This window comes from Thermomicrobiales bacterium (genome assembly GCA_037045155.1).
Classification (GTDB): domain Bacteria; phylum Chloroflexota; class Chloroflexia; order Thermomicrobiales; family CFX8; genus JAMLIA01.
On sequence record JBAOIG010000003.1, the window covers coordinates 460369 to 516586 of the forward strand.

The window sequence follows — 56218 nt, forward strand, 5'->3', positions numbered from 1 at the left end:
TTCTTCTGGGCGATCGCGCCGGTAAAGGCGCCCTTTTCATGCCCAAACAGCTCACTCTCGAGCAGTGTTTCTGGAAGCGCGGCGCAGTTCACTTTGATCAACGGTCCGTGGGCGTACCCGGAATTGCGGTGGATGGTCGTGGCGACCAACTCCTTGCCGGTGCCGGTTTCGCCGGTGATCAGGACGGTTGCTTCGGTTCTTGCGACTCGGCCGATGTCCTTGAATACATCCTGCATCGCCGGACTATTGCCGATGATGTACTCGTTCGGGTCGCCATCGGCGAGATGCCGTAGCTTCTGCACCTCATTGGCGAGCGCCTGTCGCTCGAAGAACCGTCCGGCGCGGAGCAGCACATCCTCCAGGTCGAACGGCTTCGTTACATAATCGTAAGCGCCGTACTGAATCGCGTCGATCGCGATGGATGCTGATCCATAGGCTGTCATGACGATAACCGGGAGGGGCCGATCGCCTTTTTCACTGAGAGTCCGCAACACGTCGATACCGGAGACATCCGGCATCCGAACGTCCATCATCACGAGGTCTGGCGGGGCGACTGATCTGAGCGCATCGATGACTGCAGCGCCGTTGGTGGCTTGATCGACCTCGTAACCCTCATCCTCGAATAGCTCAAGGAGCAGGGAGCGGATCCCGGAGTCATCGTCGGCTACCAGGATGCGAGCCATGCGATTTCAGTCCTCCTCGGATCCGACGTGAACATCGGACGTCGCCGACTTCGCGTCGACTTGTGTGGATCGCGCGCCAGGCATCAGTATAAGTGAGAAGCTCCTCGCCGAACCCAGCGACAACCAGGAACGCCGAGTATGCCGATACATGGTGGGCCAACAGTATACTCCGACGGCTGATCGATCGACCGCCCGGTTGTGCGTGGATTCGGAGCGTTGTGATGGCTGACTTGCCCGAGCGGGCGGTTCTGATTGGGCCAAGCGGTAGTGGAAAGTCGACGATCGCGAAGGCGCTGGGCAAACGGTGGGGTCGTCCCGTCATTGACACCGATGAGGAGATAACCGCAAGAATCGGGATGCCCATCCACGAGTTCTTTGCTCGATTCGGCGAGCCAGCGTTCCGCGCTATCGAACGCGAAGTGGTGGACGCAGCATGCCGGCGTGGCCCAGCCGTGATCGCGACGGGAGGTGGCGCTGTCCTCTCCGAGGCGAATTGGGCATCCTGGCGTCCGGGTAGTGTTGTGATCGGGCTCACGGCGCAGCCGGCCGCTTTGGCCGCGCGCGTGATAGCCCAGTCGGCGGCTGAAGGGCGTGGCGCGGAGCGTCCGTTGCTCGCGGGCGACGCGGAGTCGCGTATTCACGAGCTGATGGAGCGCCGGAGGGCGTTGTACGCGCGGGCCGATGTCACGATCGATACCACCGGGCTTGACTCGACTGCGGCAATCGACGCCGTCGATCATGCAGTCGGCGCAATCGTGACTGCCGGGGGAGTGCCACGTGTCTCGCTGCTAACCCCATCGGGGCGATCTGATATTTTCGTGTCCCGTGGCGCAAGCAGTATGCTCGCGCAGACGATAGCTAGCCGCTGGCCACGCGCCCGCCGCGTGTGGCTGATTAGCGACGAGAATGTCGCCGCCTGCTGGTCCGAGCAAGTCGCATCTGCGCTGAACGGCGCGGGGCTCCCTGCCGAGACGCTGGTTGTCCCCGCCGGGGAGTCCAGCAAACGGATGACGGAAGTCGAGCGACTATGCGGCGAGATGACGAGTCGCGGCGTCACACGCCGCGATGTCGTGCTGGCGCTGGGCGGAGGTGTTGTCGGAGACCTCGCCGGGTTTGTTGCCAGTGTCTGCCTTCGTGGGCTCCCACTGGTTCAGATGCCGACATCGCTGCTGGCGATGGTTGATTCGAGTGTCGGGGGAAAGACAGGCGTCAACCTGCCGGCCGGCAAGAACCTCGCAGGCGCGTTCTACCAGCCGGGCGCGGTTCTGATTGATCCGCTGTTCCTGTCGTCGCTGCCCGAATCGGAATATCGCTCCGGCATGGCTGAGGTCATCAAGCACTCATTGATCCAGCCGAGTACCCCGCCAGGCGGGTTCGATTTACTCGAGACTCTCGAGACGAACGCGCTCGACCCGTTGCCCGACAACCAGATCGTCGAAGTCCTGGCACGCAATGTCGCAATCAAGGCGTCGGTCGTGCAGGAGGACGAGCGCGAGGCGGGGCTGCGGATGATCCTGAACTTCGGCCATACGGCAGGCCACGCGATCGAGGCTGAAGGATATCGCTATCGTCATGGCGAGGCGGTCGGACTTGGCCTGCTGACGGTGTATGGGATCGCCGAACGGCTGGGCCGAATAGACGCGACCACTGTCGATCGAGCTCGAATGCTTCTCGAGCGCGCGGGCCTGCCGATCGTGCTCGATGTTGATATCGACCAAGTGATCTCGAACCTGTCGCACGACAAGAAGAACGTCGACGGCGCGCTGCACTGGGTGTTGCCGAAGTCAGAAGGTGGCGTGGCAATCCAGACGGGCGTGTCCATTGACGTGGTTCGCGGTTCATTGGCCCAGCTTTCACGGGCCAGGAACCAGCGTGTGCTATAGTCCGGAGGTTACGCCACCCGAAGAGACGGGCGGTGTTGTCATGCATTGAACACCGGAGACATGCCCCTTGACCGTCCTGCTCTCAGGTTCCCTCGCTTACGATCACATTATGGTCTTCCCCGGCCACTTCGAGGACCACATCCTGCCCGACAAGATCCATGTGCTGAACGTGTCGTTCCTTGTTGACTCGCTGGATCGGCAACGCGGCGGGGTCGCAGGGAACATCGGCTATAGCCTCGCGCTACTCGGCGCTTCGTGCCGGATTGTCGCGACTGTCGGGACTGACTTCGACGAGTATCGGGCCGAGCTGGAGCGGCTTGGTGTAGATACATCAGGCATCCACCTGATCGATCATGAACGCACTGCCAGCGCGTTCATCACGACCGACCGCGCGGACAACCAGATTACCGGCTTCTACCCCGGCGCTATGATGAAGGCGCGTGAGGTCTCAATAACCGAGCATCTCGACGAGGTCGGGCTGGGAGTAATCTCGCCGACGGACCCGGAGGCGATGATTCGCCATATTCGGGAACTCGTGGCCGCTGGCATCCCGTTCGTCTTCGACCCTGGCCAGCAAATCATCGCACTGTCGGGGTCAGCACTCAGCGAAGGCATCGCCGGAGCGCGGATGCTGATCGGCAACGACTATGAGTTTGCGATGATCAGCGAGAAAACAGGCAAGTCGCGCGACGAGCTGATCCGCGCGTGCGAGACAGTCGTGGTCACCTACGGGGAGCTCGGATCGACCATCTATGACGGTCACGGGAAGTCTGAGTACCGGATTCCCGCTGCTCGCGCGCGGAAGGTTGTGGATCCGACCGGCGCTGGTGATGGGTATCGTGCTGGCCTGATCCGAGGCATGCTGGCCGGGTTGTCGTGGGACATCGCCGGGCGGATCGGCTCGCAGGCGGCGACGCTCGTCGTCGAAGTAAAGGGCACCCAGAGCCACCACTACAGTATGGATGCCTTCGTCGAACGATTTTCTGAGTCGTTTCCAGAACATGGGAATGTGGTCAAGTCACTGCCGGGTCGTCCGGCGCTGGCCGGTCGAAAAGGAGAGAAGTAACGCATGGTCGACACCAGTCAGATGAAATACGACATCTTCGATCGAGGGTTGGCTGACGACGGCCATCGCCGGATCGCATGGGCCGCCCGCGAAATGCCTGTGCTCGCTTTGATCCGCGAACGTTTCGAGCGCGAGAAGCCGCTGGCCGGAGTTCGCATCGTTGCGTGTGTCCACGTCACGACCGAAAGCGCCAACCTCGCATTGGCGCTTCGGGCAGGCGGGGCCGACGCGGTTGTCTGCGCCAGTAACCCACTCTCCACCCAGAACGACGTTGCCGCCGCGCTGGTGGATGACGGCATCCCCGTCTTCGCCATCAAAGGCGAGGACGCTGACACGTACTATCGGCATGTCAACGCGGCGATCGACCATCGGCCGCACATCATCATTGACGACGGCGCCGATGTGGTCAGCACGGTTCACCGATTGCGCCGCGAGGCACTCGAGGGCATGATCGGCGCGACCGAGGAGACAACGACGGGCGTTGTCCGCATGCGGGCGATGGAGACCGACGGCGTGCTGGAATTCCCCGTCATTGCCGTTAACGATGCCGACACGAAGCATTTCTTCGACAACCGATACGGCACCGGTCAATCCACCCTTGACGGCATTCTGCGAGCGACGAATATCCTTCTGGCAGGGAAGGTCGTTGTCGTGGCCGGCTATGGCTGGTGCGGCAAGGGGATCGCGATGCGAGCCAAGGGTATGGGCTCGCGGGTGATCGTGACCGAGATCAACCCGACCAGAGCGCTCGAGGCGGCGATGGATGGATTCGCGGTCACGACAATGTCGCGCGCAGCGACGATCGGCGACATCTTCATCACCGCGACCGGCAACATCAATGTCATCGATCGCGACGACTTCGAGAACATGCGTGATGGCGCGATTATCAGCAACGCCGGGCATTTCAACTCCGAGATCAATATGTCGGCGCTGGAGGAGATGTCAGGCGAAGGCCGACGGATGCTCCGCCCATTCGTCGAGGAATACCAGATCGCCGCGGATAAGCACGTGATTGTGCTCGGTGATGGCCGGCTGATCAATCTGGCGGCGGCCGAGGGTCATCCCGCCAGCGTCATGGACATGTCGTTCGCGAATCAGGCGTTGGCGTGCTCGTATCTCGTCGCCCATGGCAGCGAGCTGGAAAAGCGCGTCTATGTCGTGCCGGCCGAGATCGACCAGCAGATCGCGCGCCTGAAGTTGCGGGCGATGGGCATCGAGGTCGACGAGCTTACCGAGGAGCAGATCGCCTACCTGAGCTCGTGGGAACACGGGACCTGAGGCATCGCCCGACCCCATCGCTGTTTACGCTGACTACGGGCTGGTAACTGGAGGAGAACTGTCACAATGCCGACATCGTTCATGCGATCGCCCCAGGTGTTCTTCACATCGGAGTCGGTAACTGAGGGGCACCCGGATAAGCTCTGTGACCAGATTTCCGACGCAATCCTCGACGAGATTCTCGCGAAGGATAACCGTGCGCGTGTCGCGTGCGAAACGGCCACGACGACCGGTCTGGTGCTGGTGTTCGGCGAGATCACGACGAAGACCTACGTCGACATTCCGAAGATCGTCCGTGAAGTCGTGAAGGATATCGGCTACACAAGCGACTCCTACGGTTTCGACGCGAACACGTGCGGGGTCATGACCTCGATTTCGGAACAGTCCACCGACATCCAGGGTGCGGTCGACGATTCGCTGGAGACGCGATCCGGCGAACAACAGGACACGCGCGACCGGGTCGGCGCGGGCGACCAGGGAATGATGATCGGCTTCGCTTGCGACGAGACCCCGGAGCTGATGCCGCTTCCGATCTCGCTCGCTCATCATCTGACTCGTCGTCTCGCGGGCGCGCGGCGCGACGGCTCATTGCCTTTCCTTCGACCGGACGGCAAGAGCCAGGTCACGATCGAATATGAGCACGGTATTGCCAAGCGCGTCGACACGGTTCTGATCTCGACACAGCACGACAAGGACGTCACTGAGCGCGATGTCCGGGACGGAGTGATCGAGGAAGTCATCCACCATGTCATCCCTGCAGAGATGTTCGACGCGAAGACAAAGATCCTCGTGAATCCGAGCGGTCGCTTCGTCATCGGTGGCCCAATGGGGGATGCCGGCCTGACGGGGCGCAAGATCATCGTCGATACCTACGGGGGGATGGCCCGCCACGGTGGTGGCGCTTTCTCGGGCAAAGATCCGACGAAGGTCGACCGTTCGGGCGCCTATGCCGCGCGTTACGTGGCGAAGAACATCGTTGCGGCCGGCCTGGCGCAACGGTGCGAATTGCAGATCTCTTACGCCATCGGCGTGGCTCACCCGTTGTCGTATCACATCGAGACGTTCGGGACCGGAGTCATCTCTGATGAGCGGTTGGGTGCGCTGGTCATGGATATGTTCGACTTGCGCCCACTGGCGATTATCGAAGACCTCGACCTGATGCGCCCGATCTATCGCCAGGTCGCCGCCTACGGGCACTTCGGCCGGCCGGACCTTGACCTGCCCTGGGAGCGCACTGATCTTGCGGAGGCGCTGCGCGAGGCGGCTGGGCCGCTGGCGACGCGCGTCTCCTGAGCGCTTGATCGAGCGCAGTGACGACGGCGGTTATCACCGGCGCGTCGGGCTTCGTAGGGCGCCATCTGGTCCACGAGCTCGAGCAAGAGACCGACTGGCGGGTTGTTGGCCTGGCCAGGCACGCGTCGGTGCTTGGCGCCCGCACCCATGTCCTTGCCTGTGACCTGCTCGACGAGGCGCTCGTGCGCCGGACTATCGAGCACGTCGCGCCGGACGTTATCTTTCACCTGGCGAGCCACAGCTACGTTCCGCAGTCAGTAGCCGCGCCGGCAGAGACGCTGACGAACAATCTCGTCGGCCAGCTCAATGTGCTCGAAGCAGTCCGCTCTGCTGGTTTGAGCGCCGGGATCGTCGCTATCTGCTCGGCGGAAGAATACGGGTTCGTCGGGCCGGACGAGACGCCGATCACCGAATCCCAGCCATTTCGCCCCGGCAATCCCTATGCGGTGTCGAAGATCGCTCAGGACATGCTCGCCTATCAGTACGCGCTTTCATACGGGATGCCAGTCGTCCGGATGCGTCCGTTCAGCCATATCGGTCCCGGACAGAGCGACCGATTCGTGCTTTCGAGCTTCGCTCGCCAGATCGTGGACGCGGAGATGGGTCGGATCGAACCAGTGATCCTGGTCGGGAACCTGGACGCGGTTCGTGATTTCCTGGACGTGCGCGATGTCGTGCGCGCTTATCGGCTTGTGGCGGTCGACATCGTGCCCGGCGAGGTGTTCAATCTCGCCAGTGGCGTCGGACGCCGAATCGGCGACCTGCTCGACCTGCTCATCACGCTCTCCCGAGCGCCATTGGAGATTCGCCAGGATCCCGCCAGGCTACGGCCATCGGACGTGCCGGTGCTGATCGGTGATGCTTCCAGGTTTCGCTCGCGTGTGGGGTGGGAGCCCCGGGTGCCGATCGAGACGACGCTGACCGATATCCTCGACGATTGGCGTGTCCGGCTCGCGACGAGCAGCCGATAGGCGCTTCCTCCCTGCGTCAGTTCAGTGCCAGGGGATTGCGCCGATGATGATGTCGGCCAGCGCGTCGAGCATTGCGTGCCCTTCTTCAGCCGTTGCGCGAGCCGGATCGCCGAAGTAGCCGAGGTCGGCTCCGGCATCGGCGAATGTGCGCGCGCCAGCGCGGAGCCGGGCCGGAAGGTCGATCCAGACGGGGGAAGCGCGCGCATCTGTTCGACATCGACTACGTCTGGGCGAACCGCAAGGAGGATCGACGTTTCGTAGCCTCCAGCATGGCGGGCGCCGCGACGGAACTCCTCACTCAGCCGGCTGGCGTGAGCGTCAGATCGCTGGTCGGGTGCGCGCGTCGGAACGCCGCTTTGCTCTTCGGCGATGAGGCACGCGTGTTGGACGCGGGCGACATGCTCCGGCTCGAGGTGCGCGTTGCAGCAGATCAGCGCCCGATAGCCCTGTCGGGCCGCCTGCCCCAGGAGGCTTGCCAGATAGGCTTCGAATTGATCTGCCTCGACCGGTGTTGTCCCAGCGAATGAGGTTCCCGCGAAGGAGACCGTGTAGGCAATCGGCGGCAGGATGATCACCGGGACGCCAGATTCCTCGAGCCGGCCGGCCGCTCTCTCGGCGGTCGCCTCGGCGATAATGATGTCGGTGTCGAGCGGAAGATGCGGCCCGTGGGCTTCAATCGCGCCGATCGGCAGCAGCCCCACTGGTCGCTGGCGGAGCGCTTCATCGGCGGCCGGCCAGGTGAGATTCTGAAGACGCACTACTGGCTTTGTCACAATCGACATCCCCCTGTCTTATCGCCAGTCAGAGTATCCTATCGGCACGGATGATGCTGGTCGAGAGGATCGCACGCTCATGAAGATGCTGGTCGCGATTGTGCAGGACTATGATGCGTCGCGCCTGTTGCGAGACCTTATCGACGCGGGGTACGGAGCGACGTATATCGGCTCGACGGGTGGATTCCTGCGCAGCGGGACGGCCGCCGTCCTGATCGGCGTATCTGAGGAGCGAGCGAGCGCCGCGTTGGCGATCGTCCACCGTCTCGCCAGTGCGCGAGTGGCGGCTCAAACGACGACACCGAACGACCTTGAGGTGGAGTTTCTTTACGACCCGGACGATTCGGTCGAGATGGGCGGCGCGGATGTGTTTGTGCTGCGTGTCGCGCGCTTCGAGCGAATGTAGGCAATGACGCTTTCAGGCCCGACACGTCGGATGTCGCGATCGTTGTTGCGTTATTACGCTGCGTTGCGCCTCGCTGCCGGGTCGATGCTGGACATCGTTCCGGACGGAGCGGTCGCTGACGCGCCGCCAATCGTCCGTCGTTCCGAGAACGAACTGCCGTCGGGCTTCGATCGGCGTGAGTTGATACAGGTTGGTGGCATCACGCACGTCGTCACGCTGAGAACCGACAGCGAACGTCACGCACGCGGTATGAGCCTGAACTGATCTGAATGAGCCGGTGCCGCGCCGGCATCGCCCTGGCCGGCGCGGCAACCTCGGGTTGTCCGATCAGAAGCTCGAGAACGTAACGGGCGCGCCAGCGGCCCGCTGATCTTCGGTCAGCATGTCATGCAGCATCCGTTGCATGGCCATGATGTGGGCGCAGGTCCCCATTCCCTGAACCGCGAAGAAGTGGCACGTACAACTGAATTCTTCGCCGTCCATCGATGTCGTATACGAGTCGTTGTTACCCTGGAACTGGACGACGAATGACTGGAACTTGACGCGTTCGGGCTCTTCGGCATACCGACGGGACTTCTCGATCTTGGAGATCAACGACGAGTTCATGGCGGGTCTCCTTTCGCCGTTCCCCGTGCTGGCCCCACGCTCCGTGGGAGCCTGGACGGTATCGAAGGGGCCGCGCTGGGCGGGCGAACCGGCGACAGAGACGAATCAGCACCGCGGCTTTTCACCGGGTGCTGTCTAGAAGTCCGTCTCGACTGTCGTCGGCCGGTCCATGGCGGACCACCTTCCTTACGCCGTCCGTGATCATTACGCAGAGTCTAACAGAAGCGCGGTGGCCATCACACCCGCCGAGGCGTTCGGCCGCTTGGGTACAATCAACCGCAACGGGGAGGGAAGATGGCGAACACCGGGATGAGCGTAGCGGTGCTGACTGGCGGACAAAGCCGGAGGATGGGCGCCGATAAGGCACTCGTCGTGACACAGGGTCGGCCGCTGGTGGAGCACGTCGTCACTGTCGTCTCCGCGCTTACCGACGATGTGTTTCTCGTCGGCGATCGGCCTGCCTACCACCAGTTTGGATATCGCGTCGTCCCGGATGAGTATCCTGGCGGCGGCGCGCTTGGTGGAATCGCGACCGCTCTTCGTGCCGCGTGCCACGACAGAGTTCTCGTGGTGGCCTGCGATATGCCGTCGCTCTGTTCGGAACTGCTGGAGGCAATGGCCGCGATCGATGCTGACGTGGACGTGATCATTCCGAGGACGTCTGGCGCACGACAGGGACAGCCTGCCCACGAGACGTATGAGACGCTTCATGCGATTTACCGGCGTTCGTGTCTCCCCACACTTGAGCAGCGCCTTGCCGCCGGCCAACTGAAGATTGCGGACATCTTGCAGGACTTGCGGGTGTGTGCGCTCGACGAACCCTGGTTGCGCAGGCATGATCGCCACCTTGCGTCATTCGTCAATGTCAATTCTCCGAGTGATCTTGATCGTGTTCACAGCACAGAGCAGGAGTTGATGGGATGGTGACCAGTCGCGACTACTCGAAGTTCCTGAAGCCGGATGGGACACTGTATGTTCGGCATGTTCCGCGGTCGGTCTACGTCGAGATGGTTCGTGCCTATCAGCTTCGCCCCGATGTGGTCGAACAGGTGTTTGACGAGCTCTACTGGCTCTGGGATCTCGATCAGGCAGAGAAGAAGGCCATAGCCGAGGGGCGATCCGCCGACCGTGTCGAACTGGCGCACGGGATTATTGGCGAAATGTCCGACGATGACTGGTGGAAGATCACCGCCGCGTTCGAGGAGCATCTGATTGCAAGCTTTGGCAGTGACCCGGAGCAGTGGGCGGAATACCTCGACCCGGTCTACGATCTGCAAGAATCTGAGGGCTGGAGCGATCGTCAGTAGTTCGCTGGGCTGATGTCGCGGCAGGAGGGAGTGGGCATGAGCGTCTGCCCGAATGGGATCGTCACGTTGACGACCGACCTTGGCACGATCGACGGTTATGTGGCCGCGCTGAAGGGCGTGCTGCTCACCGCGCATCGCCAGGTGACGCTCGTCGATATCACGCACCACATCCCCAATCGCGATGTCACCGAGGCTGCGTTTCAGACCGCGATGGTCTGGTCTTCCTTTCCGGTCGGCACGGTCCACCTGTTCGTTGTCAATACCGGAGTGGACACGGATTACCGAGCGATCGTCGCTGAGGCAGGGGGGCACTATTTCGTCGGCCCCGACAACGGCGTGTTGACACTGCTTGTTGAAAATGAGTCTGCAACGAGGGCGGTCGTCCTCGACCGGCCCGCGTTCTTCCGGGAGTGGCCGGCGACGTTTCCAGGTCGCGATATCTTCGCGCCGGTTGCCGGGATCCTTTCGTCTGGCTCGGTCGGGCTCGACAGGCTGGGCACCGCGATCGACCCATCGTCACTCATGTCGTTGCCGTGGCGGGCGACACAGGACAGCCCGACGCGCGTCCATGCGTCGATCGTTTCGATCGATCGCTTTGGAAATTGCCGGACGTTGATTACCCGCGGGCAGATTCCGTGGGACCTGTCGTCGGTATTTGTACGTTGCGGGGACGCAACCGTCCGGGGAATTCACCGATCGTATAAGGATGTCCCGGTTGGCAAGACGCTCGCGCTCTTCGGGAGTCATGGCGGGCTGGAGATCGCCGTTCGCGGCGGTAGCGCAGCACAATCCTGGGAGATCAAACGCGGCGAAGAAGTGGTCGTTTCGACGCTCGACGATCCTGGCGCTTGATCGTCGCATGCTATACTGATGCGCTAGAGAAGCGGCACGAGTAGATCCACAGGATGGTTTCGATTACGTGAGCAAGCCAACGAACCCACGAACAAAGACGCAACTTAATCGCGCGCAACTGAAAGCCTACGAAGCCCGGCGGGCTGAAGAGGTTCAACGGCACTTGGACGATGACGGATCCGGCGATCTGCCGATCCAGGTCAGTTCGGCGTCGGCTATCGCGACCCCAGCTTCGCGCCGGAGGATCTATGCGCTGAGTCACGAGCAGGAGATGGCCATCATCCGCTCCGACCTCAACCGACTGCTGAAGATCCTTGCTGTGTTGCTCGTCGTTCTTGCGATCGCGACCGTGTTGTTGGGGTAACCCGAGACGCGCGAAATGACAACGGGGACGCCAGCACTGGCGTCCCCGTTGCTATTGTTCTCGTTGCGTGGTGGCGAGGCTAGATCGCCTCGTCCTCCTCGACCGGCCCGGTAGTCTCGTCAACGTACTCGGTGTCATCCTCGTCGCTGTCGATTTCCCGGCCCTCGAATTCCTCGACCTCGTCGCTGTCGAGCTCTTCGTCTTCTTCGTCGCCGAGCAACAGATCCGGCTCCTCGCGGAACAGGCGCGTGTCACGAAGGTACGCGCGCGGGATGGCGATTTTCCCCTGTCGGGGGAATGAGAGCCTGGAGCCCATGGCGGGGCTCTTCTGCGTTTCACGCACGATCACCCGGACGCTCTTGCCCGTATTGGCGGTCACGAAGACGGCGTACTCGTTCTCCAGGGATGTCAGCTCGATCACCCGTCGAGAGAGACGCGGTTCGAACTGGCCGATATACTGGCCATCCTCATCGAAGCAGTGAATGATGTCGGCCTCCACCTGCATCGTCAGCTGGTCACCGCTCGATAGTCTGGTGAGCACCTCCGCGGGCGCAACCGCGACGAGATCGTCGACGAATGTCCTGCCAATGTCTTCGACGAAGATGCCGGCGCGCAGGCTGCGGGTTCTTCCGATAGCTTCGACTTCCGCCTCGGTGTCCTTGAGCGGCTCGATCCGGCTAATGTTCCGCTGGGCGATGACGTTGGCCGGGTCGATTGTGAACGCCTGCTGATACGCCTCGTACGCAGACCGAAAGCGACCCATCTCGAAGTAGGCCTTGCCAAGTCTGTTGATTGCGGACACATCGCGGGGCGAGTGGGCGACAATCGCCGTGTTTATTTCGACGGCGGCAATCCAGTCGCCATTGGCGGCAGCTTGCCGTGCCTGCTCATCGAGAAGTCGTCTTGCTTTGCCCTTTGTTGTTTGTTCGTACATCTTGAGCCCTTTCTTCCTCCCGGCTTTCGCGGAGATCTCGTTTTCGACCGACGAAGGTCAGGCGCGCGTTAGCACGTTCACTGGCTCGCTCAGGACGTACCAGGTCGAGGCTTCAGTGATGCGGACATCGACAAATTGACCGAGCCAATCTCCCGTCGCGTCGAAGAAGACGAGCTGGTTGCCGCGTGTCCGGCCGCGCCACCGACCTTTCGCATATCCATCGACAAGAATTTCGCGCTGCTCGCCAACGATCGCGCGGAACTTCCGCGCGCTGATTTCCTCCTGCAGGCGCTCGACGGCCTGGTGTCGCGCGTGCTTGACGTGATGAGGAATTTCATCCTCCCAGCGCGCTGAAAGTGTGCCGGGCCGCGGCGAATACATCGCGACGTGAACCTTTTCGAAATCAAGGTCGCGCAACAGGTCGAGCGTATCCTGGAACTGTTCGTCTGTTTCGCCGGGGAAGCCGACGATGATGTCGGTCGAGAGCGTAACGCCGGGTATCGTCTCCCGGATCTTCGCGATTCGGTCGCGATAGTGCTCCTGGGTGTAGGTTCGGCGCATTCGTCGAAGCACTTCGTTGTTGCCGGCCTGGACCGGTAGATTGACATGCTCGCAGGCGCTCGGCAGCTCGGCGATCGTCTCGATCAGCTTGTCGGAAAAGAACTTCGGGTGCGATGTCAGAAAGCGAAGTCGTTCGATGCCGTCGATTGCATCGACTGCGCGCAGCAAATCGGCAAGGTCGCGACCGTCCGGCAGGTCATGGCCATAGGCGTTGACCGTCTGCCCGAGAAGCGTCACCTCGCGGACACCCTGCTCGGCGAGCCGGCGAACCTCGTCGACGATCTCCTCAAAGGGTCGGCTGACTTCCCGTCCTCGCCGATAGGGGACGATGCAATAGGAACAGACGAAATTGCAGCCATAGATGATCGGGACAAAGGCGGCGATACCGGGGTTCGATGAAATCGGCTGGTAGAAGTGCGGCAACTCGGCGAGGTCCGCGTCGGCTTCGCGCAACTCAGGGACGATTTCGACGAGCCGATCGAACTCGGAAGGCCCGAAGAACAGGTCGACGTGTGGGAACCGTTCGCGAAGCTTCGGCTCCTGGCCGGTAACCATGCAGCCGGTCAGCGCGATTCGCACCTCAGGGTGCAATCGCTTGATTCGCGCGAGCGATCCGATCTTGCCAACAACCTTGTCTTCGGCAGCCTGGCGAACGACACACGAATTCAGGACGATGACGTCGGCGTCGGTCTCGACCTCAGTGCGGCGATAGCCAACCTGGCTGAGCATCGCCTCGACTTTCGCGGACTCTGCCTCGTTCATCTGACACCCGATGGTCCAGATGCAGTAGCGCTTCTGGCTATCCTCACGCGTCGGAGATTCGGGTGACGCCGCAGCACGTCGGACGAGATGGATTTGCTCCACGCTGACCCTCCCAACAACATAAGGGCACCGCCGGGCGCCCGACCGGCAATTGTACAACCTTCGGAGCATCGTGCGTTTGCTGCCTCAATGTCATCGCGATCACGACATAACCCGTAGAACACCCGTTCGGACGCAAATAATGCAAATGAAACGTAGTGTACGTACAGAGTGCGAGTCTCATCGATGTCTGTTACGATAGTGATCAACGCAGAGGCCTGTGACCATCAGGAACGCATTCTTCGGGACACGCATGTTGCAGATCCTGCGTACGAACGCGCCATTACTGAATATGATCGCCGTGGGGGTATCCGGATGGTCAAACGAAAGTGCGGCACGTGTCGTCACTTCAAGGACGGTGGGATCGCCGGCTCCGGATGGTGCCTGCATCCCGCTCGACGCGAGCTGAACCACATGGTTCTGGTCCGCAAATCCGAGCTCGGGTGCCGCAACAATTGGGATCAGGATCTCTGGGAGCCAGCGCCCGGCTTCGGTGGTGAGCCGGACACTCCCGGTGACCATATCCCGACCCCGCCTCAGATCGACTCGCCTCTCTCTGCCGGCACGGTAGCCGCGCCGGTGGGTGAGATGTTCACCGATCGGCTAACCTCAATCACCATGGCCGCGCCGCGGGCCGCAGCAACAGCAGACGGCGCTTTGGGAAGCGACAGTATTGCCAACCCCGTTGAACGCTCCGATGTCCGCGCCGCTCGCCGCCGTCGTGTCGAACAACTGGAGCGCGACCGGGAACAGCATCAGCGAGAGCGTAGCGACGAAGCCCGCAAGTTGGTCGAGGACACCCCTGGGTCGAAAGCCATGCAGAAACCACCGGTCACAGAATCGCGCCCGGTGACACCGTCGATTCAGCCGCAGCGCGCGATTCCGGAACCGAGGCCACAGCCCCAACGTCCGATCGTGACCCGCCCATCCATGCCAATGCCGGCGCCGGCGCCATCGAGTGTGTCAAGCGAGCGCATGGTGCGGCATACCGAGAGCGTGATTCCACAGGCTGTCCCATCCGCGAACAAGCTCCCTCGTGACGAATCGGTATCGTTTGGCGCGAGCCCGTCTTCGTTCGGTTCTCCACGAGTCGCTCCGCAGGTGGCCCCGGTAGAACGCCGCGCCGCCGACCCGCCACGGCCGGCCAGGACCCATCAGCATCAGGACACGGACGAGCTCCCTATTGCTGAAGTCCGAGCACAGCAACAGGCACAGCCAGCGAACCAGGGCCATCGCTCTGGTGTCCCGACTTCACCACCAGTCGTTGCCACCAACAGAGGGATCTCTCCCGAGGCGGACCCTCCGATCGACGAGCGTGATCCGCGCTGGCTCGTCTGGGCCGGTCAGATCGATGGAGATCGATCGTCTGCTTCGCCGGCAGCCGCCGGCGGGCAACCAGGCGCTGAGCTGCAGGAGATTCTGCCGGTCGCGATGCCAGCGGATCCGGTCGATTCTGCGACGCGAACACGGAACATCCCGCATTGTTGCGCAACCTGCCGCGATTTTCGCCCGATAGGTAGTGGAACGACCGGCTGGTGTGCGAATCCTCACGCGTTCGATAGCAGGCGTATGGTAGAGTCTGGCGACCTTGCCTGTCGATCCAGCATCGGGAGCTGGTGGCTGCCGAACGATGATGTGTGGCTTGATCATGCAGACACGACGTACCATAGTCGGCCGACGCCACTACTCGACGAGCTTCGCAAGCCGGAAATCGAGCGTGAGCGCGAGTCGCCACTGTATCCGGATTAGGATCGGCCGGGAGCGGACGTGGCGGCCCCTGGTTTGCAGAGCGCCGGCTAACAACAGGATGATCAAGATATAGATGTCTAGTTTCGGTGAGCTACTACGGCAGGCTCGTGACTACAAAGGTGTCACCTTACGCGAAGCTGAGCGAGCGACGCGGATCGGTCGTGCCCATCTCGCGGCGCTTGAAGCGGAGGACTTTGCCGCATTGCCGGCGATGACCTACGCCCGGGGAATCGTCCGTAACTACGCCCAATACCTTGGGCTGGATCCGTTGACGACCGTCGAGCTTTTCGAGCAACGCAGCGGCGAAATGTCCGCGCGCCGAACGGCTGTCGGGACGACGACGACCTATGATGCGCGCACCCACTGGGTGCCGAACTTCGCCATCATCGCCTTCATGATCATCATGGTCGGTATCATCTTTACCTGGATCTACTCCGCCTACCTTCGTCCCTCCGTCACGGTCGCACCATCCGCCATCGGTGTTGCAACCGTGACGCCCGTATCGGCGTCGCTTCTCGCCCAGGTGACGGTTCAGACGACCGAAGCCGCGCTCGCGCCACCGCCCGCGACACCGACGACAGGCGTCGGGGCTGCCGCAACCCACGCACCTGCGCGAACTGCAGATCAGTCCGCCGCGCCGACTGCCGCCCCGGCGGATGTTGCCCAGGACGTGGCCGCCACCGAAGCGCCAAGCACGAGCGGACCGCATACGTTCGTTGTCTGGGTTACGAATAGCGTCTGGGTGCAGATGACCGTGGACGATGTCGTGGTCGTCGACAACGTCGTTCCGGCCGGATCCGAACTCACGTACTCTGGAAGTACTGTGTATGTGGAATCTGGGAACGCGGCGTTCGTCCATATTTATGTGGACGGCGAGGATTTCGGCACCCTGGGCGACAGCTGGGATTCTGCCTTCAGCTTTCCCTAGCGACCGGTAAGGTCGGACGGTGGAAGGATCTGCGATGTCTGGCCCGATGGTCTTTTCTGATCCCTACCTCTCCTCATCACCCGTCGTCGGACGCGTTGTGACTGTGCTTCGTGGAGTCACCGATCGCCGTGGCCTGCTGCTGGTGGGACACCGATCGCGCGCTGTCCCGGCCGGAGCGGTTCACGAGCTAATGATCACCGACGAGGAAGTGCGGCTCGATGGCAGTGTGGACCGCGTGGCGCTACTGGCATTCTTCGAGGTTGTGGAGGCTGGTGTCGTCCTCGTCGACGCGGCAGTCACGATCGCGGGCATGCCGATAGGCGTCGTTGCCGGGTTTGATGATACACACATGCCGAATCACCAGAATATCTGCCTGCGTGGTCAACTCCGGGACGGCGAGTCGCTCGAGATTCTTGTCGGGAGCCGCATCGAAATTGCAGGACTGCGGTAGCGCCTCGCAGCCGGGACGCAGACGCGAACTTGCTCGGGGTGGAGGATAACCTCGATCGGCAGGTTGCCGGCGTAGTCGCCATCGAACTCGACCGGCACCTTATCCGGTGAAGATAGTTGGATGTGCTTCCCGCGATAGTGCTTCGTCCACTGCATCCGCTCGGGCTTACCGGCGACGACCCACCACAGGAGCCTGGTGACATCTGCTGTGCTCGGCGGGTCGAAGGCGAGGACATCGAGCAGACGATCGGTTCGGTCGATGCCGTGGCCAAGCCGCAGACGTGGATGAATAATCGAGCTGCCGATTGCGACGAGGAGGAGTCGGGCTGTGCCACTGACCGGCTGCCCGTCAATCCATCCGTCATACTTGAACTGGGGGAAGTTCAGATGCCTCGCTCCGGCTGGAAGATATGCCAGCCAGCGGACCCGCCGCTTCCAGCGCGATGAGGTGTCGCGCATGATCGCGGCATCAAAGCCGGCGCCGGCCATGTGGACGATGACACGCTCGCCGGCCACTGCGACGTCGATCTGCCTCGTGACGCCTCCGAGCGCGATCCGCGCCGCCGCCCTGGGCGTCCCTGGGATCCCCAACTCCCGGGCAATCATGTTGGTCGAGCCGCTGGGCAGGATCGCGATGGAAACAGGTCTCCCCAGCACGCCGGCAACGATGTCGGACACCGTTCCGTCCCCACCAACCGCGATGATCGTGTCAATGTGCTCGTCAGCGTTCTGAGCGAGAATAGTCGCTTCCCCTGGTGAGGTCGTGACAACGACACGTAGCAGGATCCCGCGTCGCGCGGCCTCCTGTGAGAGCGGCTCTATGAAATGGTCGATCGGGCGTCTGCCGGTCTTGGGATTTACGATTGCGAGAACGGTGCGCGCGGTTGCCATGTCCCTGTCTTAACCCGCCAACTCTTCCTCAGGCCCGAAGATCCTCTCCGTAATCCAGGCCGCCAGCCACGTCGCCGCAGTTGCGAGAAGCAGACCCAGAATGCCACGCACGAGATTACGGGTCATACGCGCATACCCTCCCTACCGTCATCGCCGTGTTTCGAACAACATGTCGTGTTGCAGGCTTCCCCGAGCAGTCTACCATCGACTGGCGGACTATCCTTCCCGTCGTAGCGAGACTGATGCCATCGCCAGCAGCGCCACGACCGCCACGAGCACGAACGCGATAATGTCCGCGGTGGTGAGTCTGCTGATCACGGCAGTATCCAAGTGGGGAACCCGGCCGAGCGGGGTGATGAGCAGGTTCGTCGGCGTCGCGACGACACGCCAGGCAGTCGTCCACGGCTGTACGCCGAAGAGCGCCGAAATGACCCGTAGCCCGAACAGCATGATCGCTGCGGACGCAACCGATGTGACCAACAAGTCGCGGCGGCGGGCCGGCCGGCTACGCGGGCGCGCTTGCCGTGGAGGTCTGATAGCCACTTACGGTGTTTCGGCGGGCAATAGCCCGGCGATACGCTCGACGATCTGCTCGGCGATGCGCAACTTTTCCGCCTGGTCGAGCGATTCAACTCGCCCGTCCCGGTAGAACAGAGTTACGGAATTAGTCTCCGCTCCCATCGCCGCGCGAGCGTCGTTGAGCACGATGACATCGAGATTCTTCCGGGCGAGCTTATCGAGGGCATAGCGTTCGTGATCGGTCGTCTCGGCCGCAAAACCGATGCGTAGTGTCCCGGGTGTCGCGACCGTGGCAAGAATGTCCGGATTGCGAGTGAGTTGAATTGTCATGTCGTCGTCGGTCTTCTTCATCTTGTCAGTCGCAGCCTGTGCCGGCCGGTAGTCGGCGACAGCAGCGGCCATGATCAGAGCATCAGCGCCGATTGCATGATCCCGAACTGCCGCGAGTAGATCCAGCGCCGACTCAACTGGCACGATGGTCGCGCCATGGATAGGCGCCAACGCGGTCGGCGTCGATATCAGCGTCACGTCTGCGCCAGCCTGAAGGGCTGCGCGGGCGAGTGCGTAGCCCATTCGGCCTGTCGAGCGATTCGTGAGGACGCGAATCGGATCGATTGCCTCCACCGTAGCGCCGGCGGTCACGACAACCCGCTTGCGCCACAGCGGCCCACCACGCGCCAGAGCCTGCTCGATCGAGGCGATGATGCGTTCCGCGCCAGCGAGGCGTCCAACGCCGATCGCGCCACTCGCGAGTCGGCCCTGCTCTGGCTCGATGATGATTGCGCCGCGGCCACGCAATGCCTCGAGATGTTGCTGAGTCACCGGGTTGAGATACATGTGGTGTTCCATTGCAGGCGCGATAAGGATCGGCGTGCCTCGCGGCGCAGCCGCCAGATGGGTGACGGTCAACATGTCGTCGGCCAGGCCAAGCGCGAGTCGCGCGATGCTGTTCGCCGTGGCCGGAGCAACGACGATGGCGTCCGCTTCCTCGGCCAGCGAGATGTGGCCCTTCTCCGCCTCGCTCCAGCCTTCAAACACACCGGTGTGAACTCGTCGCTTCGTGAGTGCCTCGAACGTGACCGGGCCGACGAACTCGGTTGCAGACCTTGTCATAATAACGTCGACCCGCGCGCCAGCCTGAACCAGCTTGCTGGCCAGGTCAGCTGCCTTGTAGGCAGCGATCCCACCGGTGACTCCGAGAACGATCCGCTTGTCATTCAGGATTGGCATCTTGCGTCACTCACGTCGTGGCGAGCTGGCCAGTCATCACCGACCGGGCAGCTTCGATGGCGTGGCTGATAGCCTCGTCGTCGATCTGATAGTGCGTCACCATCCGTACTCCGCGCGTGCCGTAGTTGGACACGAGCACTCCTGCGGCTTTCATGCGGTCGACGAACAGCGCTTGCCCGAGAGCCGGCTCGGTCTTGAAGATGACGATATTCGTCTGGACGGCGTCAAGGTCGATGGTGATCCCGTCGATTTCGGCGAGCGCTACCGCCAACTGTCGCGCTCGTCGATGATCCTCCGGCAGACGCTCAACCATCGACTCCAGAGCGACGATGCCGGCCGCGGCGATCACGCCGGACTGTCGCATCGCTCCGCCAAGAATCTTCCGCGCACCTCTCGCCCGCTGAATAAACCCAGCGTCGCCGGCGACGATCGAGCCGACCGGCGCAGCCAGTCCCTTTGAGAGACAGAACTGGACCGTGTCAGCGTATGAAGCAATCTGCTCTACGGGTGTGTCGCTGCCGGCCGCGGCGTTGAAGATACGCGCGCCATCCATATGCACCGGAACATTGTGTTCGTCGGCGATCTGTCGCAACTCGGCGAGGTGCGCTGTCGACACGATCGTGCCACCGCACCGGTTCTGGGTGTTCTCGACACAGATGACTCCGGTCGGCGGGTAGCCGGGCCGGCTGACTCGAATGCGCTGGCGGACGACCTCAAGGTCGAGCTCGCCGCTGGCATCGTTTGGCACCAGGCTGAATGGCATGCCGCCGAGCGCGGCCGCGCCGCCGGATTCATACCAGAAGATATGACATTCATCGCCCATGATAATCTCGTCGCCCCGGCCGCAGTGGGCGAGCAGCGCCGCGAGATTACCCATCGTGCCACTGGCGACGAAGACGGCTGCTTCCTTACCGAGCATCTGGGCTGCGAGCTCCTCGAGGCGACTGACCGTCGGATCTTCGCCGTACTGGTCGTCCCCGACCTCAGCATTCGCCATTGCCTGGCGCATCGCGTCGGTTGGCCTCGTCACGGTATCGCTGCGAAGGTCGATCACACTGCCCTCTCTCCATCTGTCTCGCGGAAGCCATTCAGGACAGCGGGATTGTAGCGCAGCGCGGCAGCGAGCGACCCCGACACGATCGTGCCGGAGTCGCTCGCACCGCACCCGTTCACGGGCCAGTGGTGGCGTCAGTGGATGTGATTCACCTGACCCCCGACGATCGTCACCTGCGCGTTCGGGGTGGCGTCATTGAACGCGAACGTATAGTTCGCCCCGAGCAATTGCATCCCTTGTGTGAACGGCTTCCAGCCCGACGCGTAGTAGTTTGTCGCGCTGGAGCTATCGGAGATCACCTTGCCGGTCTGGAAGGTGACGTCCGACGAGCCACCATTGATGGCAATACCATTCTGCTGGGAACGCCCACCGAGATAGGACATCGCGAAGCTGTAGTTGCCGGACAACATCTGGACGGCGGTCTCGCCACCGCTGGTGTCGCCGATCGCGCGCCATGAGCCCGCATAGTAGGACGCACTACCGGTATCGAGCGCGTTGCTATCGCTGTCGATCAGGTGGACAGTGACATTGACGGTCGCGAATGTCACGGTCGTCGCGCCCGGGCCGACTGCGACTGCGTTCTTCTGCTCGCGGGTGCCGTTGTAGACCATCGCGAAGCTGTAGTTGCCGGACAACATCTGGACGGCGGTCTCGCCACCGCTGGTGTCGCCGATCGCGCGCCATGAGCCCGCATAGTAGGACGCGCTACCGATGTCCAGCGCGCTGGCATGGCTGTCGACGAGCCGGACAGTAACGGGGGCGGTCGCGAATGTCACGGTCGTCGCGCCCGGGCCGACTGCGATTGCGTTCTTCTGCTCGCGGGTGCCGTTGTAGACCATCGCAAAGCTGTAGTTGCCGGGCAACATCTGGACGGCTGCCTTGCCACCGCTAGTGTCGCCGATTGCGCGCCATGAGCCGGCGTAGTAGGACGCGCTACCGGTATCAATCAGCGTGTTGTTGCTATCTCGCAGCTCGACCGTCACGTTGGAAGTGGAGAAGGTGTAAATCGAGTTGGTCGGCTGAGACTGCGAAACCTGCTGGCGACTGCCGTTGTAGACCATCGCAACGGCCGTGTTCCCGAGCTTGCCATCAAACGCCGCGCAGGTGAGTCCCTGGGCGTTGGTTGTACCGACTGTGCGCCAACTCCCGACATAAGCGGACGCCTCACCTCCGGCCAGTGGATTGCCAGAGCTGTTGGTGAGCTTTGCGACGACGACGCTCTTTGCCAGGTGATCGCCAGCATTGATCTGGATGCCCAGGTTGCAGTTAGGGGTCGGCCCGAAGTAGAACGTGGTCAATCCCGGCAGATATTCCATCGTCGGCTTGGTGAAGCTCAACCAGGCGGTGTAGTACCAACTGATTGGACCGCTGTAATAGAAAGACAGTCGTCCTGTCTGGAACACAACATCCGTTGAGGGCAGGCCAATGGCAACCGAGTCCTTCTGCTCGCGGGAGCCGTTATACGTCATCGCGAAGCTGTAGCTGCCCGGTAGCATCTGGACATCGATGACGCCCGCGCTTGTATTGCCCAGAGCCCGCCACATGGTGGCGTAGTAAGCCGCGCTGCCGGTGTCGAGCGGGCTGCCATCGGCATTGATCAGCTTGACATGGACCGCTGCGGTTCGGAACGTAAAGTTGCTCGCATCGAGTTCCGTGCGATTCATCTGCTGCCGAGTGCCGTTGTACAGCATCGCCATCGAGAGATAGGGCGAGTCTGCGGAAAGCTGAACCACGAGATTCCCGCCCGCGTCGGTCGTCCCCGGAGCACTTTGCCAGCCGTTCAGGTAGTAGTCGACTGTCCCTCCGGCCAGGCCGTTTCCATTCGAATCCAATAGCCTGACGTTGACGGCAACGAGATTCTGGTCACCGACGACGAGATTGAACTTGTTGCTCGTCGGGTAGCTGCTGTTGTTCCAGATGCTGTAGGCGTAGGGCAGCAGCTCCATGGAATTGACCCATGCCGGGTCGCCATAACCCATGTACCAGCCTTGGTACGCGAGTTGGCCGGTATTGAGTACCTTGACACTCACCGTCTTGAAACTGTAGTTCGTGACATCAACGGGAGTGCCGGTGTCGACGGCGCCCTTGTTGTACTGGATGACAATTCGATACGTCTGATTCGCGACGGGAGTCGCAAGGATCCCCGACGTGTCGGTGTAGCCCAGCGTAGACCAACCGCCCGAGATCCAATACAGCACTCTGGCGCTTTCAATGCCGGCGCCAGTAGAGTCCGTGAGCGTAATGTGAGTGGTGAAGTTTGCCGCAGACGCTGGCCGAGGCGCCGCGACTACGATTGCTACGAGTATCGCGAGAATCAGGCCGGTGCTTATCGCCAGCCGTTTGAGTGTCCATTGTTCTTGATGCTGAACGACCACGTCTCGACTGTCCTCTCCTTCGCGCAGGCGTCACCGTGTCACTCTGCGCGGCCGCGCTACCCTGAAGACGATGCGTAATGGCGGCGCACGCCTCTCATCGTGCTCGTAGCCACGCGCGACAATTGTCACGTCAGGCAAGCGAATATTGTGGGTGAGACTCAATGGTAGAATTAGGTCGACGCATTGTCAACATACTTTGGCCCTGAATCGACAGAGTGGAACAAACTGGAATGCTGCGACGAGGTCACGTTGTGATATTGCCGCGCTACGTCGCCCGTTTGGAGCCCTGATGTGTGGTGATCGGTGGCTCACCGGATCCGACGTGTCCCGTAGGGTCAGGACTCCGTCGGTCATCGACCCATCGACCAGGGTGCGCGTCATGGTTTGGCGTGATGGTGGTGAGCGGTATGCTGGGGGAGCGATCATCGGAGCCGAGCACCTGAGGAGCCACCAATGCCAGACGAGCGAGCGAGCGACCAAGGACTGGGCACAATCGAGGCGGAGTTCCGCGCCTGGCTAAGCGCGCATCCCGCCGCGACCCTGACGGAGCTGGAAATCGAACTGGATCGGCGTCTGCGGGCGGGTCGTGCGCAGATCCTGCGAGAGGCCGTCACGGCCATGCCGAACCCTGCGGGCGTATGTCCCGATTGTGGCCGGCCGCTCGTGGCGCATGGCCAGCATGTGCGGCGCCTGGTGACGCAGGGGGACGAGCCGCTGACCGTGGAGCGGTCGTATCAGCGCTGTCCGGCCTGTGGGGCCGGGCTTTTCCCCCCTGGATGAGACGCTAGGGCTCCTGAGTGGGGTGGCCTTCACGCCGTGGCTCGTTGAGAGCATTGTGCGGCTGGGCACGTTGCTGCCCTTCGCGCAGGCGCCGGAGATCCTGCAGCACTTCACCGGGGTCACGGTCAGCGCCGCCACCGTGCGACGGCTGACGGAGGTGGCCGGCGCGATGCAGGAGCAAGTGGAGCGTGCGGAGGTGGCGCGGCTGGAACGGGAGCTTCCCGCCGCGCCAGCGGGTCCGGCGGTGCAACTGCTCAGCGTTGATGGGGCGATGGCGCCGCTGGTCGGCGGAACCTGGGCCGAGGTCAAGACGCTGGCCATTGGCACGGTCGAGGCCAGGGCGACCGGGGTCCGGACGCAGGAGCTATCCTATTTCTCACGGCTGGCGGATGCGGAGACGTTCACCCGTCTGGCGACGATCGAGACACAGCGCCGGGGGACAGCTTCGGCCCGGACGGTGGTCGCCGTCGTCGATGGGGCGGCCTGGTGCCAGGGGTTCATTGACACGCAGCGATTCGATGCGGTCCGGGTGCTTGACTTCGCCCATGCGCTGGAGCACCTGGGGCAGGTGGCGCACGCCGTCTACGGGGCGGGCACGTCGTCTGCCAGCGAGTGGCTCGGCCAGCAGGCCCAGGCGTTACGCCATGGCGACGAACAGCAGGTGCTCGATCGGCTCGCGACGCTCGGTGAAGCGCCGCACTGCGGGTCGGAGGCGCGGACGCTGATCCAGCAGAACCACGACTATCTGGCCGCGCGGATCGAGCAGATACGCTACGACACCTTTGTCGCGGCGGGGTATCCGATCGGCAGTGGGTGTGTGGAGAGCGCCAACAAGCTGCTGGTCGAGGCCCGGCTGAAGGGGAGTGGGATGCACTGGGCGCGCGCCAACGTCAATCCAATGCTGGCGTTGCGGACACTCGAGTGTAATCAGCGCTGGGAGGAGGGATGGCCGACCCTCTGGCAGGCCTGGCGGCGTGCCGCCCGCGTCCGTGCCAGTCACCGTCGTCAGGCCCGTCGTGCCTCGGGCCAGGCGCCGACACCGGCCGCGTGCGCAGTTCCGCACCCTGCCGTCGACATCGTCGAACGACCCAGCCGACCCAAAACCATCGTCAACGGCAAGCCCACCATCGACCATCCCTGGCGACGATCCTCACCCATCGCCGCCAAACCATGACGCGCACCCCATCGACCAACCGAATTTGACATGAGGGGTGGGATCGCGTAGACTAGCAGGTCGCTGGTGGCTGTGAGCGCACGGTTACGATTGCAGTTGATCTTGCGAGGATGTAAACCGAAATCATCAGGACGTCGGGAGGGGGAGAATCTGCCTTCCGGCTTTCGCGTTTCCTCGTTTCGGGCGGAAAGCCCGATAACTGCGTCAGCCTGGGCGTCAGATCTCAGCCGATCCCTGGGTGGCAATCGCGACATTGCCGCACCCCGAGCCAAACTGAAAAGAGGAGCACCACATGTCCCACCGTGTTCCAAGCGCGCGGACGATCGACGGCGATGCCGGACAGGTCGTCTCTAACCTGGGAATCAACAGGCGCTCCTACGCTCGCATTCCCACTGTGATCGAGATGCCCAACCTTGTCCAGGTCCAGATCGACTCCTTCGAGTGGTTCAAGACCGAAGGGCTGCGCGAGCTCCTGAAGGAGATCTCGCCGATCACCGACTACAACCAGAAGATGGAGCTGCATTTCCTCGACCACGCGTTCGACGAGCCGCGCGCGACCGAGGAGACATGTCGCATTCGTGACATGACCTATGCGGCGCCGCTTCGCATTCGCGTGCGGCTGATTATCAAGGAGACCGGGGAGATCAAGGAGAGCGATATCTTCCTTGGCGACTTCCCGATGATGACCGCGCATGGCACGTTCATTATTAACGGCGCCGAGCGCGTGGTCGTGTCCCAGCTTGTTCGCTCCCCGGGCGTCTACTTCGAGCTGGAAGAGGATGCGACCAGTGGCCGGCGTCTCTGCAAGGCCAAGCTGATCCCGAACCGCGGCGCGTGGCTCGAATTCGAGTCCTCGAATCGGGACATCCTGTCGGTGAAGGTCGACCGCAAGCGCAAGATGCCAGTCACGATCCTGCTTCGGGCCATCGGTTACGAAGACGACGACGAGTTGCGGGCTCTGTTCGCCGATGTCGAGACCAATCCCGATCACCAGTACATCTCATCGACACTGGAGCGCGAGCCAACCAAGACGCGCGAAGAGGCACTCGTTGAGCTGTACAAGCGGCTCCGTCCCGGTGATCCCCCGACGCGCGATAACGCCGCCAATCTGTTGAAGAATCTGTTTTTCGACGCTCGTCGCTACGATCTGGCTCGCGTCGGGCGCTACAAGCTCAACAAGCGACTCGGCCGCGACCAGCCACTGGACGATCGAGTTCTCTCGCCCGAGGATCTTCTTGAGATCATGCGGACGATGATCCGGCTCAACAACGGTAATGGAGAGCCGGACGATATCGACCATCTCGGCAACCGGCGTATCCGCGCGGTCGGCGAGCTGATCCAGATGCACGTGCGCACCGGCCTGCAGCGCCTGGAGCGTGGTGTGAAGGAACGCATGACGATCCAGGATATCGAGCAGGTGACGCCGAACGCGCTCATCTCCACCACCCGCCCGGTGATGGCGGCCGTTCGTGAGTTCTTCGGTGGATCCCAGCTCTCGCAATTCATGGATCAGACAAACCCGTTGGGCGAGCTGACCCACAAGCGCCGGCTCTCGGCGCTCGGCCCCGGAGGCTTGTCACGTGACCGGGCCGGCTTCGAGGTTCGAGACGTTCACCACTCGCACTACGGCCGCATCTGCCCGATCGAGACGCCAGAAGGCCCAAACATCGGCCTGATCGGCTATCTGGCGACCTATGGCACGATCAACGAGTTCGGTTTCATTGAAACGCCATACCGGCGGGTTTACGGCCTCGTCGAGCTCCGCAATCCCGACGGCACTCCACACGAGCACGTCGCGCTGTTGCCGGGTCGCACGCTATCCGAGGATGTCAGCTCTGGCGACTTGAAGCTGGCGGCGGGCACGCTGCTTGGCGACAAGGAGATTCAGAAGCTCACGGAGACCGACCTCGCCTTCGTTCGTGTGCGCCCGTTCGTTTCCGGGCGAATCGAATACCTCGACGCTCACGAGGAAGACCAGTTCACGATCGCTCAAGCGAACGCCCCGCTGACCGAAGAGGGCTATTTCGTCGAGGATCTTGTCGCGTCTCGTCTGGCAACAGACTACCCGGTGGTTCGGCCAGAGCAGGTCGATTACATGGATGTCTCGCCAAAGCAGGTGTTCTCGGTTGCAACCGCACTGATCCCATTCCTCGAACACGATGACGCCAACCGGGCACTCATGGGCGCGAACATGCAGAAGCAAGCGGTGCCGCTCCTGCGGCCGGCCGCGCCGATCATTGGCACGGGCGTCGAATATCAGGCAGCGCGCGACTCGGGACAGGTCGTCGTTGCGAGTGCCGCTGGTGTCGTTCGATCGGTTACGGCGAAAGAGATCGTCGTCGAGGAGACAGACGGCGGAGAGCATGTCTATCGCCTGATGAAATTCGTGCGGTCGAACCAGGACACGTGCATCAACCAACGGCCGAGTGTTCAGAATGGCGAGCATGTCGTAGTCGGCCAGATCATCGCCGATTCGTCGAGCACGGAGCGCGGAGAGTTGGCGCTTGGTCAGAATGTGCTCGTCGCCTACATGCCGTGGGAGGGTGGCAACTTCGAGGACGCCATCCTGCTGTCCGAGCGGCTGGTGCGTGACGACGTGTTCACCTCGATCCACATCGAGAAGTACGAAACCGAGGCGCGGGATACTAAGCTGGGCGCCGAGGAGATCACTCGCGATATCCCGAACGTCGGTGAGGACTCGCTGTCCAACCTGGACGAGAACGGCATTATCCGGATCGGCGCCGAAGTCCGCCCGAACGACATCCTCGTCGGGAAGGTGACGCCGCGCGGCGAGACGGAGCTCTCGGCCGAAGAACGGCTGTTGCGAGCCATCTTCGGCGAGAAGGCGCGGGAGGTGAAAGACACCTCGTTGCGAGTGCCGCATGGCGTCCACGGCAAGGTGATCGACGTCAAGCAGTTCCGCCGCGAAGACAACATGGAGCACGAGCTCCCTGCTGGCGTGAACGAGATGGTGCGAGTCATGATCGCCCAGAAGCGGAAGATCTCCGAGGGCGATAAAATGGCCGGCCGCCACGGGAACAAGGGCGTGATCTCTCGGATTCTCCCGGTTGAGGATATGCCGTATCTGCCGGACGGCACTCCGGTCGATATCATCCTGAATCCGATCGGCGTCCCGTCGCGGATGAACATCGGCCAGGTGTTGGAGACACACCTCGGTTGGGCCGCCTTTGTCCTCGGATTTCGTGTTGCCACGCCTGTGTTCGACGGCGCGAAGGAGAGCGATATCACCGCGGCGCTGGTCGAGGCAGGGCTGCCAGAAGATGGCAAGGTGACACTGTTTGATGGTCGGACGGGCGAGTCGTTCGACCGCCCGGTGACGGTTGGCATCACGTACATGCTGAAGCTGGCTCACCTGGTCGAGGACAAGATTCACGCGCGCTCGACCGGCCCTTACTCGCTCGTCACCCAGCAGCCGCTGGGCGGCAAGGCGCAGTTCGGTGGCCAACGGTTCGGCGAGATGGAGGTCTGGGCGCTTGAAGCATATGGCGCGGCGCACACCCTCCAGGAAATGCTTACCGTCAAGTCCGACGATGTCGTGGGACGCGTCAAGACATACGAGGCGATTGTCAAGGGCGAGGAGATCACTGAGGCCGGGGTTCCCGAGTCATTCAAGGTGCTCGTCAAGGAATTGCGCTCGCTTGGTCTGTCGATCGAAGTGATCAACGACGAGGAGGAGCGCGTCGAGTTCACGGAGGACACGACACGTGATCTGTTAACGAACCTGGATCGCATCAACCTGAGCGGCTTCGAGCGGACGGAAGACTAGCGGTCAGCTGACAGCGTCGGATGGCTGGCGAGAAATGCGCCGGCCATCCCGGGATCACGGCTGAATCTGCTGATCGCTGTGGAGAGTGCTAAACCATGCAGACGATGAGAACCACCAACCGAGGCGACGCGCGCCGATCGCTCGACGTGAACGATTTCGATGCTATCCGTATCAGCCTCGCGTCGCCGCAGGAAATCCGGAGCTGGTCCTACGGTGAAGTGACCAAGCCCGAGACGATCAACTACCGCACGCTCAAGCCGGAGCACGGCGGCCTGTTCTGCGAGCGGATCTTCGGGCCGACCCGTGACTGGGAATGCTACTGCGGCAAGTACAAGCGAATCCGCCACGCTGGCACGGTCTGCGACAAGTGCGGAGTCGAGGTCACCCGTTCCAAGGTGCGACGAGAGCGCATGGCGCACATCGACCTCGCCGCGCCAGTTACCCACATCTGGTACGTGAAGGGCACGCCAAGCCGGCTTGGCCTTCTGCTCGACGTCACCCCGCGAAACCTGGAGCGCGTCCTCTATTTCGCTTCCTATATCATCACCAAAGTGGACCTCGAGCGTCGGGATGCCGTGATCAATGACATCCACGAAGCGCTCGAAGAGGCGTTGGCTGAGATCGATGCCGAGCTGCAGGAGCGACTTGGTGAGTTGACCGGGCAGCGTGATTCCGAGGTCGCGAACCTGACGCGCGGATCGCAGAATGTCACCAGCGCGATCGAGTCGCAACTGCAAACAGATCTCGACGCGGTCGAGGCCGAGGCCGCGACCGTCCGGGAGTGGCTGGAGGCGAACCAGAACGAGTCGCCTGCTGAGGATGTCACGTTCCGCGGAGATATCGTCGTGCGGGCTGGCGAGGCCGTGAACCCGGATCGGACCTCCACCCTGAACCAGCTGCGTGACAAGATCGTTGAGGACGCACGCGCTCGGGCTGAGCATGACACTCAGAGCGCGACCGCACTGTCCGGCGCAGAATCCGACCGAATTTCCAGCGAGTCGAGTGATCATCTGCGACGGATTGAAACGCAAGCCGATGCGCAGAAGTCCGACTTGCGGGCTGAGGCGGATATGATCGTGAAGCATATCCGCGGTGTCCAGATGCTCCAGGTCATTACCGAGACGGAATACCGGGAGTTGATGGAAGACGCCCCGGGCGTGTTCCATGCTGGCATGGGCGCCGAGGCAGTCTACGATGTCGTCTCCAAGCTTGACCTTGATGAGGTCGCGTCCGGTCTGCGCCAGGATATGCAGCGAATGAGCGGACTCAGGCGCAAGAAGGCGACGAAGCGCCTGCGCGTGATCGAGGCACTTCGCAAGAGCGAGAATCGCCCGGAGTGGATGATCTTCACGACACTTCCGGTCATTCCTCCCGACCTCCGACCGATGGTTCAGCTGGACGGCGGGCGCTTCGCTACCTCCGACCTGAATGATCTTTACCGACGGGTCATCAACCGGAACAACCGCCTGAAGCGGCTGCTCGAGCTTGGGGCGCCGGACATCATCGTCCGCAACGAGAAGCGGATGCTTCAGGAGGCGGTCGACGCGCTGATCGACAATGGCCGGCGTGGACGCGTTGTCTCTGGCTCGGGCAAGCATAAGCTGAAGAGCCTGTCCGACATGCTGAAAGGGAAGCAGGGCCGGTTCCGGCAGAATCTCCTGGGCAAGCGTGTCGACTATTCGGGCCGTTCCGTGATCGTCGTTGGCCCGGATCTGAAGCTTCATGAGTGCGGGCTGCCGAAGCGCATGGCGCTGGAGCTATTCAAGCCGTTCGTCATGCGCAAGCTGGTCGCACACGGCTACGCTCATAACATCAAGGCGGCCAAGCGGCTTGTCGAGCGCGTTGACGAGCGGGTCTGGGAGGTGCTGGAGGAGGTCATCAAGGACCACGTCGTCCTCCTCAACCGGGCGCCAACGTTGCACCGACTTGGCATTCAGGCGTTCGAGGTCAAGCTGATCGAGGGCTCGGCTATCCAGATCCACCCGCTGGTCTGCGCCGCGTTCAATGCTGACTTTGACGGCGATCAGATGGCCGTGCATGTGCCGCTGTCGCGAGCGGCGCAGCGTGAAGCGCGTCAGCGGATGCTGTCGACTGCGAATCTGCTCGACCCGTCCGACGGGGATCCAGTCATCGCGCCTACCCTCGAGATTGTGCTTGGCTGCTACTACATGACGACGCACCGGCCGGGCGCGCTGGGCGAAGGCAAGATCTTCTCTGGAGCCAACGAGGTCACCGTCGCATATCAGTCGGGCGTGGTGGATCTCCAGGCACGAATCAGCGTGTTCGATCCGAAGCGGGGCGCGCGAGCGCTCGATCCGGGGACTGCCAATGGCCACGCGGCCAGCGGGCTCGTCGAGACGACCGTCGGGCGAGTGCTGTTCAACCAGGAGCTGCCGGCCGACTTCCCGTTTCGTAACGCGACCATGGACCGCAAAGAGCTGCGCTCTGTCGTCCACGATTGCTACCACCAGTATGATGCCGCCGCGACTGCGGAGGTCGCAGATCGGATCAAGCAGATCGGCTTCACCTACTCCACCCGTGGCGGCCTGACGATCGGGCTCCATGACATCGCCATTCCACCTTCCAAGCCGGAGATTATCGGCGCGGGTGATATCGAGGTGCAGAAGGTCGAGCGGCAGTATCGTCGTGGTCTCATCACTGACCGTGAGCGACACACGCAGGTCGTCCGGATCTGGAACGAAACGCGCGATCAGATATCCACAGCGGTTGAGCAGAATCTCGGGGCTGACAATTCACTGTTCATGATGAGCCACTCGGGGGCGAAGGGTAATATCAACCAGATTACCCAGATGGCCGGCATGCGTGGACTCATGCTTGACCCGAACGGCAACATCATCGACTTGCCGATCAAGTCGAACTTCCGTGAGGGGCTGTCTGTCCTTGAATACTTCATCTCGACGCACGGCGCTCGTAAGGGTCTCGCCGACACGGCTCTCCGCACAGCGGACTCCGGTTACCTGACTCGCCGCCTTGTCGATGTTGCCCAGGATGTCATCATCACCCGCGATGATTGCGGCACTGAGCACGGAATGGTTGTCAACATCGACGAGATCGAGGACGGGCCGCTTCGGGCGCGGGTTGTCGGTCGGGCTGCCGCGCTGCCAATCGTTAGCGACGACGGCGAGTTGCTGATCGACCGGAACGAAGGGATCAACGAAGATAACCTCGAGCGGGTCCTCGCGGCCGGCATCAAGAGTTTCCGGATCCGCACCGCGATGGATTGCGAGGCAGTTCACGGCGTCTGTGCGATGTGCTACGGACGCGACCTTGCCAGCGGTCACCTTGTCTCCAACGGAGAAGCAGTCGGTATCATCGCTGCTCAGTCGATCGGCGAACCCGGCACCCAGCTGACGATGCGGACCTTCCACACAGGAGGCGTTTCCCACGCCGACGACATCACAACCGGTCTGCCTCGCGTGGAAGAGCTGTTCGAGGCTCGGGAGCCCAAGGGCAAGGCGATCCTGTCGGAGATCGAAGGTATCGTCGAGATCGTGACTGAGGAGGACGGACGCAAGGTCATCATCAGTCGCGAAGACATCGTCGTCGAACGCTACCCTCTGGCGAACGCGCATGTCGTCGGGGTCAAGGATGGTGAGACTGTCGCGCGTGGCCACATCCTGGCAACATCGAGCAATGGCATCGAGCCGATCGTCGCGACGATGGACGGCACTGTGCTGCTCGACGACGGCGAGATTATCGTTCGGAGCGAGGAACGCGAAAGCAAGGAATACTCGGTCGCCCATGCTGCGCACATTCGTGTCCAGGACGGCGACCCGGTTAACCCGGGTGACCAGCTGACCGACGGAAGCCTCGATCCTCAGGAAGTGCTGCTGGCTCGCGGTCGCGAGGCAGTTCAGCGGCTCCTCGTGGATGAGGTCCAGGCCGTCTATCGCTCGCAAGGCGTTGTGACGAACGACAAGCACATCGAGGTCATCGTTCGTCAGATGCTGCGCCGGGTGAGTATCGATGATCCCGGCGACACCGATTGGCTCCAGGGTGAGTTGATCGATCGGTTTGAGCTCAACCGGATGAACGCGGAGATGCTTGCACAGGGTGGAGAGCCGGCCACGGCCCAGGAGGTTCTGCTTGGAATCACCAAGGCTTCGCTGGCAACCGACTCCTTCCTGTCCGCGGCCTCGTTCCAGGAGACAACCCGGGTGCTGACAGAGGCGGCGATCAACGGAAAGATCGATCACCTCCGTGGACTCAAGGAGAATGTGATCATCGGTAAGCTGATCCCGGCAGGGACCGGCTATGCCACTCACCACGGGTTTGATGCGCTAACCCAGGGCAACGGCCATACCCAGAGCGAGGTTTCTGGTATGCCGGAATATAAGCCAGCCTCGATCGAGGACGTCGAAGAGATGACATCGGTTGTCGACGCTGAGGCGACTGCAACTGCCGTGAAATCTGCTCTCGAAATAGCGTCCGGCAGCCCCGACACCGATGAGGTTGATGCCGACGAGCTGTCGGCCACCAACGTCTTCGCAGACGAGGAAGGCGATCAGGCCGGGCTCGACGCTGATGTCTTGAGCAAGAGCACTGACGAGTAGCAAGACCTGTCTGGCCGGCTGGCGTTCGCCAGCCGGCCAGATCTCGTCAGTTGGTTTGACAGAACGAATGGCGCTTTAGTACACTGTCGCATTGTGGCCGGAAACCGGTCATCGGATTTGAGGCGTTAGCATCCCCGAGGGGCTGCCTCGTCCTCGGCAGTGATTCGGTTAGTATCGGGACACTGCTCGTAATGGGCAGGCGACCATCTTGGGGAGGGAACCAGAGAACGTGCCGACGATCAATCAGTTGGTCCGAAAAGGGCGCAAGAGCGTTACCAATAAGACCAAGGCGCCAGCCCTGCGTTACACCAATAACGCGCTGGGCAGGTATGCTGGCCGGCTACGCCGGGGGAAGGGCTCACCGCAAAAGCGCGGCGTCTGTACCCAGGTCCGAACAATGACGCCAAAGAAGCCCAACTCCGCGCTTCGCAAGATTGCGCGTGTGCGTTTGTCCAACGGGATGGAAGTGACTGCCTATATCCCTGGTGAGGGTCATAACCTCCAGGAGCACTCCGTTGTGCTCATTCGGGGTGGCCGTGTCAAGGATCTTCCGGGTGTGCGCTACCACGTTGTGCGCGGCACGCTTGACGCGCGTGGAGTCGATAGCCGCAGGCAGGGGCGGTCAAAATACGGGGCCAAAAAACCAAAGAGCTAGAACATGCCGTCCGGGGTTGTCCCCGGATACCCATGGGCGCTCTTTGCGAAGATCGTACGGGACGAAAAGCGGCCTCACGGTTTCATCGTGTCGACCGCTTTTCTGTGTGAATGCGGACCATAGAGTAGTTCGCAACCTGGGGCCAGCAGGGTATGCCCTGTGTGGAGAGGTAGAACAGGCCGCGAAAGCGGCGGGAGGGCAACTGAAGTGCCACGACGCGCGAGGGTGCAACGCCGGGAACTGATGCCGGATCCGAAATATGGGAACGAGCTCGTGACCCGTTTCACCAACAAGGTGATGGAGCGCGGGAAGAAGGGCGTTGCTGAGCGGATCGTCTACGACGCCTTTGACATCGTCGAGTCCCGATCTGGCCGGCCGCCCCTCGAGGTGTTTCAGCAGGCACTTCAAAACGCGACGCCAGTCATCGAGGTGAAGCCTCGCCGGGTTGGCGGCGCCACGTACCAGGTTCCGGTCCAGATCGAAGGCGCTCGTCGCCAGTCGTTGGCCATTCGGTGGATGCTGCAGGCAGCGCGGTCGCGCAACGGTCGCACGATGGCAGAGAAGCTCGCAGCCGAGCTGCTTGACGCCTACAACAACACCGGCGCGACGATCAAGCGTCGCGAAGACACGCATCGGATGGCGGAAGCCAACAAGGCATTCGCGCACTACCGCTGGTAGTCGCGTTCACCGGAAATCGTTTGACCAGTATCACACCGTTCCGGCGCAATGCGGCGCCGACCAGGGAGACAAAGACGCGACGATGAGCAGCACCAACACCGTATCCAAGGGCGCCGGCGCGAGCGTGATCGGCCTCGATCGGGTCAGGAACATCGGCATCATCGCTCATATTGACGCCGGTAAGACGACGACGACCGAGCGCATCCTCTTCTTTACCGGCCGTGTTCATCGCCCGGGCGAGACCCACGAGGGCTCGGCGACAATGGACTGGATGGTTCAGGAGCGCGAGCGGGGCATCACGATTACCTCGGCCGCGACGACGTGCTTCTGGCGCGGTCATCGCATCAATATCATCGACACGCCGGGCCACGTCGATTTCACCGCAGAGGTCGAGCGGTCCCTGCGCGTGCTCGACGGCGGCGTCGTCGTCTTTGATGCAGTCGCCGGTGTCGAGCCTCAGTCCGAGACGGTCTGGCGCCAGGCTGACAAGTACAACGTGCCGCGTGTTTGCTTCATCAACAAGATGGATCGGACCGGCGCGGACTACTGGCGAACGATCGAGATGATCAAGGATCGCCTCAAGGCGCGCCCGGCCGTTCTGCAGATTCCGATCGGCAGCGAGTCGGCCTACCAGGGTCTCATCGACGTGCTCCGGATGCGTGCGTTCTACTATCGCGACGACATGGGCCAGAACGTCGAAGAGACCGACGTGCCGGCCGATCTGCTGGCCGAAGCGGAGTTGCGCCGCAACGAGCTGCTCGAGACCATCGCCGAGTCTGACGAAGATCTGATGATGCGGTACCTCGAGGAAGAGGACATTGAGATCCATGAGTGGGTTGCCGCGCTACGGCAGGCGACGATTCGCTCCGAGCTCGTCCCGATCCTCAACGGCACGGCGCTGAAGAACAAAGGCGTTCAGCTCATGCTCGACGCTATCGTTGACTTCCTGCCGTCGCCGCTGGATATCCCTCCCGTAGATGGCACGAATCCTCGCACCGGCGAGGAAGAAACGCGCGACACCGACGCGTCCGCGCCGTTTTCGGCGTTGGCGTTCAAGGTCGCGGCGGATCCGCATGTCGGCCGGCTCACATTCATCCGCGTCTACTCCGGCACGATGCAGTCGGGCTCGTATGCCTACAACTCGACCAAGGGCGACCGCGAGCGCGTGGGGCGGTTGTTGCAGATGCACGCCAACCACCGCGAGGAGATCGAGTCCGTTAGCGCGGGCGATATCTGCGCGATCATCGGTCTGAAGACCACCTTCACTGGCGACACCCTTTGTGACCCTGACAAGCCGATCGTGCTCGAATCGATCAGCTTCCCTGAGCCAGTAATCGAAGTCGCAATCGAGCCGAAGACGCGCGCTGACCAGGACAAGATGGGGATGGCTCTTGCCCGGCTTGCCGAGGAAGACCCGACGTTCCGCCTGCGGACCGACGAGGAGACTGGCCAGACCATCATCATGGGCATGGGCGAGCTCCACCTCGAAGTTATCGTCGACCGACTTCTGCGGGAGTTCAAGGTGACCGGCAACGTCGGCAAGCCGCAGGTCGCCTATCGCGAGACCATCACCAAGTCAGCGCGGGTGGAGGGTCGATTCATTCGCCAGACAGGCGGTCGCGGCCAGTTCGGACACGTCTGGCTGGAGGTTGCGCCGCTCCCACCCGGCGAAGGCTTCGTCTTCGAGGACAAGATCGTTGGCGGAGCCGTTCCGCGGGAATACATCCCTGCGGTTCAGGCAGGTGTCAGGGAGGCGCTGGCAACAGGCGGCGAAGCGGGATACCCCATCGTCGATGTCAAGGTGGCGCTCGTTGATGGCTCGTTCCACCCCGTTGACTCCTCAGAAATGGCGTTCAAGATCGCTGGCTCGATGGCCGTCAAGGATGGCGTTCGACGCGCCGGCCCGGTCGTGCTCGAGCCGATCATGAAGGTCGAAGTGACAACGCCCGAGGAGTTCATGGGTGATGTCATCGGCAACCTCAACGCGCGGCGCGGCCGCGTCGACGGGATGGAAATGCACAGCGGTTCCCAGGTCGTCCGGGCCTTCGTGCCGCTGGCCAACATGTTCGGGTACACGACCGAGCTCCGGTCGATGACTCAGGGTCGGGCGACCTCCTCCATGGAGTTCGACCACTACGAGCCATTGCCAGATTCTCTGGCCAAGGAGCTCATCGCGAAGAACCAGCGCGCATAAGTCGCGGATCGAACGATGCAGGCTCACGAGCGGTTCGTGGGCACTGGATGTAGGACCGGGAGGTACGAGGGACAGTGGCGAAGCAGAAGTTTGAGCGGACGAAGCCGCACGTAAACGTTGGGACGATTGGTCACGTTGATCATGGAAAGACGACGTTGACGGCGGCGATCACGAAGACATTGGCGATCAAGGGTGAGGCGGCGTTCCGGTCGTTCGACTCGATCGACAATGCGCCGGAGGAGCGGGAGCGCGGGATCACGATCGCGATCTCGCATGTGGAGTACGAGACAGACGCGCGGCACTACGCGCACGTGGACTGTCCCGGGCACGCGGACTACGTAAAGAACATGATCACGGGTGCGGCGCAGATGGACGGGGCGATCCTGGTGGTGAGCGCGCCGGACGGGCCGATGCCGCAGACGCGGGAGCACATTCTGTTGGCGCGGCAGGTAGAAGTGCCGGCGATGGTGGTGTTTCTGAACAAAGTCGACATGATGGACGACGAGGAGCTCCTGGAGCTGGTTGAGCTCGAAGTGCGGGAGTTGTTGAGCCAGTACAACTTCCCTGGGGATGAGATTCCGATCATTCGTGGGAGCGCGCTTGCGGCGTTGGAGTCGACGAGCACGGACATCACGGCGCCGGAGTATGCGCCGATCCTGGAGCTGATGCAGGCGGTGGACGACTACATACCGACGCCAGCGCGAGCGGTGGACCAGCCGTTCCTGATGCCGGTGGAGGACGTGTTCGGGATCAAGGGACGTGGGACGGTCGTGACCGGTCGGATCGAGCGTGGGCTGGTGAAGATTGGGGAGACGATCGAGATCGTCGGGATCCATCCGACGCGAGCGGTAGTGGTGACCGGGGTCGAGATGTTCCAGAAGACGTTGGACCAGGGGGAAGCCGGGGACAACGTCGGGTGTTTGCTGCGGGGCGTTGAGCGAGCGGACATTGAGCGCGGGCAGGTCTTGGCGAAGCCCGGGTCGATCAAGCCGCACACGACGTTTGCGGCGGAGGTGTACGTCTTGTCGAAGGAAGAGGGTGGGCGTCACACGCCGTTCTTCCCGGGGTACCGGCCGCAGTTCTACATTCGGACGACGGATGTCACGGGAGCGATCCAGTTGCCGGCGGGTGTTGAGATGGTGATGCCTGGTGACAACATCCAGATGGACGTAGAGCTGATCCAGCCGGTGGCGATCGAAGAGGGGCTACGATTCGCGATTCGCGAGGGTGGTCGCACGGTCGGCGCTGGCGTTGTTACCAAGATCACCAAGTAGGAGTAGTAGAGCAAGCATGGCGACGCGACGTCCGACGCAGAAGATTCGAATCCGGCTGAAGGCCTACGATCACAAGATCCTGGATCAGTCAGCCGGCAATATCGTTGAGACGGCCGAGAGCACCGGCGCGAAGGTCGCCGGACCGGTTCCGCTTCCGACGCGGATCGAGCGGTTCACCGTTATGCGCTCGCCCTTCGTCGATAAGGACTCGCAGGAGCATTTCGAGATCCGGACGCACAAGCGTCTGATCGACGTGCTTGAGCCGAGCCATGCGACGATCCGCGCCCTGATGCGGCTGAACCTGCCGGCAGGCGTGGACATCGAGATCAAGCTGTAGGTTTCCGTCAGGCGGGCGGCGTTGTGCCGCCCGCTTTCGGTCCGCAACGGGCGGGCCGTGTTTACAGAGTGTCATGCTCTGATCGTCGCGCCGGGTTGACGCACTTGTCGAATCTGGCACGACATCCTGAGACACAGGAGAGAGCCAATGATCCATGGATTGATAGGGAAGAAGCTGGGCATGACCCAGATCTTCGATGAGACCGGAAGGGTGGTGCCGGTCACCGTCCTGAAGGTCGGGCCGTGCGTTGTCACCCAGGTCCGTACTGCCGAGCGCGATGGCTACGAGGCGGTCCAGCTCGGATTTGATGAGTCGAAGCGGCTGAACAGCCCGCAGCGTGGTCACGTGCGCGCGGCCGGAGCGAGCTCGCGCTATCTGCGCGAACTGAAGGCCGACGATACGTCGCCGTATTCAGTTGGCCAGGTGCTCGACGCCTCAGCCGTTTTTGTGGCCGGCGGTCGGGTCGACGTCACCGGCGTCTCGAAGGGCAAGGGCTTCCAGGGCGTCATGAAGCGCCACGGATTCCGCGGTGGGCCGAAGACCCACGGCCAGTCGGACCGCGCGCGCGCACCAGGTTCGATCGGTTCGAGTGCGACCCCCGGCCGCGTCTTCAAGAATATGAGGATGGCGGGCCAGATGGGCAACGAGCGCAAGACCATTCAGAACCTTGAAGTCGTCCAGGTTAACTCGGAAGAAAATCTCGTCCTCGTGCGCGGCTCGGTGCCGGGTCACAATGATGGCCTGCTGATCGTTCGCACCAGCGTCAAGTCGCGGCAGTCGAAGCGCTAGCCGGACGAATACGGAGGAAACGAACGATGCAGGTCAAGGTCTTCGACACATCCGCAAGCGAGGCGGGCACGATCGAGTTGAGCGAGTCCGTATTCGGCATCGAGCCGAACATCCCGGTGATGCACCAGGCGCACCTGCGCCAGCGCGCCAACGGCCGACTTGGCACCCACAAGACACTGCGTCGCGGTGAGGTGCGAGGTGGTGGCCGGAAGCCCTGGCGACAGAAGGGCACTGGACGCGCGCGACAGGGATCAATCCGCTCTCCGCAGTGGCGTGGTGGCGGCGTGGTGTTCGGCCCGCAGCCGCGGTCGTACGAGCAGAAGATGCCGAAGAAGATGCGGCGTCTGGCCATCCGGTCGGTGCTGTCGGTGAAGATGCAGGAAGAACAGCTTCTGGTCATCTCCGGGCTCGCCGAAATGGAGCCACGGACGAAGGAAATGATCCGGTTGCTGGAGTCGCTGCCGGCGTCCCAGCGTTCGACGCTCATCGTGATCGGACCCGGCGAGGACCAGAAGGTGGTCTATCGCTCGGCCAACAACATCGAGAACGTCAAGGTTATTCGGGCGGGCTACGTCAACGTGCACGATGTCCTAACGCACGTACGCCTCCTGCTTACGACCGAGGCGGTGGACACGATCCACGACCTCTGGTCGCTGGAATAGGAGATTCGAATGACGTTGCATCAGTCGGACGTGCTCGTCCGCCCCATGATCACCGAAAAGAACACGCTGATCAGCGAGCGGGGCCAGTACACCTTCGAGGTCGCTCGTGAGGCGAACAAGATCCAGATCAAGCACGCAGTTGAGGCGATCTTCAACGTGAAGGTCAAGGCAGTCAACATCATCGTGATGAAGCCGAAGAAGCGCAAGGTGATGAAGAAGCCGAACCAGAAAGTGTTTGGCTTCGAGGCCGGGTTCAAGAAGGCGATCGTCTCGCTCGAGCCCGGATATTCGATCGACATCTTCGGCGATATCTAGCGAGCGCAGGGAGAGGGAGCTAAGCAAATGGCGATTCGCCGCTATAAGCCAACATCGCCCGGTCGCCGCGGGATGTCCGCCTCGGATAAGTCGGACATTACCTCGTGGAAACCGGAAAAAAGCCTGATCGAGATCCTGCCCAAGCATTCGGGCCGGAACAACCAGGGCCGAATTACGACACGCCACCAGGGGGGCCGGAACAAGCGGTTCTACCGGAAGATCGATTTCAAGCGCAACAAGCACGGCATCCCTGCCAAGGTTGCGACGATCGAGTTCGACCCGAATCGCTCGGCACGCATCGCGCTACTGAAATACGTAGATGGCGAGAAGCGCTACATCCTCGCGCCGCTTGGCCTGAAGGTCGGGGACACCGTTCTATCCGGTGAGGGGTCGCCGATTCGCGTCGGAAACGCGCTGCGGCTACGCGACATCCCTCTCGGCACGCAGATCCACAACATCGAGCTGCACATTGGCAAGGGCGGACAACTGGTTCGCTCCGCTGGCACGTCAGCGCAGTTGATGGCCAAGGTCGAGAACAACGCCCACGTGCGCATGCCGTCGGGTGAAGTGCGAATGATCCACCTCGACTGCATGGCAACGCTCGGCCAGGTCGGCAATGTCGACCACGAGAATATCGATATCGGCAAGGCCGGCCGTAACCGCTACCTCGGCAAGCGCCCGACGGTCCGCGGATCGGCGATGAACCCGAACGATCACCCACATGGTGGTGGTGAGGGGAAAGCCCCCATCGGCGGACAACCGAAGACGCCGTGGGGCAAGCCTGCGCAGGGGTACCGTACGCGGTCCAATAAGCGCACCGACAAGATGATCGTTCGTCGTCGCAATGTGGGCCGCTAACGCCGGTGACACTAGGGAGGTAGCAGAAGCTTCGTGGGACGTTCGTCGAAGAAGGGGCCGTACATCGACCCCAAGCTGATCGAAAAAGTTGACAGACTCAACTCCACCAGCGAACGGCGGGTTATCCGCACGTGGTCGCGCGATTCGACCGTCTTCCCGCAGATGGTTGGGCACACGATTGCCGTCCACGATGGCCGACGCCATGTGCCGGTATTTGTGAGCGAGAACATGGTGGGGCACAAGCTCGGCGAGTTCGCGCCGACCCGCACGTTTCGCGGGCACGGCAGGGATGCGGATAAGTCTTCGCGCCGTCGTTAGGCGCGCGGACTTCTGGAAGGGGCCAAGTGATGGTGGAAGTTTCCGCTCAGGCCAAGCGCATCCGCGTCTCGCCGCGTAAAGCGCGTTTGGTTGTTGATATGGTTCGTGGTCGCGATGTTACGGAGGCGCTCGGCCTGCTGCAATTCACGCCGAACAAGGCTGCAGCCGATGTCTCCAAAGTCATCAAGTCGGCGCGAGCTTCGGCCGAGAATAATCACGACATCGATCCGGAGGATCTGTACGTCAAGGTGATCTTCGCGGACGGCGGGCCGAGCTACAAGAGATTCAAGCCGCGTGCGCGAGGCCGGGTCAACGAGATCCTCAAGCGCACGTGTCATCTGACAGTGATTCTTGCTGAAAAGGAGAAGGGAGGCTCCCGTGGGGCGTAAAGTCAATCCGATCGGGTTCAGGCTCGGCGGTGTTCACGATTGGGAGTCCAAGTGGTATGCCGAGCGGAATTACACCGAACAGCTTCACGAGGACCTCTTTATCCGACGGCTGATCAATGAGCAGCTGACGCGCGCTGGCATCTCGAGAGTCGAGATCGAGCGAGCAGCGAATCGGATCGAAGTGTCGGTTCACACCTCGAAGCCGGGTATCGTCATCGGCAAGCAAGGCGCGAACGTCGAAAAGCTGCGACAGCTCCTGGAACAACAGGTGGGCAAAAAGATCCATCTGAAGATCGAGGAGATCAAGGTTCCGGAGCTCGATGCGCGACTCGTCGCAGAGTCGATTGCGGAGCAGCTCGCTCGGCGCGTCGCCTATCGACGAGCGATGAAGCACGCTGTCGGTCAGGCAATGCGACGCGGCGCAAAGGGCATCAAGATCCGGCTGGGCGGCCGGCTCGGCGGCGCGGAGATGTCCCGTACCGTCACCGAGATGGACGGGCGAGTGCCGCTGCACACACTGCGGGCCAAGATCGACTACGGAGTCGTTCACGCGCCGACTACCTACGGACAGATTGGCGTGAAGGTCTGGATCTACACCGGCGATGTCCTTCCGGAGCGACGGCCAAAGGTCGACGCTGATGCCGCGGCAGTCGCCGACTAGCGACGCGGAAGAGCAGAGGGAGGGGACACACATATGCTGATGCCAAGACGGACCAAGCACCGCAAGGTGTTCCGTGGTCGCCGGCAAGGAACAGCCCAGCGCGGCAACTACGTCGCGTTCGGTGACTATGGGCTGCAATCACTTGACGCGGCCTGGATCGACAGTCGGCAGATCGAGGCGGCCCGCCGCGCGATCACAAACTACGTCCGCCGTGGTGGGAAGGTCTGGATCCGGATCTTCCCGGACAAGCCCGTAACCCAGAAGCCCGCCGAGACACGCATGGGCTCTGGTAAGGGCAACCCGGAGTACTGGGTCGCTGTCGTGCGCCCCGGTCGGATCATGTTCGAGATATCGGGTGTCCGCGAAGAGGACGCAACTGAAGCGCTGCGCCGCGCGGCACATAAGCTGCCGGTTCAGTGCCGAATTGTGAAGCGCGATCAAGTTGGTATCGCTGCGGCCGAAGAAGCCCACGCGGAAGCGGAGTCGTAGGGGATGAAGGCTGCAGAGATCCGGTCCATGACCGACCAGCAGATCGTCGGGATGATCGATGATCTGAAGGAAGAGTGGCGCGTGCTGCGTTTTGACGATGCGGTCGGCAGACTGACGAATACTGCCCGGATTCGCAAGATCAAACGCGACATCGCCAGACTCAAGACGATTCAGACCGAGCGCCGGATGGCGGAGGATATCGCCGCCGCCATGGAGGCCGGGCAGGTGGCACACCTCTAAGGGTGTGCCCAGGAGAGGGATACGACCAGGATGGCAGAGATTTCAGGCTCCGCGCCCGGCGCCAGCCCGGCCACACCAGCAGCTGTGAAGAAGCAGCGGCTACAGAAGGTCGGCCGCGTCGTCAGCGACAAGATGGACAAGACCGTCGTTGTCGCCGTCGACTATGCCCGGCGGCATCCGCTTTACGGTAAGCGGATGAAGCGCACACACAAGTTCAAGGCCCACGATGAGGACAACGAATGCCGCATCGGGGACACAGTCCGAATTGAGGAGTCCCGGCCGATTTCGAAAGATAAGCGCTGGGTCGTACGAGAGATCGTCGAGCGAGCCGGCACAAACGGCCGTTAGCTGGGAGAGCAGGCATGATTCAGGCACAGTCCCGCCTGAAGGTGGCGGACAATTCCGGCGCGCGGGAGATCATGTGCATCCGGGTCCTCGGCGGTTCGCGCAAGCGTTATGCATCGGTTGGCGACATCATTATCGGATCGGTGAAGTCGGCCCAGCCAGGCGCGGCGGTCAAGAAGGGCGACGTTATCCGAGCGGTCGTTGTCCGAACCAAGCAGGAGTATGGCCGGCCGGATGGGTCACATATTCGGTTCGACGATAATGCCGCAGTGTTGATCAACCCACAGGGGAACCCTCGTGGCACGCGAATCTTCGGCCCCGTTGCGCGTGAGCTCCGCGAAAAGCAGTTCATGCGCATCGTCTCGCTGGCGCCGGAAACACTGTAGCAGGCACGAGCGAGAGCGAGAGGTAACGATGGCAGAGAAGATCGTGACCGGCGATGAGATCGTCGTAATCAGTGGGAAGAATAAGGGCGAGCGCGCCCGCGTTCGGCAGAACATGCCGCGCGAGGATAAGGTCGTCATCGAAGGCGTCAATATCGTTCGCAAACATATCGCGCAGGGCCGCGCTCGACAGGCTGGAATCGTCGAGGTCGAGGCTCCACTTCGGGTGTCCAAGGTCATGCTCGTGTGCCCGAGTTGCGGCGAGCCGACCCGGGTTGGATTCCGGATGGATGACAGCGGCAACAAGGTTCGCTACTGCAAGAAGTGCGACGCGGTTGTCCCGAAGCCGACCAGCCGGTAGGCGGGACCCGTCGATCGAATTGGTGAGGGAGTAACGTGGCTGCACGGTTGAAAGAGCAGTATCTCGAGGAGGTTCGACCCAGGTTGCGGGAGGAGTTCAGCTACCGCAACGACCTCGAGGTGCCCAAGGTCGAAAAGGTCGTGATCAACATCGGCGTCGGCGAAGCAATCGCCAACAACCGTGCGCTCGATGCTGCTATCGGCGATCTGACGATGATTACCGGTCAGAAGCCGGTGGTTACCCGCGCCAAGAAGTCGATCGCGGCGTTCCGTTTGCGCGAGGGTATGCCGATCGGCACAATGGTCACCCTGCGGGGCGATCGGATGTACGAGTTTCTGGATCGGCTGATGAACATTGCGCTGCCGCGTGTGCGTGACTTCCGCGGAATCTCGCCGAAGTCGTTCGATGGACGCGGCAACTACACACTGGGGCTTCGGGAGCAGTTGATCTTCCCGGAGATTGAATACGACAAGATCGACAAGCTTCGCGGCCTCGAGGTGGCGATCGTGACGACTGCGAACAGCGACGAGGAGGGACGCCGTCTCCTTGCACTGCTTGGCATGCCGTTCCGCGAGTCGTAGTCCGGTCGCGCTGGAAGGAAAGAGCCCGAGATGGCGAAAAAGTCCCAGGTAGTCCGCGCGAATCGGCCCGCCAAGTTCGCAGTTCGGCAGCACAACCGCTGCAAGCTCTGCGGCCGGCCACGCGCCTATATTCGGAAGTTTGGTGTGTGCCGCATCTGCTTCCGCGAACTGGCGTCCCAGGGCAAGCTCCCTGGCGTCACGAAGTCGAGCTGGTAGCCTCGATCGGCATGAATGGTCCAGACCGTTGGGGAGTGGATCACGTTTGAAAAGGTACGGGAGACCGCTGGAATGAGTGTCGTCAACGACCCGATCGCCGATATGCTCACTCGCATTCGCAACGCGGGCCAGGCGAAGACGGACCGAGACGTCGATGCCATCGACAAAGGTCCTGATCGAAATTGCGAAGATTCTTCACGCCGAAGGCTACGTTCGTGGCTGGACGGTCGAGGAAGGCAAGCCGTTTAATACGTTGACCATCCACCTGAAGTATGGCGTAGATCGACGACATTCGATCCGCCAGCTCAAACGCGTGTCCAAGCCAGGACTTCGTGTGTACGCGGGCAGGGACGAGATCCCTCGCGTGCGCAATGGCCTGGGGATCGCGATCGTGAGTACACCACAGGGGATGATGACTGGCTACGAAGCTCGCCGCCGTGGCATCGGTGGTGAGGTCGTCTGCACCATCTACTAGCGCCGGGAAGGAGAAGCTCAGATGTCACGCATCGGAATGCAGCCAATCGAGATCCCATCCGGCGTCGACCTGACGATTGAGCCAGGGCTGGTCAAAGTCAGCGGCCCCAAAGGCGCGCTGGAGCAGCGCGTTAGTCGCGACATGCAGGTGGCTCGCGATAATGGCACCGTTAGGGTCAGCCGACCGAATGACGAGCGAGTCAATCGCCAGCTTCATGGCCTGACCCGCACGCTGATTGCGAACATGGTTCAGGGTGTCACGCAGGGATTCCGTAAGGATCTCGAGATCCAGGGTGTTGGCTATCGCGCGGCGTTGGACGGTAAGACGCTCGTCCTGAATCTGGGTTATTCACACCCGGTTCGTGTCGAGCCTCCAGCCGGCATCGCGTTTGTCGTCGACACGCCGACCCGCCTCGCGGTGACCGGCATTGATAAGCAGCTTGTTGGTGAAGAGGCCGCGAAGATTCGCCGTGTCCGACCGCCGGAACCCTATAAAGGCAAGGGCGTCCGCTACCTTGGCGAACAGGTGCGCCGCAAGGCCGGCAAGGCCGGCAAGGTCGGTAAGTAGAAGACGCGCCGCCTCAGGCGGCGAGACGGCGCCGGCGATCGGGATACAGTCCGACTGCCTGGGGCGCCTGGGAGCAGGATACGATGCGCTATCACTACAAGTCGCAACTCGATCCGCGTCGGAGGCGACACCTCCGGGTTCGGGCCAAAGTGTCAGGCACAGCCGAGCGGCCACGCCTGAACGTATACCGAAGCTCGGCGCACATCTACGCCCAGGTAATCGACGACGAGAGTCGTCGCACCTTGGTGGCGGCGTCGGACATCGAGGCCGAGTTCGCCTCCTCGCTCGATGGCTCGACGACGAAGACCGACAAGGCGACAGCAGTCGGCAAGCTGGTCGGCGAGCGGGCGAAGGCCGCGGGCATTACCACGGTGGTCTTCGATCGTGGCGGTTACAAGTACCACGGACGTGTCAAGGCACTCGCCGACGGCGCGCGTGAGGCCGGTCTCGAGTTCTAAGTTGGTTCGGGCGGCATTCGCCGCCGGGATAGGGGCAGTCAGGACAGGATGATGGATAGACGTCGAGGAGGCCAGTCGCGGGGCGACGAGGCAGGTGAATTTCAGGAGCGCGTCGTCCAGATCAATCGCGTCTCGAAAGTTGTGAAGGGCGGCCGCCGGTTTTCCTTCAGCAGCGTCGTCGTGGTTGGTGATGGACGTGGGCGTGTTGGCGTTGGGATGGGCAAAGCCGGAGAGGTTCCGGAGTCCATCCGCAAGGGGGTCGAGGCGGCCAAGCGGAGCATGATCACGGTGCCGCTGGAAGGCAACACGATTCCGCATGAGATCGAGGTCAAGTTCGGCGCGTCGCGCGTGCTGCTGCGTCCCGCCTCGCCGGGCACCGGAGTTATCGCTGGTGGCGGCGTTCGCGCCGTCGTCGAGGCTGCCGGGATCCAGGATCTGCTGAGCAAGTCGCTCGGGTCGAATAACCCGATCAACGTCGTTCGGGCGACGATGAAGGCGCTGACCGAGCTGGAGCCGATCGCGCACGTCGCTGGCCGGCGTGGCAAGCAGCCTGAATCGCTCCGGCCACGCCGCAGGGAGACGGTGGAAGCATGACCGACCAGAAGAATATGCGGTTGATCTATCGGAAGAGCGCGATTGGCTATCCGAAGGATCAGCGCGATACGATTCGGGCGTTGGGCTTCACTCGTTTGAATCAGGTCGTCGAGCGCCCTGATACACCGTCGGTGCGTGGGATGGTCTACAAAGTCCGACATCTCGTCCTCATTGAGGGCGAGGGCGTTATCAACGGTTCAGCAATCCATCGGAATCAATCGCAGTAGGGTTGGTCGGGGCCTGGCCGCGATCTGGGAGACGGTATTAACGATGCATATCGACGATCTTCGGCCCGCACCGGGCGCATTCAAGCCACGCAAGCGTGTTGGACGCGGACATGGCTCGGGGCATGTCAAGACATCCGGTCGCGGCCAGAAGGGTCAGGGTTCGCGGTCGGGCGGCAGCGTGCGCCCAGGCTTTGAAGGTGGACAGAACCCAATCTATCGGCGCATGCCGTACAAGCGTGGGTTCACGAACATCTTTCGCACCGAGTACGAGATCCTCAACCTCGATCGGCTCGTGACGCTCGGGCTTGAGGGCGCGATCACCCCGGAGGCGTTGTACGAGCGCGGCGCAATCGATAGCCTGACCAAGCCAGTGAAGATCCTGGGCAACGGAGAGCTCAGTGCCCCGTTGTATGTTCGGGCGCATAAGTTCTCCGCATCGGCGAAGTCCAAGATTGAAGCCGCTGGTGGAACTGCGGAGGTTATCGAGTAATGCTGGAAGCGGCTTTCAATGCATTTCGCATTGCCGATCTACGCCGCAAGATCCTGTTTACGCTCGGGGTTCTGATCATCTTCCGCTTTATTGCGACGGTTCCAGTCCCGGGTGTCGACCGCGCGGCGTTACAGACGCTCCTTTCCCAGAATCAGTTGCTCGGCATGCTGAACCTGTTCTCGGGTTCGACGCTGAAGAACTTCTCGATCCTGGCGATGGGCGTCTATCCGTATATCACCGCCTCGATCATCATGCAGCTGCTGACGCCGATCATTCCGCGGCTGAATGAAATGCAGCAAGAGGGTCAACAGGGCCGGAACCGGATCAATAAGATCACCCACTACATCACGGTTCCGATCGCGCTGCTGCAGGCCTACGGTCAGTGCGTTCTGATGCAACGATCTGGGGTCCTGAAGGACTTTGGCCTGTTCGACAGCGCGACGTGGTTCCGATCGCTCGCGATCGTGCTCACGCTTGTCGCTGGCACAATCCTGCTTGTCTGGCTTGGCGAGCTCATTACAGAAAATGGGGTCGGGAATGGCGTCTCGATCATCATCTTCGGTGGCATCGTCGCATCACTGCCAGGAACCGTCGGGAACCTCATCTATGGTGGCTCGACGACACAGAACATCACCGGATCGCTCGCATTCGTGATCATCGGCCTTGTGACGATTGTCGGGATCGTGCTGCTCAACGAGGGCCAGCGACGAATCCCGGTTCACCATGCGAAGCGGGTGCGACGTGGGCGCTCCTATGGCGGCGGCTCCACATTCATCCCACTGAAGGTCAACTCCGCTGGCATGATCCCGCTGATCTTCGCCGTCTCGATCATGGTGTTCCCCGGCACGATCGCGAACTTCATGACCGGTTCGGAGCGCTCCTGGGTTCGCAACCTGGCTGAGAGCATGAAGCGATTCTTCGACGCGAACACGTTCCAGTATCAGATTGTCTACTTCCTCATGGTGGTCGCGTTCACCTACTTCTACACGATGGTGGTGTTCCAGCAGCAAAGCATTGCGGAAAACCTTCAGCGGCAGGGCGCGTTCATTCCAGGTATCCGTCCCGGAGCGAACACGAATCGCTATCTGACTGGCGTTGTCACGCGAATAACGCTCGTCGGCGCTCTGGGGCTGGGTCTGATCGCGATTCTGCCGTATATCGCCGCGAAGATCACTGGCGTCCAGACGCTCTTTCTCGGCGCGACGTCATTGCTCATCGTCGTAGGTGTTGCGATTGACACGATGCGCCAGCTCGAAGCCCAGCTGATGATGCGCAACTACGAGGGCTTTATTCGATAGTGGTCGACCAGTCGCGCGCCGAGGGCGGGGCACCGCCCTCCTGGCGCGCCGGCTTCTCCGGAGAAGAGGATCGTACCGAACGTGGCCATGCGACACGTCGTATTCATCGGACCACAAGGCGCCGGCAAGGGAACCCAGGCGGCGCGAATTGCCCCGATGTTCGGGCTATTGCACCTGGCGACTGGCGACCTGTTCCGCGCGTTGATGGCCGGGACAAGTGATCTGGCCGCTGAGGTTCGGGCGTTCTACGACCGGGGCGAGCTGGTGCCAGATGCGTTGACGGCGCGCGTTCTCTTTGCGGCGCTCGACGAGCGCGCGGCCGGTGGCGGTGTGTGTGGCGCGCTTATCGATGGCTTCCCGCGAAATGCCGCTCAGGCCGAGGTGCTGGACGCGCAGATTCTGGCGCGTGAGGAAGAGCTCGCGGCAGTCGTCCACATCGATGTCGAGCGGGCGACCCTCATGAGTCGGCTGACGGGCCGGCTCGTGTGCCGGACGTGCGGCGCAACCTACCACGTTGAATTCAACGCGCCGCGCACTCCGGGTGTGTGCGATATCGACGGCGGTGAACTGTACGTCCGCTCCGACGACACTGAAGAATCTGTCGCTCGCCGGCTGGACATCTACTTCGGACAGACCGAGCCGTTGCTGGGGCGCTGGCGTACGCGAGGCCTCGTCCTCGATGTCAATGGAGATCAACCCATCGATGTGGTGGCTGCCGAGATCGCGGCTGCGCTCAATCCGGTTCTATCCCCGGTTGGACGGTAAACGCACGTGCCTGTCGTCTTGAAGTCCGAGCGCGATATCGCGCAGATCCGTTCCGCTGGGAGTGTCCTCGCTCAAGTCCAGTCGAGGCTTCGCGGGATGATCGCTCCTGGGGTAACGACTGGCGAGCTGGACGATGCTGCCGCCGAGACCATCCGTGATGCCGGGGCAGCCGCGTCGTTCCTGGGCTATCGTGGCTATCCGGCCAGCATCTGTGCCTCGGTCAACGACGAGGTGCTGCATGGCATTCCAGGCAGGCGGGAACTGCGCGATGGCGATATCGTGTCGATCGACGTTGGCGTAATGCTCGAAGGCTTTCACGCGGATGCAGCATTCACTCAGGGAGTCGGGGAGATCGACGCTGAGGCAGCACGGCTAATCGAAGTCACCGAACTAGCGTTCTGGCGAGGGATCGACAAGCTCACGCCCGGCGAGCGGCTCGGCGATATGGCCGCCGCGATTCAGGCGTGCGTCGAGGAGGCTGGCTTCTCGGTCGTGCGCGATTATGCCGGCCATGGCGTTGGTCGGTCGCTACACGAGGATCCCTCGGCGCCGAACTGGGGCAGCGCGGGTAGCGGCTCACTCGTGCGCGAAGGGATGACCTTAGCGATTGAGCCGATGGTAACAACTGGCTCGCCTGAGGTTCGTGTGCTTGAGGATGGCTGGACGGTTGTCACTGTCGACGGCGGTCTGGCGGCTCATTTCGAGCATACGGTTGCTATCGCGAGTGGAGGTCGAATGGTATTGACGACCCCCGCTGTGGTGGTGGTATAATGCCATGTTGTTGCGCATGCGTTGCCATGCGCTTTTTGCGCGTTCTATCAGCATGAATGCTGAGGCGCGCCGGGTGACTCGGGCAACGGGGCAGATCGTCGCTCCGCTCCCCAACGCGCTGTATCGAGTTGCGTTGGACGATGGGCATGAGATCGTTGCCCATGTTTCCGCCGATGTGCGGATGCAGTCGATCCGGTTGCTGCCAGGAGCCCGGGTACGGGTAGATTTGTCGCCCTACGACCTGACGCGCGGACGGATTGTAGGTCTGCGTAGCGCGCAGGAACGCTGACATTGACGAGCAACTCGCCGCATGGAGTGGTTCGGGCAGGGAGAGGGATCGAAAATGAAGGTTTCGGCATCGGTTAAGCCGCGATGTGAGCGGTGCAAGGTGATTCGTCGACGAGGAGTCGTCCGGGTAATCTGCGTCAACCCGCGTCACAAGCAGCGTCAGGGCTAGAGGAGAGCGCGAAGCAATGGCACGAATCGCAGGCGTCGATATCCCCCGCGAGAAGCGCGTCGAGTATGCGCTCCCGTACATCTACGGTGTCGGGATTCCGACAAGCCGACAGATCCTCGATCGTACCGGGATCGATCCGAGCACTCGCGTCCGCGATCTGACGGACGATGAGGTTACCCGGCTGCGCGACATCATCGAGAAGGAGATGCGCGTCGAGGGTGATCTGCGACGCGAGGTCGCGATGAATATCAAGCGGCTGATGGATATCGGGTGCTACCGCGGTTTGCGCCATCGGCGGGGCATGCCGCTGCGCGGGCAGAGGACGCGAACCAATGCGCGCACTCGGCGTGGCCCGAAGCGAGGCGTCGGCCTGAAGAAGCGTAGCCGATAGAACCAGACCGATGCTGGCTGCAGGGCAGGCGGTTGGGCCGCTCGCTCCGCGCGGCTGAGCTAGCAATCGGTAGGTGTTCACTGGATGACGCAGGCCGGCACCCACTACTTCTCTTGGAGAGAAACGTCACAAGAATAGATGGAGAGGTTCTCAGCGCATGGCGGATCGACGACGGGGGGCAGCTCGCAGCAAGCAGCAGCGTGTGCGAAGGCGCGATCGGAAGAATATTCCGCGCGGAAAAGCATTCATCTCATCGACGTTCAACAACACCATCGTTACCCTGACCGATCCGGCCGGTAACGTGATTGCCTGGGCGAGCGCTGGCGCGTCGGGGTTCAAGGGCTCGCGCAAGAGCACGCCGTACGCGGCGCAGGTTACTGCCGAGAGCGCCACACGCAAGGCGATGGAGCATGGGCTGCGCGCGGTCGATATCTACGTCAAGGGGCCGGGAGCCGGCCGCGAGATGGCGATTCGGGCGCTCGCTGCGAGTGGGCTTCAGGTGTTGTCGATCGCTGACGTGACGCCGATCCCCCATAACGGGTGCCGGCCGCCGAAGCGCCGCCGCGTCTGACATGTAGTCGTCAGTTTGTCTGAATGCTGTAACACGACGGCCTGTGATTGGCGCGTAAGCCGCGCGACGGGCTGAGGAGGTCGAAAAGGTCGATGGCGAGGTATACGGGTCCAGTGTGCCGGATTTGCCGGCGCGAGGGGATGAAGCTCTATCTGAAGGGCGAGCGGTGCCTCGGGCCGAAGTGTCCGATCACGCAGCGCAACCCACAGCGCAACTTTCCGCCAGGCATGCACGGGCAGAAGCGCACGCGACGTCCGTCGGAATTTGGTCTGCAGTGGCGTGAAAAGCAAAAGGTTCGCCGCTTTTACGGGCTGATGGAGAAGCAGTTCAGCAAGACCTTCGAGGATGCCTCCCGGCAGCCGGGGGTCACTGGCGAGAACCTGCTTCGCATGCTCGAGATGCGGCTCGACAATGTCGTCTATCGACTTGGCTTCGCCGACTCGCGCCGCCAGGCACGTCAGATCGTGCGCCACGGCCACTTCGTGGTGAACGGTCGCAAGACCGATATTCCTTCGTACTCAGTCAAGCCGGGTGACGTTATCAGCGTCAAGCCTGGGAGCCGCGAGAAGGAGTATTTCAAGACGGTCGCCGAGGTGTTGAAGACGCGCCAGGTTCCGGATTGGCTCACGCTCGACGTCAACGCGATGTCTGGCCGGGTCGTGGCCCCGCCAACGCGCGATCAGATCGATATGCCGCCGATCAACGAGTCTCTCATCATCGAGTTCTACAGCCGGTAGGTTTTACCAGAGGATTTACGACACGACCGGCACGGAACTGCACGCCACCACCCGGGTCGTGGTGGTCACTCGAAGGAGGCGGATTAGCTTGCTAGAGATCGCTCAGCCAACGGTCGATCTGACCGTTAGCGGCCACAACTACGGGCGATTCACGATCGAGCCGCTCGAGCCCGGCTACGGCATCACGCTCGGGAATGCGCTGCGTCGAATCCTCCTGCGCTCTCTCCCAGGAGCGGCCATTATCCGTGCCCGAATACTGCCGGATGTCTGGCATGAGTTCGCGACGGTAGATGGCGTGCGCGAGGATGTTACCGAAATCGTTCTCAACCTGAAACGCGTCCGTCTCCGCTCGGTGACGTTGCATGGGGAGACGCGAGCCCACCTGTATCACCACGGTCGGGGGGTTGTCACCGCGGGTGACGTCGACTGGCCATCGGATGTTGAAGTCGTCAATCCCGAACTGGTTATCGCGACTGCCGACTCCGACGATGCAACGGTCGAGATGGATCTTGTCGTTGACATCGGGCGTGGGTACAAGCAGGCCGAACTCCAGGAAGGCTTTGCGATTGGCGAGATCCCGATCGATGCCTTGTTCACGCCGATCGAAAAGGTGAACTACGTCGTCGAGCACACGCGTGTTGGACAGATGACCGACTACGACCGACTGATCATCGAGATTCAGACGGACGGCACCATCGAGCCGAACGACGCCCTGACCCAGGCTGCCTCGATCCTGGTCGAGCACGCCCAGATGATCGCTCGCTACCGGGGCGAGAGCGCCGTTCTCGTCGATGAAGCCGGAGCCGATGCGGAAGAAACAGATCAGCGGCCATTGACAGAGCTCGGCCTGCCTCCACGCGTGCTGAACGCGCTCCGGAGCCGGCAGGTTGAGAAGGTCGGGCAGGTGATCACGATGGATCGGGACCATCTGCTCTCGATCCGTAACTTCGGCCCTCGGTCGCTCGAGGAGTTGCTTGAGGCACTGGCCGCGCATGGCTACGCGATTCCCGCGAATCTGTTGGCAAGCGCCACAGACGGAAGCGCTGATGATTACGCCGACCCCGCCGAAGGGTCGGACACGGATGAGGGGTCGGGCTGGTGAAGCACCAGGTTATGGGCCGAAAATTCGGCCGAGACAAGGATCAACGCTCCGCGCTCTTCAAGGGATTGGCGGTCTCGTTGATCCTCCACGAGCGCATTACGACAACCGAGGCGAAGGCGAAGACGATTCGACCGATCGTCGAAAAGCTCGTGACGCTTGCTCGTGAGGATACGGAGCATCATCGACGGCTGGCGATGGCGCGGTTGGGCAACGAGCATGCTACCCGCAAGCTATTCGAGGTCATCGGTCCCAGATACGAGGGCCAGCCCGGCGGTTACACGCGAATTCTCAAGGTCGGCATCCGACGTGGCGACGCCGCGCCGATCTCGCTGATCGAGTTCGTCTAGTAGACGACGACGGCGGATTGACAGGTGCGACGCGCCCGCCTGACCCTCGGTTACGATGGAGCCGACTTTGTCGGATCCCAGATCCAGGGCAGTGGTCGCACCGTCCAGCGGGAGCTGGAGCTGGCTATCCAGCGACTAGCTCCGGGTTCAGGGCGGACGAGCTTCGCGGGGCGCACGGATCGAGGTGTTCATGCCGTCGGTCAGGTTGTCTCGCTGGATGTCTCGTGGTCTGATTCGGCAGAGCGTTTACGCGACGCACTGAATGTGGTTCTGCCGCCGGACATGTCGGTCGGCGCAGTGGAGTGGACGAGCCCCACGTTCCATGCGCGCTACGACGCAACGTGGCGGGAGTATCGCTACCGGATCTGGGTAGCGCCGACACCGCCGCCGCTGGGACGACGCTATGTCTGGTGGCGTCGCAGCGAGCTTGATGGGGCAGTAGCCTCGGATGCATGCAGCACATTACTTGGACGGCATGCGTTCGGGACATTCGCCGGCAGTGGCCGGAGTCGTTCGCACGATGCGGCGGCATTGACGAGAACGGTGCGGACGTGCGAATGGCGAGTCCAGACAAGTGGCGCGGTGGTGCGTCACGAGCTGCGGATCGAGGCAGACGGCTTCCTCCCGCAGATGGTTCGCACAATCGTTGCGACGATTGTGTTGGTCGCGCAGGGGAAGCGTGATGTACAGTGGTTTCGCGAGGCGCTACGGGCCAATGATCGGTCCGTGCCAGGCGAGCCAGCGCCGCCCGAGGGACTGTTCCTCTGGTGCGTGCGATACGACGATGAACGTGACGACTCGGGTGACGGGTTCCGTTCAGACTGGGAGTACGGGATAGAACCATGACGATCAAGACGTACACGCCACGCGAATCGGAAATCGAACGCCGCTGGTACATCGTCGACGCCGAAGGCCAGACCCTGGGTCGGCTGTCGACGCAGATCGCGACCGTCCTGCGCGGCAAGCACAAGCCCACCTATACGCCAAATATGGACGTCGGCGACTACGTAATCGTGGTGAACGCCGAAAAGGTGCGCGTGACCGGTGGCAAGGAAGAGAAGAAGACCTACTATCGGCACTCGGGCTACCCCGGCGGCCTCCGGCAAACCGCCTACAAGGACATGATGTCCAAGCATCCGGAGCGAGTCGTCGAAAAGGCAGTCAAGGGCATGGTTCCCCGGACGAGTCTCGGAGCGCAGATGCTGCGTAAGCTGAAGGTCTACGCCGGCCCGAACCATCCGCACGCTGCCCAGCAGCCGATGACGCTTGAGGTGCGCGGCGCCTCTCGGGGCTAGCGCGATTAGAGGACGAGAGGACACCGGGAGGACGCCATGAGCGCAACACACCAGCGATATTTCTATGGAACTGGGCGTAGGAAAAGCGCGGTCGCCCGCGTGCGGCTGTATCCTGGCGCCGGGGAGTTCACGATCAACGGCAAGACATCGAACGAATACTTCGGTGGTCGCGAGCTGTATCAGCAGATGCTCCGGCAGCCATTCCAGCTGACAAACTCGCTGGATCGCTACAACGTCGTCGTCCGCGTCGTCGGCGGTGGCGTGACTGGCCAGGCCGGCGCGATTCGCCACGGCATCTCTCGCGCACTGACCCGCGCCGATGCGGAATACCGTCCCGGGCTCAAGCGCGCCGGGATGCTGACCCGCGACGCGCGAGTCAAGGAGCGCAAGAAGGTCGGTCTCAAGCGAGCCCGCAAGGCGCCACAGTACACCAAGCGCTAACCCGGGTTACTCGATCACGGCAGCAACGAGCGGGCGAAGGGAGCAATCCTTCGCCCGTTTCTGTTACCTCGCCCGATTTGAATCGTGGCGCGTTAGCCCAGGGCTGGCTGATTGGGCGTCGACGCGCTGGCGGATGTC

General features: G+C 62.1%; 65 protein-coding genes and 1 pseudogene (2 of these 66 running past the window's edge). 55 read left to right on the forward strand and 11 right to left on the reverse strand.

Features of this window, described 5'->3' with window-relative positions:
* Positions 1 to 683, reverse strand: the 5' portion of a protein-coding gene (locus V9F06_05235) for a sigma-54 dependent transcriptional regulator (GenBank protein ID MEI2617039.1). Its footprint begins 700 nt before the window's first position; only the first 683 of its 1383 coding nucleotides appear in the window; the start codon lies at positions 681 to 683; the stop codon falls past the left edge of the window.
* A gap of 221 nt (positions 684 to 904) precedes the next feature.
* Between V9F06_05235 and aroB the strand changes: the two genes are divergently transcribed.
* The 7 genes from aroB (at position 905) to V9F06_05270 (ending at position 8617) form a co-directional block, all read left to right on the forward strand.
* Positions 905 to 2566 (forward strand): 3-dehydroquinate synthase, encoded by a 1662-nt coding sequence (gene aroB / locus V9F06_05240; GenBank protein MEI2617040.1) that lies wholly within the window; start codon positions 905 to 907, stop codon positions 2564 to 2566.
* A 109-nt stretch (positions 2567 to 2675) separates the two neighbouring features.
* Complete coding sequence (locus V9F06_05245; GenBank protein MEI2617041.1) at positions 2676 to 3632, forward strand: carbohydrate kinase family protein; 957 nt, start codon at positions 2676 to 2678, stop codon at positions 3630 to 3632.
* 3 nt (positions 3633 to 3635) lie between these two features.
* Entirely contained in the window at positions 3636 to 4910 is a 1275-nt protein-coding gene (gene ahcY, locus V9F06_05250; GenBank protein ID MEI2617042.1) for an adenosylhomocysteinase, read from the forward strand.
* A 66-nt stretch (positions 4911 to 4976) separates the two neighbouring features.
* The gene (gene metK / locus V9F06_05255) at positions 4977 to 6203 is read left to right on the forward strand and encodes a methionine adenosyltransferase (GenBank protein MEI2617043.1); all 1227 of its coding nucleotides are present in this window, start codon (positions 4977 to 4979) and stop codon (positions 6201 to 6203) included.
* A gap of 17 nt (positions 6204 to 6220) precedes the next feature.
* Entirely contained in the window at positions 6221 to 7174 is a 954-nt protein-coding gene (locus V9F06_05260; protein ID MEI2617044.1) for a GDP-mannose 4,6-dehydratase, read from the forward strand.
* An 852-nt stretch (positions 7175 to 8026) separates the two neighbouring features.
* Positions 8027 to 8353 carry a cyclic-di-AMP receptor gene (locus tag V9F06_05265; GenBank protein MEI2617045.1) on the forward strand — a complete coding sequence of 109 codons (327 nt, stop codon included), beginning with the start codon at positions 8027 to 8029 and terminating at the stop codon, positions 8351 to 8353.
* Between the two features lie 3 nt (positions 8354 to 8356).
* A complete protein-coding gene (locus V9F06_05270) occupies positions 8357 to 8617 on the forward strand; it encodes a hypothetical protein (protein ID MEI2617046.1) in 261 nt (86 codons plus the stop codon).
* Between the two features lie 63 nt (positions 8618 to 8680).
* Here V9F06_05270 and V9F06_05275 read toward each other — a convergent pair whose 3' ends face one another.
* On the reverse strand, positions 8681 to 8959 hold the full coding sequence (locus V9F06_05275) for a hypothetical protein (GenBank protein ID MEI2617047.1): 279 nt from the start codon (positions 8957 to 8959) through the stop codon (positions 8681 to 8683).
* Positions 8960 to 9253: 294 nt separating this feature from the next.
* Here V9F06_05275 and V9F06_05280 point away from each other — a divergent pair, with 294 nt between their 5' ends.
* The 4 genes from V9F06_05280 (at position 9254) to V9F06_05295 (ending at position 11482) form a co-directional block, all read left to right on the forward strand.
* The gene (locus V9F06_05280) at positions 9254 to 9886 is read left to right on the forward strand and encodes a molybdenum cofactor guanylyltransferase (GenBank protein ID MEI2617048.1); all 633 of its coding nucleotides are present in this window, start codon (positions 9254 to 9256) and stop codon (positions 9884 to 9886) included.
* The gene (locus tag V9F06_05285) at positions 9880 to 10266 is read left to right on the forward strand and encodes a hypothetical protein (GenBank protein ID MEI2617049.1); all 387 of its coding nucleotides are present in this window, start codon (positions 9880 to 9882) and stop codon (positions 10264 to 10266) included. The genes V9F06_05280 and V9F06_05285 overlap by 7 nt, the downstream gene beginning before the upstream one ends.
* A gap of 36 nt (positions 10267 to 10302) precedes the next feature.
* Positions 10303 to 11118 carry an SAM-dependent chlorinase/fluorinase gene (locus V9F06_05290; protein ID MEI2617050.1) on the forward strand — a complete coding sequence of 272 codons (816 nt, stop codon included), beginning with the start codon at positions 10303 to 10305 and terminating at the stop codon, positions 11116 to 11118.
* A gap of 67 nt (positions 11119 to 11185) precedes the next feature.
* The gene (locus V9F06_05295) at positions 11186 to 11482 is read left to right on the forward strand and encodes a hypothetical protein (GenBank protein ID MEI2617051.1); all 297 of its coding nucleotides are present in this window, start codon (positions 11186 to 11188) and stop codon (positions 11480 to 11482) included.
* A 79-nt stretch (positions 11483 to 11561) separates the two neighbouring features.
* On the opposite strand, the gene V9F06_05300 is transcribed toward V9F06_05295, so the two are convergent.
* Together V9F06_05300 and miaB are read right to left on the reverse strand one after the other, a co-directional pair.
* Positions 11562 to 12416 carry a tetratricopeptide repeat protein gene (locus V9F06_05300; protein MEI2617052.1) on the reverse strand — a complete coding sequence of 285 codons (855 nt, stop codon included), beginning with the start codon at positions 12414 to 12416 and terminating at the stop codon, positions 11562 to 11564.
* A 57-nt stretch (positions 12417 to 12473) separates the two neighbouring features.
* Positions 12474 to 13832, reverse strand: coding sequence for a tRNA (N6-isopentenyl adenosine(37)-C2)-methylthiotransferase MiaB (gene miaB, locus V9F06_05305; GenBank protein MEI2617053.1), 1359 nt, complete (start codon positions 13830 to 13832; stop codon positions 12474 to 12476).
* Between the two features lie 321 nt (positions 13833 to 14153).
* Between miaB and V9F06_05310 the strand changes: the two genes are divergently transcribed.
* The 3 genes from V9F06_05310 to V9F06_05320 all read left to right on the forward strand — a co-directional run bounded on the left by V9F06_05310 (position 14154) and on the right by V9F06_05320 (position 16966).
* Positions 14154 to 15587 (forward strand): hypothetical protein, encoded by a 1434-nt coding sequence (locus tag V9F06_05310; protein MEI2617054.1) that lies wholly within the window; start codon positions 14154 to 14156, stop codon positions 15585 to 15587.
* Positions 15588 to 15660: 73 nt separating this feature from the next.
* Positions 15661 to 16515 carry a RodZ domain-containing protein gene (locus V9F06_05315; protein ID MEI2617055.1) on the forward strand — a complete coding sequence of 285 codons (855 nt, stop codon included), beginning with the start codon at positions 15661 to 15663 and terminating at the stop codon, positions 16513 to 16515.
* 34 nt (positions 16516 to 16549) lie between these two features.
* Entirely contained in the window at positions 16550 to 16966 is a 417-nt protein-coding gene (locus tag V9F06_05320; protein MEI2617056.1) for a hypothetical protein, read from the forward strand.
* Here V9F06_05320 and V9F06_05325 read toward each other — a convergent pair.
* From V9F06_05325 to V9F06_05350, 6 genes are all read right to left on the reverse strand, one after another.
* The gene (locus V9F06_05325; GenBank protein ID MEI2617057.1) at positions 16897 to 17856 is read right to left on the reverse strand and encodes a diacylglycerol kinase family protein; all 960 of its coding nucleotides are present in this window, start codon (positions 17854 to 17856) and stop codon (positions 16897 to 16899) included. The genes V9F06_05320 and V9F06_05325 overlap by 70 nt on opposite strands.
* A 216-nt stretch (positions 17857 to 18072) precedes the next feature.
* Positions 18073 to 18399, reverse strand: coding sequence for a hypothetical protein (locus tag V9F06_05330; GenBank protein MEI2617058.1), 327 nt, complete (start codon positions 18397 to 18399; stop codon positions 18073 to 18075).
* A complete protein-coding gene (coaBC, locus tag V9F06_05335) occupies positions 18400 to 19605 on the reverse strand; it encodes a bifunctional phosphopantothenoylcysteine decarboxylase/phosphopantothenate--cysteine ligase CoaBC (GenBank protein MEI2617059.1) in 1206 nt (401 codons plus the stop codon).
* A gap of 10 nt (positions 19606 to 19615) precedes the next feature.
* The gene (gene ltaE / locus V9F06_05340) at positions 19616 to 20659 is read right to left on the reverse strand and encodes a low-specificity L-threonine aldolase (protein ID MEI2617060.1); all 1044 of its coding nucleotides are present in this window, start codon (positions 20657 to 20659) and stop codon (positions 19616 to 19618) included.
* Between the two features lie 134 nt (positions 20660 to 20793).
* Complete coding sequence (locus tag V9F06_05345) at positions 20794 to 22857, reverse strand: hypothetical protein (GenBank protein MEI2617061.1); 2064 nt, start codon at positions 22855 to 22857, stop codon at positions 20794 to 20796.
* 693 nt (positions 22858 to 23550) lie between these two features.
* The gene (locus V9F06_05350) at positions 23551 to 23715 is read right to left on the reverse strand and encodes a hypothetical protein (protein ID MEI2617062.1); all 165 of its coding nucleotides are present in this window, start codon (positions 23713 to 23715) and stop codon (positions 23551 to 23553) included.
* A gap of 70 nt (positions 23716 to 23785) precedes the next feature.
* On the opposite strand from V9F06_05350, the gene V9F06_05355 reads away from it, so the two are divergent.
* From V9F06_05355 to rpsI, 41 genes and pseudogenes are all read left to right on the forward strand, one after another.
* Positions 23786 to 24988 (forward strand): ISKra4 family transposase, encoded by a 1203-nt coding sequence (locus V9F06_05355; protein MEI2617063.1) that lies wholly within the window; start codon positions 23786 to 23788, stop codon positions 24986 to 24988.
* A 292-nt stretch (positions 24989 to 25280) separates the two neighbouring features.
* Positions 25281 to 28775 carry a DNA-directed RNA polymerase subunit beta gene (locus V9F06_05360; GenBank protein MEI2617064.1) on the forward strand — a complete coding sequence of 1165 codons (3495 nt, stop codon included), beginning with the start codon at positions 25281 to 25283 and terminating at the stop codon, positions 28773 to 28775.
* 104 nt (positions 28776 to 28879) lie between these two features.
* A pseudogene (rpoC, locus tag V9F06_05365) lies at positions 28880 to 33052 on the forward strand (DNA-directed RNA polymerase subunit beta').
* A 526-nt stretch (positions 33053 to 33578) separates the two neighbouring features.
* Positions 33579 to 34004 carry a 30S ribosomal protein S12 gene (gene rpsL / locus V9F06_05370; protein MEI2617065.1) on the forward strand — a complete coding sequence of 142 codons (426 nt, stop codon included), beginning with the start codon at positions 33579 to 33581 and terminating at the stop codon, positions 34002 to 34004.
* A gap of 207 nt (positions 34005 to 34211) precedes the next feature.
* Positions 34212 to 34682 (forward strand): 30S ribosomal protein S7, encoded by a 471-nt coding sequence (gene rpsG / locus V9F06_05375; GenBank protein MEI2617066.1) that lies wholly within the window; start codon positions 34212 to 34214, stop codon positions 34680 to 34682.
* 82 nt (positions 34683 to 34764) lie between these two features.
* Entirely contained in the window at positions 34765 to 36876 is a 2112-nt protein-coding gene (fusA, locus tag V9F06_05380; protein ID MEI2617067.1) for an elongation factor G, read from the forward strand.
* A 74-nt stretch (positions 36877 to 36950) separates the two neighbouring features.
* Positions 36951 to 38150, forward strand: coding sequence for an elongation factor Tu (gene tuf, locus V9F06_05385; protein ID MEI2617068.1), 1200 nt, complete (start codon positions 36951 to 36953; stop codon positions 38148 to 38150).
* A 16-nt stretch (positions 38151 to 38166) separates the two neighbouring features.
* Positions 38167 to 38487 carry a 30S ribosomal protein S10 gene (gene rpsJ / locus V9F06_05390; GenBank protein MEI2617069.1) on the forward strand — a complete coding sequence of 107 codons (321 nt, stop codon included), beginning with the start codon at positions 38167 to 38169 and terminating at the stop codon, positions 38485 to 38487.
* Between the two features lie 150 nt (positions 38488 to 38637).
* Positions 38638 to 39276, forward strand: coding sequence for a 50S ribosomal protein L3 (gene rplC, locus V9F06_05395; protein MEI2617070.1), 639 nt, complete (start codon positions 38638 to 38640; stop codon positions 39274 to 39276).
* A 26-nt stretch (positions 39277 to 39302) separates the two neighbouring features.
* Positions 39303 to 39938 (forward strand): 50S ribosomal protein L4, encoded by a 636-nt coding sequence (gene rplD, locus V9F06_05400; protein MEI2617071.1) that lies wholly within the window; start codon positions 39303 to 39305, stop codon positions 39936 to 39938.
* A gap of 9 nt (positions 39939 to 39947) precedes the next feature.
* The gene (gene rplW, locus V9F06_05405; protein ID MEI2617072.1) at positions 39948 to 40253 is read left to right on the forward strand and encodes a 50S ribosomal protein L23; all 306 of its coding nucleotides are present in this window, start codon (positions 39948 to 39950) and stop codon (positions 40251 to 40253) included.
* A gap of 27 nt (positions 40254 to 40280) precedes the next feature.
* A complete protein-coding gene (gene rplB / locus V9F06_05410) occupies positions 40281 to 41111 on the forward strand; it encodes a 50S ribosomal protein L2 (GenBank protein MEI2617073.1) in 831 nt (276 codons plus the stop codon).
* Positions 41112 to 41144: 33 nt separating this feature from the next.
* Positions 41145 to 41429: a 30S ribosomal protein S19 gene (rpsS, locus tag V9F06_05415; protein ID MEI2617074.1), complete on the forward strand. Its 285-nt coding sequence runs from the start codon at positions 41145 to 41147 to the stop codon at positions 41427 to 41429.
* 29 nt (positions 41430 to 41458) lie between these two features.
* A complete protein-coding gene (gene rplV / locus V9F06_05420) occupies positions 41459 to 41818 on the forward strand; it encodes a 50S ribosomal protein L22 (protein ID MEI2617075.1) in 360 nt (119 codons plus the stop codon).
* Positions 41808 to 42479 carry a 30S ribosomal protein S3 gene (gene rpsC / locus V9F06_05425; protein ID MEI2617076.1) on the forward strand — a complete coding sequence of 224 codons (672 nt, stop codon included), beginning with the start codon at positions 41808 to 41810 and terminating at the stop codon, positions 42477 to 42479. Before rplV ends, rpsC begins: the two co-directional genes overlap by 11 nt.
* 33 nt (positions 42480 to 42512) lie before the next feature.
* A complete protein-coding gene (gene rplP, locus V9F06_05430) occupies positions 42513 to 42968 on the forward strand; it encodes a 50S ribosomal protein L16 (protein ID MEI2617077.1) in 456 nt (151 codons plus the stop codon).
* Positions 42969 to 42971: 3 nt separating this feature from the next.
* Positions 42972 to 43208, forward strand: a complete 237-nt coding sequence (gene rpmC / locus V9F06_05435; GenBank protein MEI2617078.1) for a 50S ribosomal protein L29 — start codon at positions 42972 to 42974, stop codon at positions 43206 to 43208.
* Positions 43209 to 43238: 30 nt separating this feature from the next.
* Positions 43239 to 43556 (forward strand): 30S ribosomal protein S17, encoded by a 318-nt coding sequence (gene rpsQ / locus V9F06_05440; GenBank protein ID MEI2617079.1) that lies wholly within the window; start codon positions 43239 to 43241, stop codon positions 43554 to 43556.
* 14 nt (positions 43557 to 43570) lie between these two features.
* Positions 43571 to 43939: a 50S ribosomal protein L14 gene (rplN, locus tag V9F06_05445; protein ID MEI2617080.1), complete on the forward strand. Its 369-nt coding sequence runs from the start codon at positions 43571 to 43573 to the stop codon at positions 43937 to 43939.
* Positions 43940 to 43967: 28 nt separating this feature from the next.
* The gene (gene rplX, locus V9F06_05450; protein ID MEI2617081.1) at positions 43968 to 44297 is read left to right on the forward strand and encodes a 50S ribosomal protein L24; all 330 of its coding nucleotides are present in this window, start codon (positions 43968 to 43970) and stop codon (positions 44295 to 44297) included.
* Between the two features lie 35 nt (positions 44298 to 44332).
* On the forward strand, positions 44333 to 44878 hold the full coding sequence (rplE, locus tag V9F06_05455; protein ID MEI2617082.1) for a 50S ribosomal protein L5: 546 nt from the start codon (positions 44333 to 44335) through the stop codon (positions 44876 to 44878).
* A gap of 30 nt (positions 44879 to 44908) precedes the next feature.
* The gene (locus V9F06_05460; protein ID MEI2617083.1) at positions 44909 to 45094 is read left to right on the forward strand and encodes a type Z 30S ribosomal protein S14; all 186 of its coding nucleotides are present in this window, start codon (positions 44909 to 44911) and stop codon (positions 45092 to 45094) included.
* A 154-nt stretch (positions 45095 to 45248) separates the two neighbouring features.
* Entirely contained in the window at positions 45249 to 45569 is a 321-nt protein-coding gene (gene rpsH / locus V9F06_05465) for a 30S ribosomal protein S8 (protein ID MEI2617084.1), read from the forward strand.
* A 21-nt stretch (positions 45570 to 45590) separates the two neighbouring features.
* Positions 45591 to 46136: a 50S ribosomal protein L6 gene (gene rplF / locus V9F06_05470; GenBank protein ID MEI2617085.1), complete on the forward strand. Its 546-nt coding sequence runs from the start codon at positions 45591 to 45593 to the stop codon at positions 46134 to 46136.
* 83 nt (positions 46137 to 46219) lie between these two features.
* On the forward strand, positions 46220 to 46594 hold the full coding sequence (rplR, locus tag V9F06_05475) for a 50S ribosomal protein L18 (protein MEI2617086.1): 375 nt from the start codon (positions 46220 to 46222) through the stop codon (positions 46592 to 46594).
* 51 nt (positions 46595 to 46645) lie between these two features.
* Positions 46646 to 47188, forward strand: a complete 543-nt coding sequence (gene rpsE / locus V9F06_05480) for a 30S ribosomal protein S5 (GenBank protein MEI2617087.1) — start codon at positions 46646 to 46648, stop codon at positions 47186 to 47188.
* Complete coding sequence (gene rpmD, locus V9F06_05485) at positions 47185 to 47415, forward strand: 50S ribosomal protein L30 (protein MEI2617088.1); 231 nt, start codon at positions 47185 to 47187, stop codon at positions 47413 to 47415. The genes rpsE and rpmD overlap by 4 nt, the downstream gene beginning before the upstream one ends.
* Positions 47416 to 47458: 43 nt before the next feature.
* Complete coding sequence (gene rplO, locus V9F06_05490) at positions 47459 to 47905, forward strand: 50S ribosomal protein L15 (GenBank protein ID MEI2617089.1); 447 nt, start codon at positions 47459 to 47461, stop codon at positions 47903 to 47905.
* Entirely contained in the window at positions 47905 to 49203 is a 1299-nt protein-coding gene (secY, locus tag V9F06_05495) for a preprotein translocase subunit SecY (GenBank protein MEI2617090.1), read from the forward strand. Before rplO ends, secY begins: the two co-directional genes overlap by 1 nt.
* Before the next feature lie 87 nt (positions 49204 to 49290).
* Positions 49291 to 49968: a nucleoside monophosphate kinase gene (locus V9F06_05500; protein ID MEI2617091.1), complete on the forward strand. Its 678-nt coding sequence runs from the start codon at positions 49291 to 49293 to the stop codon at positions 49966 to 49968.
* Between the two features lie 6 nt (positions 49969 to 49974).
* Positions 49975 to 50739, forward strand: a complete 765-nt coding sequence (gene map, locus V9F06_05505) for a type I methionyl aminopeptidase (protein MEI2617092.1) — start codon at positions 49975 to 49977, stop codon at positions 50737 to 50739.
* Between the two features lie 52 nt (positions 50740 to 50791).
* On the forward strand, positions 50792 to 51028 hold the full coding sequence (infA, locus tag V9F06_05510; protein MEI2617093.1) for a translation initiation factor IF-1: 237 nt from the start codon (positions 50792 to 50794) through the stop codon (positions 51026 to 51028).
* 54 nt (positions 51029 to 51082) lie between these two features.
* Entirely contained in the window at positions 51083 to 51196 is a 114-nt protein-coding gene (gene rpmJ / locus V9F06_05515; protein ID MEI2617094.1) for a 50S ribosomal protein L36, read from the forward strand.
* A gap of 16 nt (positions 51197 to 51212) precedes the next feature.
* Entirely contained in the window at positions 51213 to 51587 is a 375-nt protein-coding gene (gene rpsM, locus V9F06_05520) for a 30S ribosomal protein S13 (GenBank protein ID MEI2617095.1), read from the forward strand.
* 157 nt (positions 51588 to 51744) lie between these two features.
* Positions 51745 to 52158 carry a 30S ribosomal protein S11 gene (rpsK, locus tag V9F06_05525; protein MEI2617096.1) on the forward strand — a complete coding sequence of 138 codons (414 nt, stop codon included), beginning with the start codon at positions 51745 to 51747 and terminating at the stop codon, positions 52156 to 52158.
* 92 nt (positions 52159 to 52250) lie between these two features.
* Positions 52251 to 52895, forward strand: a complete 645-nt coding sequence (gene rpsD, locus V9F06_05530) for a 30S ribosomal protein S4 (protein ID MEI2617097.1) — start codon at positions 52251 to 52253, stop codon at positions 52893 to 52895.
* An 88-nt stretch (positions 52896 to 52983) separates the two neighbouring features.
* The gene (locus V9F06_05535; protein ID MEI2617098.1) at positions 52984 to 53997 is read left to right on the forward strand and encodes a DNA-directed RNA polymerase subunit alpha; all 1014 of its coding nucleotides are present in this window, start codon (positions 52984 to 52986) and stop codon (positions 53995 to 53997) included.
* Entirely contained in the window at positions 53994 to 54344 is a 351-nt protein-coding gene (rplQ, locus tag V9F06_05540) for a 50S ribosomal protein L17 (GenBank protein ID MEI2617099.1), read from the forward strand. The genes V9F06_05535 and rplQ overlap by 4 nt, the downstream gene beginning before the upstream one ends.
* A gap of 24 nt (positions 54345 to 54368) precedes the next feature.
* Positions 54369 to 55190, forward strand: a complete 822-nt coding sequence (gene truA / locus V9F06_05545; GenBank protein MEI2617100.1) for a tRNA pseudouridine(38-40) synthase TruA — start codon at positions 54369 to 54371, stop codon at positions 55188 to 55190.
* A complete protein-coding gene (rplM, locus tag V9F06_05550; protein ID MEI2617101.1) occupies positions 55187 to 55639 on the forward strand; it encodes a 50S ribosomal protein L13 in 453 nt (150 codons plus the stop codon). Before truA ends, rplM begins: the two co-directional genes overlap by 4 nt.
* 36 nt (positions 55640 to 55675) lie before the next feature.
* Positions 55676 to 56080 carry a 30S ribosomal protein S9 gene (rpsI, locus tag V9F06_05555; protein MEI2617102.1) on the forward strand — a complete coding sequence of 135 codons (405 nt, stop codon included), beginning with the start codon at positions 55676 to 55678 and terminating at the stop codon, positions 56078 to 56080.
* A 63-nt stretch (positions 56081 to 56143) separates the two neighbouring features.
* Here rpsI and V9F06_05560 read toward each other — a convergent pair whose 3' ends face one another.
* A protein-coding gene (locus tag V9F06_05560) for a sugar phosphate isomerase/epimerase (GenBank protein ID MEI2617103.1) crosses the window boundary here: on the reverse strand, positions 56144 to 56218 show its 3' portion. The gene runs 795 nt beyond the window's last position; the window shows 75 of its 870 coding nt (coding positions 796-870); the start codon falls outside the window, past its right edge; it ends in the stop codon at positions 56144 to 56146.

Bases quoted from the DNA above. Each gene is read 5' to 3' on its own strand.
- V9F06_05290 (MEI2617050.1), top strand. From the start codon at position 10,303: ATGAGCGTCTGCCCGAATGGGATCGTCACGTTGACGACCGACCTTGGC.
- rpsI (MEI2617102.1), top strand. From the start codon at position 55,676: ATGAGCGCAACACACCAGCGATATTTCTATGGAACTGGGCGTAGGAAA.
- V9F06_05300 (MEI2617052.1), bottom strand. From the start codon at position 12,416: ATGTACGAACAAACAACAAAGGGCAAAGCAAGACGACTTCTCGATGAG.
- V9F06_05270 (MEI2617046.1), top strand. From the start codon at position 8,357: ATGACGCTTTCAGGCCCGACACGTCGGATGTCGCGATCGTTGTTGCGT.
- V9F06_05245 (MEI2617041.1), top strand. From the start codon at position 2,676: ATGGTCTTCCCCGGCCACTTCGAGGACCACATCCTGCCCGACAAGATC.
- rpsD (MEI2617097.1), top strand. From the start codon at position 52,251: ATGGCGAGGTATACGGGTCCAGTGTGCCGGATTTGCCGGCGCGAGGGG.
- rpmC (MEI2617078.1), top strand. From the start codon at position 42,972: ATGAAGGCTGCAGAGATCCGGTCCATGACCGACCAGCAGATCGTCGGG.
- rpsM (MEI2617095.1), top strand. From the start codon at position 51,213: ATGGCACGAATCGCAGGCGTCGATATCCCCCGCGAGAAGCGCGTCGAG.
- aroB (MEI2617040.1), top strand. From the start codon at position 905: ATGGCTGACTTGCCCGAGCGGGCGGTTCTGATTGGGCCAAGCGGTAGT.
- V9F06_05315 (MEI2617055.1), top strand. From the start codon at position 15,661: ATGTCTAGTTTCGGTGAGCTACTACGGCAGGCTCGTGACTACAAAGGT.
- rplB (MEI2617073.1), top strand. From the start codon at position 40,281: ATGGCGATTCGCCGCTATAAGCCAACATCGCCCGGTCGCCGCGGGATG.
- secY (MEI2617090.1), top strand. From the start codon at position 47,905: ATGCTGGAAGCGGCTTTCAATGCATTTCGCATTGCCGATCTACGCCGC.
- rplP (MEI2617077.1), top strand. From the start codon at position 42,513: ATGCTGATGCCAAGACGGACCAAGCACCGCAAGGTGTTCCGTGGTCGC.
- V9F06_05265 (MEI2617045.1), top strand. From the start codon at position 8,027: ATGAAGATGCTGGTCGCGATTGTGCAGGACTATGATGCGTCGCGCCTG.
- rpmJ (MEI2617094.1), top strand. From the start codon at position 51,083: ATGAAGGTTTCGGCATCGGTTAAGCCGCGATGTGAGCGGTGCAAGGTG.
- rpsK (MEI2617096.1), top strand. From the start codon at position 51,745: ATGGCGGATCGACGACGGGGGGCAGCTCGCAGCAAGCAGCAGCGTGTG.
- metK (MEI2617043.1), top strand. From the start codon at position 4,977: ATGCCGACATCGTTCATGCGATCGCCCCAGGTGTTCTTCACATCGGAG.
- coaBC (MEI2617059.1), bottom strand. From the start codon at position 19,605: ATGCCAATCCTGAATGACAAGCGGATCGTTCTCGGAGTCACCGGTGGG.
- ahcY (MEI2617042.1), top strand. From the start codon at position 3,636: ATGGTCGACACCAGTCAGATGAAATACGACATCTTCGATCGAGGGTTG.
- V9F06_05460 (MEI2617083.1), top strand. From the start codon at position 44,909: ATGGCGAAAAAGTCCCAGGTAGTCCGCGCGAATCGGCCCGCCAAGTTC.
- V9F06_05325 (MEI2617057.1), bottom strand. From the start codon at position 17,856: ATGGCAACCGCGCGCACCGTTCTCGCAATCGTAAATCCCAAGACCGGC.
- rpsJ (MEI2617069.1), top strand. From the start codon at position 38,167: ATGGCGACGCGACGTCCGACGCAGAAGATTCGAATCCGGCTGAAGGCC.
- V9F06_05320 (MEI2617056.1), top strand. From the start codon at position 16,550: ATGTCTGGCCCGATGGTCTTTTCTGATCCCTACCTCTCCTCATCACCC.
- V9F06_05275 (MEI2617047.1), bottom strand. From the start codon at position 8,959: ATGAACTCGTCGTTGATCTCCAAGATCGAGAAGTCCCGTCGGTATGCC.
- V9F06_05280 (MEI2617048.1), top strand. From the start codon at position 9,254: ATGGCGAACACCGGGATGAGCGTAGCGGTGCTGACTGGCGGACAAAGC.
- rplN (MEI2617080.1), top strand. From the start codon at position 43,571: ATGATTCAGGCACAGTCCCGCCTGAAGGTGGCGGACAATTCCGGCGCG.
- rplO (MEI2617089.1), top strand. From the start codon at position 47,459: ATGCATATCGACGATCTTCGGCCCGCACCGGGCGCATTCAAGCCACGC.
- rpmD (MEI2617088.1), top strand. From the start codon at position 47,185: ATGACCGACCAGAAGAATATGCGGTTGATCTATCGGAAGAGCGCGATT.
- fusA (MEI2617067.1), top strand. From the start codon at position 34,765: ATGAGCAGCACCAACACCGTATCCAAGGGCGCCGGCGCGAGCGTGATC.
- V9F06_05350 (MEI2617062.1), bottom strand. From the start codon at position 23,715: ATGCTGGCCATGCGCCACGAGCGGCCGGCCACAATCGGGACATACGCC.
- V9F06_05285 (MEI2617049.1), top strand. From the start codon at position 9,880: ATGGTGACCAGTCGCGACTACTCGAAGTTCCTGAAGCCGGATGGGACA.
- rplM (MEI2617101.1), top strand. From the start codon at position 55,187: ATGACGATCAAGACGTACACGCCACGCGAATCGGAAATCGAACGCCGC.
- V9F06_05310 (MEI2617054.1), top strand. From the start codon at position 14,154: ATGGTCAAACGAAAGTGCGGCACGTGTCGTCACTTCAAGGACGGTGGG.
- rplV (MEI2617075.1), top strand. From the start codon at position 41,459: ATGGTGGAAGTTTCCGCTCAGGCCAAGCGCATCCGCGTCTCGCCGCGT.
- rplW (MEI2617072.1), top strand. From the start codon at position 39,948: ATGACGTTGCATCAGTCGGACGTGCTCGTCCGCCCCATGATCACCGAA.
- rplR (MEI2617086.1), top strand. From the start codon at position 46,220: ATGCGCTATCACTACAAGTCGCAACTCGATCCGCGTCGGAGGCGACAC.
- rplD (MEI2617071.1), top strand. From the start codon at position 39,303: ATGCAGGTCAAGGTCTTCGACACATCCGCAAGCGAGGCGGGCACGATC.
- rpsE (MEI2617087.1), top strand. From the start codon at position 46,646: ATGGATAGACGTCGAGGAGGCCAGTCGCGGGGCGACGAGGCAGGTGAA.
- rpsH (MEI2617084.1), top strand. From the start codon at position 45,249: ATGCCATCGACAAAGGTCCTGATCGAAATTGCGAAGATTCTTCACGCC.
- V9F06_05500 (MEI2617091.1), top strand. From the start codon at position 49,291: ATGCGACACGTCGTATTCATCGGACCACAAGGCGCCGGCAAGGGAACC.
- V9F06_05360 (MEI2617064.1), top strand. From the start codon at position 25,281: ATGTCCCACCGTGTTCCAAGCGCGCGGACGATCGACGGCGATGCCGGA.
- infA (MEI2617093.1), top strand. From the start codon at position 50,792: ATGAATGCTGAGGCGCGCCGGGTGACTCGGGCAACGGGGCAGATCGTC.
- rpsQ (MEI2617079.1), top strand. From the start codon at position 43,239: ATGGCAGAGATTTCAGGCTCCGCGCCCGGCGCCAGCCCGGCCACACCA.
- rplF (MEI2617085.1), top strand. From the start codon at position 45,591: ATGTCACGCATCGGAATGCAGCCAATCGAGATCCCATCCGGCGTCGAC.
- rplX (MEI2617081.1), top strand. From the start codon at position 43,968: ATGGCAGAGAAGATCGTGACCGGCGATGAGATCGTCGTAATCAGTGGG.